Annotated in this window: 51 protein-coding genes (1 of these 51 only partly in view); 26 read left to right on the forward strand and 25 right to left on the reverse strand. The window is 72.6% G+C overall.

The annotated features are described in order from the left end of the window. Positions 1-61: 61 nt before the first annotated feature. The 7 genes from FM119_RS03275 to FM119_RS13820 all read right to left on the reverse strand — a co-directional run bounded on the left by FM119_RS03275 (position 62) and on the right by FM119_RS13820 (position 7,290). Positions 62-583 (reverse strand): MarR family winged helix-turn-helix transcriptional regulator, encoded by a 522-nt coding sequence (locus FM119_RS03275; RefSeq protein ID WP_087136266.1) that lies wholly within the window; start codon positions 581-583, stop codon positions 62-64. A gap of 501 nt (positions 584-1,084) precedes the next feature. Further along, the gene (locus FM119_RS13815) at positions 1,085-1,807 is read right to left on the reverse strand and encodes a hypothetical protein (protein WP_179205180.1); all 723 of its coding nucleotides are present in this window, start codon (positions 1,805-1,807) and stop codon (positions 1,085-1,087) included. 88 nt (positions 1,808-1,895) lie between these two features. Beyond that, positions 1,896-2,903, reverse strand: a complete 1,008-nt coding sequence (locus tag FM119_RS03285; RefSeq protein ID WP_087136465.1) for an acrylyl-CoA reductase family protein — start codon at positions 2,901-2,903, stop codon at positions 1,896-1,898. 45 nt (positions 2,904-2,948) lie between these two features. Next, positions 2,949-3,899: an L-lactate dehydrogenase gene (locus FM119_RS03290; RefSeq protein ID WP_420845566.1), complete on the reverse strand. Its 951-nt coding sequence runs from the start codon at positions 3,897-3,899 to the stop codon at positions 2,949-2,951. Beyond that, positions 3,896-5,410 (reverse strand): SulP family inorganic anion transporter, encoded by a 1,515-nt coding sequence (locus FM119_RS03295; RefSeq protein WP_087136268.1) that lies wholly within the window; start codon positions 5,408-5,410, stop codon positions 3,896-3,898. Before FM119_RS03295 ends, FM119_RS03290 begins: the two co-directional genes overlap by 4 nt. Continuing rightward, on the reverse strand, positions 5,407-6,312 hold the full coding sequence (trhO, locus tag FM119_RS03300; RefSeq protein WP_087136269.1) for an oxygen-dependent tRNA uridine(34) hydroxylase TrhO: 906 nt from the start codon (positions 6,310-6,312) through the stop codon (positions 5,407-5,409). Before trhO ends, FM119_RS03295 begins: the two co-directional genes overlap by 4 nt. A gap of 39 nt (positions 6,313-6,351) precedes the next feature. Further along, entirely contained in the window at positions 6,352-7,290 is a 939-nt protein-coding gene (locus tag FM119_RS13820) for a M23 family metallopeptidase (RefSeq protein ID WP_179205181.1), read from the reverse strand. A 484-nt stretch (positions 7,291-7,774) separates the two neighbouring features. Between FM119_RS13820 and FM119_RS03310 the strand changes: the two genes are divergently transcribed. From FM119_RS03310 to FM119_RS03340, 7 genes are all read left to right on the forward strand, one after another. Continuing rightward, positions 7,775-8,536 carry an SDR family NAD(P)-dependent oxidoreductase gene (locus FM119_RS03310; protein ID WP_087136271.1) on the forward strand — a complete coding sequence of 254 codons (762 nt, stop codon included), beginning with the start codon at positions 7,775-7,777 and terminating at the stop codon, positions 8,534-8,536. 32 nt (positions 8,537-8,568) lie between these two features. Further along, entirely contained in the window at positions 8,569-9,336 is a 768-nt protein-coding gene (locus FM119_RS03315; protein ID WP_087136272.1) for an enoyl-CoA hydratase/isomerase family protein, read from the forward strand. Then, entirely contained in the window at positions 9,333-10,181 is an 849-nt protein-coding gene (locus tag FM119_RS03320; RefSeq protein WP_276327856.1) for an SDR family oxidoreductase, read from the forward strand. Before FM119_RS03315 ends, FM119_RS03320 begins: the two co-directional genes overlap by 4 nt. A gap of 47 nt (positions 10,182-10,228) precedes the next feature. Continuing rightward, positions 10,229-10,633, forward strand: coding sequence for a VOC family protein (locus FM119_RS03325; protein WP_087136273.1), 405 nt, complete (start codon positions 10,229-10,231; stop codon positions 10,631-10,633). Positions 10,634-10,914: 281 nt separating this feature from the next. Then, positions 10,915-11,478 carry an acyl-CoA thioesterase gene (locus FM119_RS03330; protein WP_087136467.1) on the forward strand — a complete coding sequence of 188 codons (564 nt, stop codon included), beginning with the start codon at positions 10,915-10,917 and terminating at the stop codon, positions 11,476-11,478. A 63-nt stretch (positions 11,479-11,541) separates the two neighbouring features. Continuing rightward, positions 11,542-12,570 (forward strand): DNA-3-methyladenine glycosylase family protein, encoded by a 1,029-nt coding sequence (locus FM119_RS03335; protein WP_143822612.1) that lies wholly within the window; start codon positions 11,542-11,544, stop codon positions 12,568-12,570. 95 nt (positions 12,571-12,665) lie between these two features. Beyond that, a complete protein-coding gene (locus tag FM119_RS03340; protein ID WP_087136275.1) occupies positions 12,666-16,994 on the forward strand; it encodes a proline dehydrogenase family protein in 4,329 nt (1,442 codons plus the stop codon). A gap of 60 nt (positions 16,995-17,054) precedes the next feature. On the opposite strand, the gene FM119_RS03345 is transcribed toward FM119_RS03340, so the two are convergent. After that, entirely contained in the window at positions 17,055-17,444 is a 390-nt protein-coding gene (locus FM119_RS03345) for a GntR family transcriptional regulator (protein ID WP_087136276.1), read from the reverse strand. A gap of 445 nt (positions 17,445-17,889) precedes the next feature. Between FM119_RS03345 and FM119_RS03350 the strand changes: the two genes are divergently transcribed. Then, positions 17,890-18,258 carry a hypothetical protein gene (locus FM119_RS03350; protein ID WP_087136277.1) on the forward strand — a complete coding sequence of 123 codons (369 nt, stop codon included), beginning with the start codon at positions 17,890-17,892 and terminating at the stop codon, positions 18,256-18,258. Positions 18,259-18,515: 257 nt separating this feature from the next. On the opposite strand, the gene FM119_RS03355 is transcribed toward FM119_RS03350, so the two are convergent. The 4 genes from FM119_RS03355 to FM119_RS03370 all read right to left on the reverse strand — a co-directional run bounded on the left by FM119_RS03355 (position 18,516) and on the right by FM119_RS03370 (position 23,035). Beyond that, entirely contained in the window at positions 18,516-19,790 is a 1,275-nt protein-coding gene (locus FM119_RS03355) for an alpha-hydroxy acid oxidase (protein ID WP_087136278.1), read from the reverse strand. Positions 19,791-19,803: 13 nt separating this feature from the next. Continuing rightward, positions 19,804-20,772: a FadR/GntR family transcriptional regulator gene (locus FM119_RS03360; protein ID WP_087136279.1), complete on the reverse strand. Its 969-nt coding sequence runs from the start codon at positions 20,770-20,772 to the stop codon at positions 19,804-19,806. A gap of 123 nt (positions 20,773-20,895) precedes the next feature. Then, a complete protein-coding gene (locus tag FM119_RS03365; protein WP_087136280.1) occupies positions 20,896-21,933 on the reverse strand; it encodes an AI-2E family transporter in 1,038 nt (345 codons plus the stop codon). Positions 21,934-21,955: 22 nt separating this feature from the next. Next, positions 21,956-23,035: a zinc-binding alcohol dehydrogenase family protein gene (locus tag FM119_RS03370; protein WP_087136281.1), complete on the reverse strand. Its 1,080-nt coding sequence runs from the start codon at positions 23,033-23,035 to the stop codon at positions 21,956-21,958. A 255-nt stretch (positions 23,036-23,290) separates the two neighbouring features. On the opposite strand from FM119_RS03370, the gene FM119_RS03375 reads away from it, so the two are divergent. After that, a complete protein-coding gene (locus tag FM119_RS03375; protein ID WP_087136282.1) occupies positions 23,291-24,316 on the forward strand; it encodes an LLM class flavin-dependent oxidoreductase in 1,026 nt (341 codons plus the stop codon). A gap of 44 nt (positions 24,317-24,360) precedes the next feature. On the opposite strand, the gene FM119_RS14355 is transcribed toward FM119_RS03375, so the two are convergent. The 3 genes from FM119_RS14355 to FM119_RS03390 all read right to left on the reverse strand — a co-directional run bounded on the left by FM119_RS14355 (position 24,361) and on the right by FM119_RS03390 (position 27,547). Then, positions 24,361-25,644, reverse strand: a complete 1,284-nt coding sequence (locus FM119_RS14355; protein WP_087136283.1) for a gamma-glutamyl-gamma-aminobutyrate hydrolase family protein — start codon at positions 25,642-25,644, stop codon at positions 24,361-24,363. A 121-nt stretch (positions 25,645-25,765) separates the two neighbouring features. Next, on the reverse strand, positions 25,766-27,085 hold the full coding sequence (locus tag FM119_RS03385) for an NtaA/DmoA family FMN-dependent monooxygenase (protein WP_087136284.1): 1,320 nt from the start codon (positions 27,083-27,085) through the stop codon (positions 25,766-25,768). Positions 27,086-27,130: 45 nt separating this feature from the next. After that, positions 27,131-27,547, reverse strand: coding sequence for a pyridoxamine 5'-phosphate oxidase family protein (locus tag FM119_RS03390; RefSeq protein ID WP_087136285.1), 417 nt, complete (start codon positions 27,545-27,547; stop codon positions 27,131-27,133). A 114-nt stretch (positions 27,548-27,661) separates the two neighbouring features. Between FM119_RS03390 and FM119_RS03395 the strand changes: the two genes are divergently transcribed. The 3 genes from FM119_RS03395 to FM119_RS03405 all read left to right on the forward strand — a co-directional run bounded on the left by FM119_RS03395 (position 27,662) and on the right by FM119_RS03405 (position 30,505). Beyond that, positions 27,662-28,297, forward strand: a complete 636-nt coding sequence (locus FM119_RS03395) for a hypothetical protein (protein WP_087136286.1) — start codon at positions 27,662-27,664, stop codon at positions 28,295-28,297. A gap of 340 nt (positions 28,298-28,637) precedes the next feature. Next, positions 28,638-29,264 (forward strand): copper chaperone PCu(A)C, encoded by a 627-nt coding sequence (locus FM119_RS03400; protein WP_087136287.1) that lies wholly within the window; start codon positions 28,638-28,640, stop codon positions 29,262-29,264. Next, a complete protein-coding gene (locus FM119_RS03405) occupies positions 29,261-30,505 on the forward strand; it encodes a Dyp-type peroxidase (RefSeq protein ID WP_087136288.1) in 1,245 nt (414 codons plus the stop codon). Before FM119_RS03400 ends, FM119_RS03405 begins: the two co-directional genes overlap by 4 nt. Before the next feature lie 18 nt (positions 30,506-30,523). On the opposite strand, the gene FM119_RS03410 is transcribed toward FM119_RS03405, so the two are convergent. The 7 genes from FM119_RS03410 to FM119_RS03440 all read right to left on the reverse strand — a co-directional run bounded on the left by FM119_RS03410 (position 30,524) and on the right by FM119_RS03440 (position 38,943). Beyond that, a complete protein-coding gene (locus FM119_RS03410; protein WP_087136289.1) occupies positions 30,524-32,287 on the reverse strand; it encodes an amino acid ABC transporter ATP-binding/permease protein in 1,764 nt (587 codons plus the stop codon). Beyond that, positions 32,284-34,167 (reverse strand): ATP-binding cassette domain-containing protein, encoded by a 1,884-nt coding sequence (locus FM119_RS03415; RefSeq protein WP_087136290.1) that lies wholly within the window; start codon positions 34,165-34,167, stop codon positions 32,284-32,286. The genes FM119_RS03410 and FM119_RS03415 overlap by 4 nt, the downstream gene beginning before the upstream one ends. Further along, the gene (locus tag FM119_RS03420) at positions 34,164-35,087 is read right to left on the reverse strand and encodes a 2-hydroxyacid dehydrogenase (RefSeq protein ID WP_087136291.1); all 924 of its coding nucleotides are present in this window, start codon (positions 35,085-35,087) and stop codon (positions 34,164-34,166) included. Before FM119_RS03420 ends, FM119_RS03415 begins: the two co-directional genes overlap by 4 nt. A 70-nt stretch (positions 35,088-35,157) precedes the next feature. After that, positions 35,158-35,655 (reverse strand): septum formation family protein, encoded by a 498-nt coding sequence (locus FM119_RS03425; protein ID WP_087136292.1) that lies wholly within the window; start codon positions 35,653-35,655, stop codon positions 35,158-35,160. A gap of 94 nt (positions 35,656-35,749) precedes the next feature. Further along, entirely contained in the window at positions 35,750-37,057 is a 1,308-nt protein-coding gene (locus tag FM119_RS03430) for an AI-2E family transporter (RefSeq protein ID WP_245827242.1), read from the reverse strand. Between the two features lie 78 nt (positions 37,058-37,135). Beyond that, complete coding sequence (locus FM119_RS03435) at positions 37,136-38,512, reverse strand: MFS transporter (RefSeq protein WP_087136469.1); 1,377 nt, start codon at positions 38,510-38,512, stop codon at positions 37,136-37,138. A gap of 5 nt (positions 38,513-38,517) precedes the next feature. Then, the gene (locus tag FM119_RS03440; RefSeq protein ID WP_087136293.1) at positions 38,518-38,943 is read right to left on the reverse strand and encodes a MarR family winged helix-turn-helix transcriptional regulator; all 426 of its coding nucleotides are present in this window, start codon (positions 38,941-38,943) and stop codon (positions 38,518-38,520) included. 285 nt (positions 38,944-39,228) lie between these two features. Here FM119_RS03440 and FM119_RS03445 point away from each other — a divergent pair, with 285 nt between their 5' ends. Further along, positions 39,229-40,236 (forward strand): alpha/beta hydrolase, encoded by a 1,008-nt coding sequence (locus FM119_RS03445; RefSeq protein ID WP_087136294.1) that lies wholly within the window; start codon positions 39,229-39,231, stop codon positions 40,234-40,236. On the opposite strand, the gene FM119_RS03450 is transcribed toward FM119_RS03445, so the two are convergent. Continuing rightward, positions 40,200-40,877, reverse strand: a complete 678-nt coding sequence (locus FM119_RS03450) for a Pr6Pr family membrane protein (RefSeq protein ID WP_087136295.1) — start codon at positions 40,875-40,877, stop codon at positions 40,200-40,202. The genes FM119_RS03445 and FM119_RS03450 overlap by 37 nt on opposite strands. A gap of 35 nt (positions 40,878-40,912) precedes the next feature. On the opposite strand from FM119_RS03450, the gene FM119_RS03455 reads away from it, so the two are divergent. Together FM119_RS03455 and FM119_RS03460 are read left to right on the forward strand one after the other, a co-directional pair. Further along, entirely contained in the window at positions 40,913-41,785 is an 873-nt protein-coding gene (locus FM119_RS03455) for an alpha/beta fold hydrolase (RefSeq protein WP_087136296.1), read from the forward strand. Positions 41,786-41,807: 22 nt separating this feature from the next. Continuing rightward, positions 41,808-42,857 carry a lipoate-protein ligase LplAB gene (locus FM119_RS03460; protein WP_087136297.1) on the forward strand — a complete coding sequence of 350 codons (1,050 nt, stop codon included), beginning with the start codon at positions 41,808-41,810 and terminating at the stop codon, positions 42,855-42,857. Between the two features lie 37 nt (positions 42,858-42,894). Here the strand turns inward: FM119_RS03460 and FM119_RS03465 are convergent, their stop codons facing one another. Then, the gene (locus tag FM119_RS03465; RefSeq protein ID WP_218778716.1) at positions 42,895-44,262 is read right to left on the reverse strand and encodes an aminotransferase-like domain-containing protein; all 1,368 of its coding nucleotides are present in this window, start codon (positions 44,260-44,262) and stop codon (positions 42,895-42,897) included. Positions 44,263-44,273: 11 nt separating this feature from the next. After that, on the reverse strand, positions 44,274-44,726 hold the full coding sequence (locus FM119_RS03470; RefSeq protein ID WP_087136299.1) for an Lrp/AsnC family transcriptional regulator: 453 nt from the start codon (positions 44,724-44,726) through the stop codon (positions 44,274-44,276). Between the two features lie 102 nt (positions 44,727-44,828). Between FM119_RS03470 and FM119_RS03475 the strand changes: the two genes are divergently transcribed. From FM119_RS03475 to FM119_RS03520, 11 genes are all read left to right on the forward strand, one after another. Further along, complete coding sequence (locus FM119_RS03475; protein WP_087136300.1) at positions 44,829-46,583, forward strand: alpha-keto acid decarboxylase family protein; 1,755 nt, start codon at positions 44,829-44,831, stop codon at positions 46,581-46,583. Positions 46,584-46,612: 29 nt separating this feature from the next. Further along, positions 46,613-46,897: a Glu/Leu/Phe/Val dehydrogenase dimerization domain-containing protein gene (locus FM119_RS14135; RefSeq protein WP_245827243.1), complete on the forward strand. Its 285-nt coding sequence runs from the start codon at positions 46,613-46,615 to the stop codon at positions 46,895-46,897. Further along, complete coding sequence (locus FM119_RS03480; protein ID WP_245827244.1) at positions 46,875-47,702, forward strand: Glu/Leu/Phe/Val dehydrogenase family protein; 828 nt, start codon at positions 46,875-46,877, stop codon at positions 47,700-47,702. The genes FM119_RS14135 and FM119_RS03480 overlap by 23 nt, the downstream gene beginning before the upstream one ends. Before the next feature lie 90 nt (positions 47,703-47,792). Next, positions 47,793-48,371 carry a TetR/AcrR family transcriptional regulator gene (locus FM119_RS03485; RefSeq protein WP_087136301.1) on the forward strand — a complete coding sequence of 193 codons (579 nt, stop codon included), beginning with the start codon at positions 47,793-47,795 and terminating at the stop codon, positions 48,369-48,371. 34 nt (positions 48,372-48,405) lie between these two features. Further along, positions 48,406-49,827 (forward strand): MFS transporter, encoded by a 1,422-nt coding sequence (locus tag FM119_RS03490; protein ID WP_087136302.1) that lies wholly within the window; start codon positions 48,406-48,408, stop codon positions 49,825-49,827. Between the two features lie 35 nt (positions 49,828-49,862). After that, positions 49,863-51,095: a metal-dependent hydrolase family protein gene (locus FM119_RS03495; RefSeq protein ID WP_087136303.1), complete on the forward strand. Its 1,233-nt coding sequence runs from the start codon at positions 49,863-49,865 to the stop codon at positions 51,093-51,095. A 195-nt stretch (positions 51,096-51,290) separates the two neighbouring features. After that, positions 51,291-52,139: a nitrilase-related carbon-nitrogen hydrolase gene (locus FM119_RS03500; protein ID WP_087136304.1), complete on the forward strand. Its 849-nt coding sequence runs from the start codon at positions 51,291-51,293 to the stop codon at positions 52,137-52,139. Positions 52,140-52,241: 102 nt separating this feature from the next. Then, positions 52,242-53,660: a dihydropyrimidinase gene (gene hydA / locus FM119_RS03505; protein ID WP_087136305.1), complete on the forward strand. Its 1,419-nt coding sequence runs from the start codon at positions 52,242-52,244 to the stop codon at positions 53,658-53,660. Positions 53,661-53,704: 44 nt separating this feature from the next. After that, positions 53,705-54,721 (forward strand): TIGR03842 family LLM class F420-dependent oxidoreductase, encoded by a 1,017-nt coding sequence (locus tag FM119_RS03510; RefSeq protein WP_087136306.1) that lies wholly within the window; start codon positions 53,705-53,707, stop codon positions 54,719-54,721. Continuing rightward, on the forward strand, positions 54,718-55,626 hold the full coding sequence (locus tag FM119_RS03515) for an ABC transporter permease (protein WP_087136307.1): 909 nt from the start codon (positions 54,718-54,720) through the stop codon (positions 55,624-55,626). Before FM119_RS03510 ends, FM119_RS03515 begins: the two co-directional genes overlap by 4 nt. Beyond that, on the forward strand, positions 55,623-56,436 hold the 5' portion of the coding sequence (locus FM119_RS03520; RefSeq protein ID WP_087136308.1) for an ABC transporter ATP-binding protein. Its footprint extends 35 nt past the window's final position; the window shows 814 of its 849 coding nt (coding positions 1-814); its start codon is at positions 55,623-55,625; its stop codon lies beyond the right edge, outside the window. Before FM119_RS03515 ends, FM119_RS03520 begins: the two co-directional genes overlap by 4 nt.

Here is a 56,436-nt window from a genome sequence, read left to right on the forward strand (position 1 = left end):
GTGCTGGTCATGCGGGTGTGCGGTTCTCCGTTCGGGGTGGCATGTTCGGGGTGGTGGCCGGTCAGGGGGTCGACTGCTCGCCTCCGCGGGTGGGTTCGGCGCTCCGGGGCGGCTCGGGGGCCGGTTCGCCCAGTGCATCGGCGAGCCGGTCGAGGAGCGCCGTGGCCGCCAGGAGGGTGTCGCGCTCCGCGGCGTCCAGCCGGCCGAGCGCGGGGAGCAGGCGTCCGGCCGAGCGGCGACGGAAGAGCCCGAGCTCCGCCGCGCCGTGCGCGGTGACGTCGACCAGGCTCGCCCTGCCGTCGTCGGGGTCCGCCGATCGTGCGAGCAGTCCGTCGTCGGTCAGTCTCTTGACGACGCCGGTCATGGTGGGCTGGCTGATGCGCTCGCGGACGGCCAGGTCGCCGACGCGCTGCGGCCCGTCGCGGTGGAGGGTGGCCAGCACACGCCAGGCGATCACCGAGCGCTGGGGCTCGGCGATGCGTGTCGCCTGCCGTGCGAAGCGGGCGCTCGCGGTGATGAGGGCGGAGGCGGCGTCGAGCCCGGCCTCATTGGCCGGAGCGTCTGAATCGGAGGAGCGGGTCATCACCGGCCCCACGGTACACGAATTTAGATAGCATCGCTATTCAGTTTTGAGGAGGGGGCGCCGCGTGCCCCGTCAGGCCCCGGTCTCGCGCCGCCCGCTGTGGGGGGCGGATGCGTCGTGAGGACATTCCGCTTCCCGCATACGTCGGCGCCGCTCGCTGTTTCGCGCCCGCCCGAGCGCGGAGAGGAGGGATCGATGCAGCTTTGTGAAGAAACCGTCTGTACTCCCAGGCGGTGACCGGCAAGATGGAACCATGGCCTCACTCTTCCTGCACTCGGACCGACTCGAGATCTCGCTCAGCGCTGCAGAGAAGGCATTCGCCCTTCGACGCGACGACGTCGTGATCCCCCGCGACAGCATCAGGAACGCGACGATCACGGACGATCCGTGGATCTGGCTGCGCGGTGTGCGGGCGCCCGGCGTCCTCATCCCGCAGGTCCTCGCCGTCGGTCGATGGAAGTACCACCGCGGCGACGACTTCCTCGTCATCAAGGCACGCCGTCAGGCGGTAATCCTGGAGCTCGAGGGCGCCGAGTTCACGCGCGTGATCGTGTCGACGGCGCACGCCGCGGCCCTGGTCGCCGCGCTCCGGCTGAACGCCGACGTTCCGGACAAGCTCGCTCCGCGGGCGGCGAAGGGCAAGAAGCGGCCGGCAGCCCCGTCGTCCGGCTCCGCCTCGAAGCCTGCCGCGGCCAAGCCTGCCGCCTCGAAGCCTGCCGCCTCGAAGCCTGCTGCGTCGAAGCCCGCCGCCTCGAAGAGTGCCGCCTCGAAGCCTGCTGCGTCGAAGCCCGCCGCCTCGAAGCCTGCCGCCTCGAAGCCTGCTGCGTCGAAGCCTGCAACGTCGAAGCCCGTCGCGTCGAAGGCCGAGGCCGGGGTCGCGGCGTCGAAGCCTGCAACGTCGAAGCCCGCCGCGTCGAAGCCCGCGGCCTCGAAGGCGTCCGCGGCCAAGCCGACGGCCCCGAAGCCTGCCGCGTCGAAGCAGACCGCGGCCAAGCCCGCCGCCTCGAAGCCCGCTGCATCGGCGTCGGCAACGACCAAGCCGTCCGCGTCGAAGCCCGCGGCGCCCAAGACGTCAGCGTCGAAGCCCGCCGCGCGGGCGACGGCGGCGTCGAAGCCCTCGGACGACGCGCCCACGGCCTCACGTCCGGCCGGGTCGGGGAAGAACTCGCCGTCGACCGGCACATCCGGGGACGACTCCGGGTCCTGACCCTCGGCCCGGACCACCTCGCACCACCCGCACCTCGCACCACCCGCACCCCGGACCGCCCCGCACCCCGGAGCGTCCCGCTCGTCGCTCCCGCCGCCGTCCCGCTCAGCGATCCGCGCCGCCGACGGCGATGACCGTCCGCCCGCGGACCCCTCCGTCGAGCAGGAGCCTGGCGGCATCCTCGGCCCCGGACAGCGGGACGACACGGCGGACCGCGGACGCGGCCTCCGGCGCGACGTCGCGGGACAGCCGGTCCCAGACCCGGCGACGGACGTCGAGAGCAAGCGACACGGAGTCGATCCCTGCCAGGTGGACGCCGCGCAGGATGAACGGCAGGACCGTGCCCGGAAGCTCCGTCGACCCGGCCATCCCGCAACTGGTCACGATGCCTCCCGCGCGGGTCTGCGCGATCGCGTTGACGAGGGTGCGGCCGCCGACCCCGTCGACCACGGCCGCCCACCGCTCCCGCTGGAGCGGCTTCCCGTGCTCCGCCAGCGGCTCACGTCCGACGACCTCGGCGGCCCCCAGGCTGAGCAGGTAGTCGGCGTCCGTGGCCGCACGCCCGCTGGAGGCGACGACGGTCCACCCCCGCGCGGCGAGGGCGGCGACGGCGATCCCGCCGAGCCCCCCGCCCGCCCCGGTCACGAGGACGGGTCCGTCCGACGGCCGGGCCCCGTGTCGTTCGATCGCGAGGACGGCGGCCACCGCGGTGACACCGGCCGTACCGAAGCCGGCGGCGTCGAGCGATCCCATCCCGTCCGGAACCGCGACGAGGGGGGACGAGGGGACGCGTGCCCTCTCAGCGAGCCCACCCGAGCGGCTCTCGCCGAGGCCGGCGCCGGTGAGCACGACACGGCTCCCGACGGTCCAGGCCGGATCGGTGCTGCTGCGGACGCGCCCGACCAGGTCGATGCCGGGGACGATCGGCCAATGCCTGAGGATGCCGGGGGCTCCGGTCATCGCCAGCGCGTCCTTGTAGTTGATGCCCGAGTAGTCGACGTCGAGCAGCACCTCGCCCTCCGGCAGCTCCGCCTCGGTCATGTCGTCGCGCAGTCGGGTGGTGGTCGTGCGGTCCTGGCCCTGCTCGACCCACCAGGCGGAGAACGTCGTCATGGCCTCAGCCTGACGCACGGTCCGCGACCGCGCCACCCCTCCGGCTCAGTGCAGCGCGTCGACGGCGTCGGCGATGGCGCCGGCCGATCGGTGCAGCCGGTCCAGCTCGTCGTCGGTGAGGGCGACGTCCACCACGCGTGCGACGCCCGAGGCGCCGACGACGGACGGCAGGCTGAGCGCCACTCCCGTGATGCCGTGAACGCCGTCGAGCGGGCTCGACACCGGCAGCACCGCGCCCTCGTCGTGGAGGACGGCCTCGACGATGCGCGCGCCGGACAGCCCGATGGCGTAGTTGGTCGCCCCTTTGCCCTCGATCACCCGGTACGCAGCCGTGACGACCTCGTGGTCGATGGCATCCCTCAGCGCCGGGGTGACGGGGGCGGATCCGTCGGACAGCCGCCACTCCTCGACGGGGACCCCGGCGACCGTCGCCTGCGACCAGTGCGAGAACGCGCTGTCCCCGTGCTCGCCGAGGACGACCGCCTGCACCTCGGACGACGGGACCTCCGTGTGGCGGGCGATCGCGTTCCGCAGGCGCGAGGAGTCCAGCACCGTTCCGGAGGAGAACACGCGGCCGGCCGGCAGGTCCGCTCGCTCTGCGGCGAGGACGGTGAGCACGTCGCACGGGTTCGTCACGAGGACGATGACCGCGTCGGGGCTGAGCTCGACCAGGCGGGGGATCATCCCGTCGAGGATGCGCGCGTTCACGCCGGCGAGGTCGAGACGGGTCTGGCCAGGGCGCTGCTTGGCCCCCGCCGTCACGACGATGACGTCGCTGCCCTCCGTGACCTCGATGTCCGCGCCGCCTCCGATCGTCGACCGGCCGGCGAGGGGCGCACCGTGCGCGATGTCGAGCACCTCGGCGTCGACGAGCGCGGCGTTGATGTCCTGCAGGACGACCTCGTCGGCCGAGCCGCGGATGAGGCTGGCGTAGGCGAGCGACGATCCGACGCTTCCCGCGCCGATGACGGACAGTTTGCTTCGACGGTGCATCATGGCTCCATTCTCGCCCCCGCGGCGAGGGCATCGAGGGCTCGCTGCACGCTTGTGCTCGTGCTGCGGAGCCCGCTCAGCTCGACGTGCGCGCCGTGCCGGCGGTACGCCGTCAGCACCGCGCCGATCGCCGTCACCGAGGAGGCGTCCCAGATCTGCGCGCCGGAGAAGCTGATGCGGACCCGCTCCGGGTCCTCGGCGACGTCGAAGCGCGTGGTCAGGTCGTTGCTGGAGGCGAAGAACAGCTGGCCATCGACGCGGTAGTCGACGACGGCGCCCCGCGTGTCGACGCTGCGCAGTCGCGTGACGGTGAGGAAACGCGAGACCTGCCGGGTGAAGGCGATCATCGCGGCGAGAACACCGACCGCGACCCCGATCGCCAGGTTGTGGGTGATGAGCACAGCGGCCACCGTGAGGAGCATGACGACCGTCTCGGCGAGCGGCGTCCGGCGGAGCGTCGACGGGCGGACGCTGTCCCAGTCGAAGGTGGCGACCGACACCATGATCATGACGGCGACGAGCGCGACCATCGGCACGAGGGCGACCACGTCGCCGAGCGCGAGGACGAGGACGAGCAGGAACACCCCCGCCAGGAACGTCGACACCCGGGTGCGTGCCCCGGAGACCTTCACGTTCACCATGGTCTGGCCGATCATGGCGCAGCCGCCCATCCCGCCGAACAGACCCGAGAGCACGTTCGCGGCGCCCTGGCCGAAGGACTCCCTGGTCTTGGACGAGCCGGTCTCGGTGATCTCGTCGACGAGCGTGGCGGTGAGCAGGGACTCCATCAGGCCGACGGCGGCCATGCCCAGGGCGTACGGGCCGATGATGCCGAGCGTCTCCAGTGTCAGCGGGACGGAGGGCAGCGCGAGCACGGGCAGGGACTCCGGCAGCGCGCCCTCGTCACCGACCGTCGGGACGGCGAGCGGGACGAGGATCGCGGCGGCGGTGAGCACGACGATCGCCACGAGCGGGGCGGGCACGGCACCGGTGAGCCGCGGGAACAACCAGATGATGCCGATGCCGACGACGAGCATCGGGTAGACCAGCCACGGCACGCCGATCAGGTGGGGGATCTGGGTGGCGAACACGAGCACGGCCAGGGCGTTGACGAAGCCCGTCATCACGCTGCGCGGGATGAAGCGCATGAGCCTGCCCACGCCGAGCGCGGCGAGCACGATCTGGATGACACCGCCGAGGATCACCGTGGCGAGGAGGTAGTCGAGCCCGTGCTCGCGCATCACCGGCGCGATCACGAGGGCCACCGCTCCGGTCGCCGCAGAGATCATCGCCGGGCGGCCGCCGAGGACGGCGATGCTCGTCGCCATCACGAACGCGGAGAACAGCCCGACACGGGGGTCGACGCCCGCGATGAGGGAGAAGGCGATCGCCTCGGGGATGAGCGCGACCGCGACGACGAGGCCGGCGAGGGCCTCCCGCGTCAGCAGCCGGGGGTCGCGCAGGGCGGCCAGGGTGCTCGGCGCGGCGGGGCGGTGCGCGGCGGCCGCCGTCATCGGGCGACGGCCGGCCGGCGGTGGCGCGCGCAGTGGACGACCGGGTGCGCCGGGCAGACGGGCAGCTGGGTCCTGCACTCCGGGTCGGCGCAGTTCGCCAGGGTCCCGGTCGGCTCGCCGCAGTCCGTGCAGGACGCCAGCAGTGCGGGGGAGTCGCTGTAGCTGACCGAGCCGCGGCCGTCGAACACGTACAGCGACCCCTCCCACAGCTCACGGTCGCCGTAGCGTTCGGCGTAGCGGACGATGCCGCCGGAGAGCTGGTAGACCTCGCCGAAGCCGCGGCGCGCCATCAGGCCGCTGAGGACCTCGCAGCGGACCCCTCCGGTGCAGTAGGTCACGACGGGGCGCCCCTTCAGGTGGTCGTAGGCACCGCTGTCGAGCGCCTCGACGAAGTCGCGCGTCGTCTCGACCGGGGGGACGATCGCGCCACGGAACCGTCCGATCTCCGCCTCGACCGCGTTGCGCCCGTCGAAGAACACGACCTCGTCGCCGCGCTCGGCCACGAGCGAGGTCAGTTCCTCCGGGCTGAGGTGCGTCCCGCCCCCGACGACGCCGTTCCCGTCGACCTGGAGCTCGTCCGGTGCGCCGAAGGCGACGAGCTCGTCCCTGACCTTGACGCTGAGCCGGGGGAAGTCGAGGCTGGCGCCGTCGGCGTCCAGTCCGGAGCCGTCCGACCACTTGACGTCCATGTCGCGGAAGGCGCGGTGCTCCCTCGTGCCGCGAAGGTAACGCTTGACCGCGGAGATCTCGCCCCCGACGGTCCCGTTGATCCCGTGGGGCGACACGATGATGCGACCGCGCAGCCCGTGCCTGTCGGCCAGCTCGCGCTGCCAGAGCCGGACGGCGTCGGGGTCGGCGAGCGGGGCGAAGGCGTAGTAGAGCAGGATCTTGGACAGCGACACCGTCCCATTCTACGAAGCGCCCGCGGCGCGCTTCGCCGCTCAGCGGCCGTCCGCGACGACCCAGCGCTCGCCCGCGGTCGGCAGGCCGTCGGCGCCGTCGGCGGCGGCGCCCGCGATCGCCCACGGCAGTCCCGTCGCGGTGAGCGGGGTCGCCCGGTCCTGACGCTGCACGAGCAGCTGCGGCTCGGCGCACGCCCCGGACGCCCCGCAGCCGGCGACGACCGCCCCGGCGCCCAGGCGGGAGCCGGGCGTGACCTGGATGCTGCCGCGCCGGAGGTGCCCGTAGAGCAGGTGGCTGCCGTCGTCGAGCCGGACCACGACGTGGTTGCCGAGGGTCGACGAGACCGGTCCGAGCAGCCGCAGCAACGCCTCGCCGCTGTACTGCCAGATCCGCGCGGCCCAGCGTGAGCGGCTGCGGTGGTCGCGGCGGCCGTCGACGACGCGCACGACGACCCCGTCGGCCATCGACAGCACTGGCTCGCCGAAGCCGGGGAAACGCTCGGGGGCGAGCAGCCCGGACTCGGGGTTGCCGAAGAGCGGCCGCGGCCGGCGACGCGGCTCGGGGTCGCCGGCGAGGACAAGGGCGAAGGCGGCGCCGAGGTCAGCGGTGCGGCTCGTCGTCGACGAGGGGGAGGGGCTGGCCAGGACCGCCCAGCCGCCGCGGACGGGCGCCTGGAGCACGGGGGCCGCACCGGAAACGGTCGGAGAGGCGGAGGAGGCGACGACCGCGATGAGCAGCAGTGCCGCCCCGACCCCGGCGGGGACGGCGAGCACCGGGCCCCAGCCGGGGACGACCAGGAGCACCACCGAAACGAGCACGAGCCACGCCCCCGCTTTGAGGGCCGGCACCCGGAGCGCCGCCGTCACACGTCGACCCGGTGCGCTCGGCGGCGGGGTCTGCGCGTCCGCTTCCCGCGCGGCGTCCCGTCCGGTCCGGGCGGCGGCGTGCTGGTCGAGGGGCGATGAGGGTTCCGACATCCGACTCCTTGGTGGTGGTCCCCCCCATCGTGCCATTACGACAACGCTGTCGGTCCGGCGCGCGCGGCCGGTACGGTTGACCCGCGAGGAACGGAGTTGTTCATGGCGGGTGTGACCGGTGCGGTCGGAGGGCGGCGTGCAGCCCGTCCCCGCGTGGCATCGCCGGGGCGCCCGTCCCTCCCTCCCGGCCGTGGTCGCGCGGATCCGCCGGGACGTCCCTCCGTCGGGACCGGCCGCCCTCCGGCGGTCGACCGCGGTGCCGGTGCCGGGCGTTGTGACGGGAGGGTCACCAGTTTTCCGGCCACGACCCTCGCGTCCGGGGCGCGTCCGGCGCCGGTCCCCCGTAGCGTTAGTGGTGATCGCCCCGGCCTGTGCCGCCCCCGGGGCGGGTCGACGTCGTCGGCGGCCGCAGGGATGAGGATGCAGTGATGCGCAGACGAGCGCCGCGAACGACCGGCCGGCTCCGTCGGGGGAGCGTGGTCCTGTGACCGCCCCGCGACGATCAGCGGTCATCACGGGCGGGGCGTCCGGACTGGGCAGGGCGACGGCGACCCGACTGGCCGCCGAGGGGTGGGCCGTGGTCATCGCCGACCTCCCCGGCTCGGGCGGCGGCGAGGTCGCCGACGCCCTCGGGGACGCGGTGCGGTTCGTCGAGGTCGACGTGACCGACCCGGATCAGCCTGCCCTGGCCGTCGAGGCCGCCGGTTCCCTGGCGCCGCTCCGGCTCGCGGTGTGCTGCGCGGGCATCGCCCCCGCCGCGAAGCTGCTCGGTCGCGACGAGCCGCACGACGCAGGCCTGTTCGCGCGCACCCTCGCCGTCAACCTCACCGGGACGTTCCACACGGTGCGGGCCGCGGCCGAGGCGATCGCCGCCACGGAGCCGGAGGGCGGAGAGCGGGGCGTCATCGTGATGACCGCGTCGATCGCCGCCGTCGAGGGTCAGATCGGCCAGGTCGCCTACTCGGCCAGCAAGGGCGGCGTGCAGGCCATGACGCTGCCGCTGGCGCGCGAGCTGGCGCGCAGCGGTGTCCGCGTGATGACGATCTCTCCCGGGGTCTTCCAGACGCCGCTGAGCTCGGCGATGCCGGAGGCCGTGCGCGACTCGCTCGGCGGTCAGGTGCCGTTCCCCCCGCGGCTCGGCCGTGCGGACGAGTACGCGGACCTGGTCGCCACGATCGTCCGCACCCCCTACCTCAACGCCGAGGTCATCCGACTCGACGGCGGGATCCGCATGGCGCCGCGCTGAGCCGCGACCGCCCGAGTGCAAAGGAGCACACGATGACCGAGCCCATCCTGCTGTCCGTGTCGGACGGCGTGGCCAGGGTGACCCTGAACCGGCCCGACCGCCTCAACGCCATCGACGCCGCGGCCGCGGGCCGCTGGCGGGACGTCGCCGAGGAGGTCACCGGCAGAGCCGATGTGCGCGCGGTCGTCCTCGACGCCGCAGGGCCCGCGTTCTGCGCGGGCGGCGACGTGGGGGCGATGGCCGCCGGCGGCACCGACGGGGCCGCGATCCGGCAGCTCGCCGACACCATCCACCACGGAATGCGCGCGCTCAGGGGCGGGGCCGTCCCCATCGTCGCGGCCGTCCAGGGTGCCGTCGCCGGGGGAGGGCTCGGCGTCATGCTGACGGCGGACATCGTCGTGGCGAGCACGGGGGCGAGCTTCCAGAGCAGGTACGCCAACATCGGCCTCACGCCGGACTGCGGCGTCAGCACGCTCCTGCCCGAGGCGGTGGGCACGCGCAGGGCGCTGCAACTGCTGCTCGGCGACATCCGGCTCGACGCCCGCACGGCCCTCGAGTGGGGGCTCGTCGGCGAGGTGGTCGACCCCGAGGATCTGGCTGCCCGCGCGGACGCGATCGCGGCGAGTTGGGCCTCGGGGCCGTCGGCCGCCTACGGTCAGGCCAGACGACTGCTCCGCGCTGACCGGTCCCGCTCGTTCGCCGCGGCACTCGACGACGAGGCCGCCACCATCGGCGCGGCCTTCGACACGGAGGACGCGTCCACCCGGATCGCGGCGTTCGTCGAGGGGAGCAGGCGGTGAGCGCCGCGTCGCCGCGCACCGAGCGGGCGCTGGCCGGTCGGACGGTCCTCATGTCCGGCGGGTCGAGGGGCATCGGCCTGGCCATCGCGCTCGCCGCGGCCCGGCAGGGGGCGAACATCGTCCTGCTGGCGAAGACCGACGTCCCCCACCCGCGACTTCCGGGCACGATCCACACGGCCGTTGCCGAGATCGAGGCGGCGGGCGGCCGCGCCGTCGGGGTCGTCGGCGACGTCAGGGACGACGAGGCGGTGGAGCGTGCCGTGTCGGCGGCCGTGGACGGTTTCGGCGGGATCGACGTGGTCGTCAACAACGCGAGCGTCATCGACCTGCGCGGCAGCCTGGAGCTGCCGTCGAAGAGCTATGACCTCATGCAGGACGTCAACGTGCGGGGCAGCTACCAGCTGAGCAGGGCGGCCATGCCCGCTCTGCTGCGCTCGGCCTCGCCGGTCGTGCTCTCGCTGGCCCCGCCCGTCTCGCTCGACCCGCGCTGGCTGGGCGCCCACCCCGCCTACACGACGGCGAAGTTCGGCATGACCCTGGTCACGCTCGGGCTGGGCGCGGAGTTCGCCGACAGGGGTCTCACGGCCTGCACGCTCTGGCCCCGGACCACCATCCGGACGGCGGCGGTGGCGAACGTCCTCGGCGGCGAGGAGCTGATGCGCCGCAGCAGGACGCCGGAGATCTACGCCGACGCGGCCGCTCTCGTCCTCGCCGACGCCGGCGGGCGGTACAACGGCCGTTCCCTCATCGTCGAGGACGTCCTCGCCGAGCACGGTGTCACCGATCTGTCGGGGTACTCGCCGGGCGTCGACGAGTCGGAGCTGTTCCCGGACATCTTCCTCTGAGGCCCGGCGTCGTGGCGGGCCAGGCCGGGGGTCGCTAGGGTCGGGCCATGGGTACTCGTCTCGGTCGGATCGTTCTGCTCAGCGACGACATCGACCGCTCCCTCGACTTCTACCGGCGCCACTTCGACCTGCACTCCGTCGTCGACGACGACCTGGACGGATTCCGGCTCACCCACGTCGGGGCCGGTGGCGTGGAGGACCCAGGGTTGTGGCTGTTTCCCGCCGAGGCGGCCGGCGCCCGGCCGGGGGCGGCGACCGGGAGCGCTCCCGCGCTGGTGCTCTACGTCGACAGCCTCGACGGGGTCGTCGACTCGCTGGACAGGGGCGGGCACCCGCTGCGCGTCCCCGTGACGGGCGACCCCGGCGGTCAGCGGTACGCCCACGTCGACGACCCGGACGGGAACGAGATCGTCGTCGTCGAGTTCGCCGGCGAGGGCCGGGCCCGACCATAGCGTGCGGAGTGCGGAGTGCGGAGTGCGGAGTGCGGAGTGCGGAGTGCGGAGTGCGGCGTGCAGGGTGCGGCGTGCGGGCCGGAACATGGGTGACATCGGCTTCTCGACGGGCACCGGCGAGCGGCTGACCCCCCTCGACTGAGCGCGGCCGACAAGCCGCGCGCGCCGTCCGCCCCGCTCGCTTGGCGGGCAGGGACAAGCCGCGCCCTCCGCCCTCCGCCCGCCGGATACGCTCGCCTCCTGGCGCCGTGGTCGCGGCGCAGCACGCTGAGAGGGCGACGATGCACCTGTTCTTCCGTACGATCCTGGTCATCTGGCGTGCGCGCCGGCGTCGTCGTCGCGGCGACACGGTGGCCCCGACCGAGGTGAGCAGGCTCCGCCTGCGCACGCTCCCGACCGACATCGACCTCATCGGGCACATGAACAACGGCGTGTACCTGTCGATCTTCGACCTCGGCCGGTACGACCAGATGATCCGTGCCGGACTGTGGGAGCCGATCAGGGCGCGCGGGTGGTACCCGGTGGTCGTGTCCGAGACGGTGAGTTTCCGCCGGTCGCTCGAGCTGTGGTCGGTCTTCGACGTCGAGACGCGCATCGTCGGCTTCGACGAGAAGGCCGCGATCGTGGAACAGCGGGTCGTCGTCGACGGCGAGATCTACACGCGGGCGCTCATCCGCGCCCGGTTCCTGTCCGCGGGGAGCGGTCCCGTGCCGATCGCGGAGCTCAGGGAGGCGGTCGGCGTCGGCTTCGACGAGCTGCCGCCCCTGCCCGACTGGGTCGCCGAGTGGGCGGCTGCGGCGGCGCTGCCGGGGACGAAGGCTCCGGCCCCGAGCACCTGGCCGTGAGCGGACATCGCTCGGCGTGCCCGCGCCGCGGCGGTGACGGTGGTGCCGCCTAGGCTGGGGACGATGACAGGTGCGGGGGAGTGGCAGCAGGACTCGCGGCGACGCCGCAGTGCCGCTCAGCGACCACGCCTGACGGGAGGGGCGGAGGGGCGGACCGCCGCTGCGGATCCCGTGCCGCTCGGTGACCCGGCCGTCCGCATCGTTCCGCTCGATCGCCCCCTCGCCCTGCGCGCCGTGCTCATCCCCCGTCGCAGGGGAACGGGCGATCCGGCGTTCCGCATCGATCCCGCCGGGCGCGTGTGGATGGCCAGGAGGGAGGAGGCCGGGCCGTCGCTGCTCGCCCTCGCGCATGCGGGCGACCGCGTCGTCGCACGGGCGTGGGGCCCCGGTGCGGGGGAATCGCTCGACGCGGTCCCGCTTCTCATCGGCGAGGACGACGACTGGTCGGGCCTCGACCTCACCTCGGTGCCGGCGCTCGGCCGGATTCGCGCGGCGAATCCGGGGCTGAGACTGTCAGCGGGGGGCGATCTGCTCCAGATGCTCGTGCCCGCCATCCTCGAGCAGAAGGTCACGACGGCTCAGGCCTGGTTCGCCTGGCGCTGGCTGCTCCGCCGCTACGGCTCCCCGCTGCCCACCCCCGGCGGGCGCACGCTCATCGCGCCGCCCGACGCGGCGGGCTGGCTGTCGGTGACCCCGTGGGACTGGCACACCGCCGGGGTCGACGACCGTCGCGCACAGATCGTGCGTCGTGTGGCCGCGCGCGCGGGGGCGATCGCGCGGCTGGGTCGCGACAGCCCGGAGGACGCAGCCGAGCGGCTGCTGAGCATCCCGGGGATCGGGCCGTGGACCATCGCCGAGGCGCTCGCGCGCAGCCACGGAGCCCCCGACGTCGTCAGCGTCGGCGACTTCCACCTGTGTCGGAGCGTCGGGACGGCGTTCCTCGGCGAGCCGGTGGACGACCAACGCATGCTCGAGCTGCTGCGGCCGTGGGAGGGACAGCGTCAGCGGGTGCTCAGGCTCATCGGTGCGGCCGGCATCACGGCGGAGCGCCACGGGCCCCGCCTCGAGGTCCCCGACCACGTCCGACGATGAGGGCGCGGACCCTGCACAGCGAATTCACTGCTGGGATCCGTCCCCTCTCGGGGTTGCAGCGTTCCGGGGCCTCCCGCCGGGCATAGGCTCGGTACATGGTGCACCCGTCCGACTTCACTGCGCAGAACTACGCCCTCCTCACGGAGCAGAGTTTCGTCCGGGTCGCGCGGTGGACGGAGCAGGCGGCCGCGGCCGAGGGACAGCTCTCCTCCCAGAGCGCGTCCGAGCAGCTCGCGACCGTGCTCGGCCAGCTGGTCACCGACCCGGACGCGGGCGCGTTCGTCCGTATCCTCGCCGACGACGTGCTCAGCCCCGAGGTCAGGATGGTCGCCGGCTACGGGGTCAGCAGGGCTGCGCGTACGGCCCCGAGCACCCTGACGGGGGTCGCCCGCGCGGCGCTCGCCGTCGGCGGGCAGCTCGGGCCCGTCGTGCCCGCGCTGGCCGTCCCCGCGCTACGGCGCAGCATCCGGCACGCCGCCTCCTCCCTGGTGGACTCCGACGAGGCCGACGCGGTCACGGACCTGGTCCAGAGCATCCACGCGCACGACATGCGGGCCGGACTGCGACTGCTCTCGCCGCCCGTCGCCGGCGACATCGCGGCGGGTGTCGAGCTGGAGCGGCTGCGCGTCCTCGCCTCCCGCGACGACGTCGAGGTGCTCTCGATCGACCCGTCCGCGCTGCTGCCGCACATGACCCCCTGGTCCGCACAGGGCGCCTTCGACGAGCTGGTCGGCCGCCTGACGCCGGTCCTCGCGGCCGCGGCCGCCTCCGGTGTGCGGCTCATGTTCGATGCCGGGCTCTACCGGGACCACGACGCCACGGTCCGGTCCCTGCTGCGTGTCATCGACCAGGAGCGGTGGAACAGGGTCTCGATCGGCATCACGCTGTCCGCGGCGGTCCCGGAGTCCTTCACCGAGCTGCAGCTGCTCGTAGAGCACGCCCAGCGGCGGTACGAGAGCGGCGGGGCACCCATCACCGTGCGCATGGTCAAGGGGGGCAACCTGCCGGCCGAGCGCGTCGAGGCCGAGCTCGGTTCCTGGCCTCTCGCCGTCGCCGAGGACCGCAAGTCCACCGACACGAACCTCAAACGGATGCTGCACTGGGCACTCGGCAAGGGTCGCACCGAGTGGTCGCGCGTCGCGCTGGCCAGCCACAACCTGTACGACGTGGCCTACGCCAGGGGCATCGCCGAGGCCGCGGGGGTCGCGGGTGACCTCGAGTTCGAGTTCCGACGCGGTCTCGCCGGGCCGGCGCTCGCCGCGGTCAACAGCGAGCTCGGGCCGGTTCGGATCGACACACCTCTGCTGGCGGACGGCGACGCACGGTCGCTCGGCCGATTCCTGAGCCGTCTCGCCGGCGAGTACGGCTCGGGCGCGTTCCCCGCTCTGCGGCTCGGCCGACCGGATGCGGCGATCGAGCTGCAGCACGAGCGTGACGCCTTCCGGTCGAGCGTCGTTGCCCTCGAGGCGGAGCCGCACCGCATTCCGGAGCCGTTGCGCACGCAGAACAGAGAGACGGAGTGGACGCTCGGGGCGCCCGTGCCGATCTCGTGGGGGCCCGACGACGCGCTCACCCGGGAGCCGGAGCACGAGGACGCCCCGCTCAGCCTGACCCAGGCGGTGCTCGGGCTGGCCGGGGTGGCGAGGGAGCCGGAGTCCCCGTTCGACACCGTGCGCGTGTTCGACAGCACGACCCTGCCCCAGAAGCCGGTCAGTGATCTGGGCGCCCCCGGTTTCGTCAACGTGCCGGACACCGACCCCGCTCTCGCGGCGAACCGTGCCTGGATGGACCGGCTGCTCCGCAGGGCCGAGCTGTCCGAGACCGGCGCCGATGCCGTCAGGGCGGCGGTCGTCGATGACGACGAGGTCGAGGGGCTCATCGCCGTCGTCCGTTCCCTTGCGGAGGAGTGGGGGTCCCGGCCGGCCGAGCGGCGCGCGGATGTCGTCGTGCGTGCGGGGCTGTCGCTCGCGGCCAATCGCGATCGCCTGCTCGACGTTCTCGTCGCCGAGGTCGCGACGACGATCACCGCCGCCGACCACGAGGTGAGCGAGGCCATCGACCTCGCCGGCTACTACGCGGCGAAGGCGCGCGAGCTGGACGCGGTCCGCGGCGCGCGCTTCAGCCCGCCGCGGCTCCTGGTGTCGCGACCGGGCGCGGAGCGGCCCGTGGCCGACGCGGCCGGCGCGGCTCTCGCCGCCCTCGCGGTCGGCGCGGGCTCCATCCTCGTGCCGGCCGACGGAACGGAGCGCTGCGTCGCCGTGGTGGCGGAGGCGCTGTGGGAGGCGGGCATCCCGCGCGACCTTCTCGTCGTGGCCGTCCCGTCGACGGTCGCCGTCCCGGAGGGCACGTCCGGCTCCGCGCTTCTCGTCCCGGGAGAGTCCGTCGACGAGACGGCTGACGACGACACATCGTCGGCCGAGCCGGACGGGGAAGAATCGGTCGAGGTCGAGGTCGAGGTCGAGGTCGAGGTCGAGGTCGAGGAAGTCGAAGACGTCGCCGCCGGACCCGACGCCGCGGTCCCGGACTCCTCCGAGATCGGCGGCGACTCGGCGGCGGATGAGGACGAGCGCGCGGGTGAGGTCGACGTTCCGTCGGGCCGGGACGCGGCGCACGATGACGCGGCGATCGCTGAGGCTGCACGCTCCGACGAGGACCAGGAGCCGCACGTTTCTCCCCCCGTCCCCGCCGTCGCCGCGTCTTCCCCGCTCACTGCAGCGGGCCTCGCGGTCGATGCGGGCTGGATCACGGCGGCGGCCGACGACGCCGAACGGAACGCACCCCTCGACGACATCGCCGAGGCGCGGCACGACCGCAGCGCGATCGATGCGACCGCTCGCAGTGGCGACCCCGCCGAGGGCGACCGCGAAGCGGCACAGGCCGAGGCGGCGCCGTCGGCCTCCGGCGCCGACGAGGGGGCCGCTGCTCGCTCCGAGGAACGGGAACGCGCGGCGGATGATCTGCTTCACCGGCTCGTCGACCACGACGGGACGGACCGTGTCGTGGTCGCCGGCGACGCCGCGCTGGTGAGTCGTCTGCGGCGGGCGAGGGGAGCCCGCGCCTTCAGCGCCTCCGTGCGCCGGGCCAACGCGATGATCCTGACCCCGAGCGCCGACCTGGACGCCATGATCCCCGTCATCGTCGACAGTGCCTTCGCCGGGGCGGGCCAGCACCGTCAGGCGGCCGGAGTGCTCATCGTCGTCGGCCACCTCGCGCAGAGCGAACACCTGCGCCGGACGCTCGCAGACGCGGTCGCGTCGCTGCGCGTCGGCCCAGCGACCTCCGCCGCGACGGAGGTCGGACCGTTGCGTCGACCCGCCGCCGGAGCCGAGCTCGCCGCACTCACCGTCACCGAGGGCGAGGAGTCGTGGCTGATCCCGCCCCGCCGACTGGACGGGGAGGCCCGGCTGTGGACGCCGGGGGTGCGCAGCAACGTCGCGCACGGAAGCGTCAACCACCTCCGGCCGGCCGCGGTGCCGGTGCTGAACGTGCTCAGCGCTCGCACTCTCGATGAGGCCATCGCGCTCGCGAACGCCGTCGAGGGCGGCCAGGTCCAGGCCTTCTTCGGCCGGGACCCCCTCGAGCTCGCCCGGTGGACCCAGGCCGCTCAGGCGGGGACCCTTGTGGTGAACAGGGCGACCACCGCCTCCGTCGTTCAGCGTCAGCCTCTCGGGGGCTGGGGCCGCTCGCGGATCGGGGCGGTCGCGAGCACCGGAGGGCCGCACCACCTCGTCACGCTCGGCCGCTGGGTCGCCGATGCGGGAGCGCGCAGCACCACGCTGCATCTGCGTGGGCTCGACTCCCGAATCGTCGCGATCATCGAGGCCGCGCAGCCGTCGCTCGGCTACGAGCACTTCGACCAGCTGCGCCGCTCGGCGCTGTCCGACGCCGTCGTCTGGGGGACGGACTTCGGCGAGGCGAAGGACGTCACCCTGCTGCCGTCCGAGCGGAACATCCTGCGCTACCGGGCGGTCGACACCTCCATCAGGGCGACGGAGGGGACCGAGCTCTGGGAGGTCCTGCGCGTCGTCGTCGCCGCGGTGAGAGCCAGGGCCCGGATCACGCTGTCCGTCCCCGAGGGACTCCCCGCCGAGGTGAGGCACGTCCTCACCGGGCTCGAAGCGCTCGTCTCGGTCGAGACCGAGCAGGAGTGGATCGACAGGATCACCGCGACGACGCCGCGCGAGGACGGCTCGCTTCCAACCCCTCCGGACCGGATCAGGGTCGTCGGACCGGAGGAACGCCGATCGCAGGCCGCATCGCACGCGATCATCGCGCTCGGACCGGACAGCCCCGTCGTCGTCATCGCCGACGAGGTCACTCAGGCCGGACGCATCGAGCTGCTGTCCTTCGCCAGGGAGCAGACGATCAGCATCGCCGCCTCTCGCGACGGTGCGAGCGACCGGTGGAGCGAAGAGATCGTCTGACCGCGCGGAGGCGGGGCCGGCCCCTCCTCGTCCGCACGGTCGTCGTTGGCGGGGTCGACGTCAGCGGGGTCGTTCGGCCGCGCGGCTGACCAGCTCGACGGTCTCTGCCGGCGTCAGGCCGAGCCCGGCACAGTAGCGGACGAACTCGCCCGCAGCCCGTTCCGCCGCCGCCGCGACCGGATCGTCCGACGTCGCCGCGACGAAGGTGCCGAGGCGGCGGCGCGTCTCCACCACGCCCTCCTGCTCGAGCAACCGGAACGTCTTCGCGACGGTGTTGGGGGCGACGCCCAGCCGCTCGGCCAGGGCCCTGACCGTCGGCAGGCGGTCTCCGGCGCGAGCGCGTCCCGCCGCGATCGCCTCGAGCAGTTGCTCCCTCAGCTGAGTGAAGACCGGCGTCGACGAGTCGTGGTCAGGGGCGTGGAACAGCTCGGGGGCGGGGGAGGAGTCCATGCGAGCGAACCTAGCCCGTGACCGCCACGACGGGCAACACGCCGGTCGCTCCGTGTCCGTCGTCGCCCGGACTCCCCGCTCCGCGTCACGTTGCGCGAGGGCTGGGGCGGGTGCCGGGTGGCGGTGATGACAAAACGCGAGGAATGATCACGTTAGCTGCTACTGTCGGTACGTCGTGCGACCCCGAAGCGCAGCGACGGCACACACCAAACCCGATGGGAGTCCCGCTGTGGGCGTATTCCGACGACGTGGCACGCGCGAAGAACCGCTCGACCCCGAGGAGTTCGGCGACGCGTGGTTCAGCGAGATCTTCCGTCACGTGCCACCGCTGCCGGATGCTCCCGGAGACGTGACCCCCCTCGACGCAGTACCCGATACCGATCCCGAGCCCGAGGTCAGGGCGACGGAGCACACACTCACGTCACGTCCCCAAGGAGGACCACTCATGTCAACAATCGACTCCGTGCTCGCCGAGCTGCTCACGATCGACGGTGCCACCGGCGCGGCCATCGTCGACGCCGACAGCGGAATGGCGCTGGGAACGGCCGGAACCCCGCCGTTCAGCCTCGAGTACGCCGCCGCAGGCAACTCCGAGGTGGTCAAGGCCAAGCTCCGCACGATGAGCAGCCTCGGAATCAACGAGAGCATCGAGGACATCCTCATCACCCTGACCGGTCAGTACCACCTGATCCGAGTGCTCGGCGGCACCGGTGCGTCGACGCTGTTCGCCTACGTCGTGCTCGACCGTTCGCGCGCCAACCTCGCGCTCGCCCGGCACAAGACGGCTGCCGCCACCGCAGATCTGCAGATCTGAGCCCCGCCCCGCGACGCGGAACGGCCCCGCCTCTCCTGGAGGCGGGGCCGTTCTCTGCTGCTGCGCAGGGTCGCACGTGGTGCCGCGCCTGTCTCGGCGTCGGCCAGGCACCGCGTCGCTCCGGCCCGGCCCGGCCCAGCCCGGCCCAGCCCGGCTCGGCGTCGGTCCGACTTCGCGCGGAGTCGGACCGCGCTCGTCGTCGGACCGGATCGGACCGGATCGGGTCGGCCCGGGCCCGGGCCCGGGCCCGAGCCGTCTCAGCGGCGTCGCGGCTTCGCGTCGGCCAGGTGCTCGGGCACGGGGCCGAGCGTCGTGAAGCGGCTCAGCTGGGTGACGTGGCGCGGCTCGAGCTCGTCCAACGCGGCGACGCCGAGCAGCTTCATGGTGCGGACGATCTCACTGCGCAGGATGTCGATCGTCTTGTCGACGCCCGCTCGCCCGCCCGCCATGAGCCCGTAGAGGTAGGCGCGCCCGATGAGGGTGAAGTCGGCGCCGAGGGCGACCGCCGCGACGATGTCCGCGCCGTTCATGATGCCGGTGTCGAGCAGGATCTCGGTGTCGTCGCCGAGCTCGGCCGCGACGTGCGGCAGCAGGTGGAACGGGATGGGCGCGCGGTCCAGCTGGCGGCCGCCGTGGTTGGACAGCACGATGCCGTCGGCGCCCAGGTCGACGGCGAGCTTCGCGTCCTCCACCGACTGGATGCCCTTGACGACGAGCTTGCCCTTCCAGTTGTCGCGGATGAAGCGGACCTCGTCCGGTCCGACGGTCGGGTCGAACATCGTGTCGATCAGGGCCGCGACCGTGCCCGACCAGCGATCGAGGCTGGCGAAGGCGAGCGGCTCCGTGGTCAGGAAGTTGATCCACCACGCCGGCCGCGGGATGGCGTTGATCACGGTCTTCGGCGTGAGGCTCGGCGGGATGGTCATGCCGTTGCGCACATCGCGCAGGCGCGCCCCGCCGACCGGGGTGTCGACGGTGACGACGAGCACGTCGTTGCCGGCGGCGGCCGCACGGTCGACGAGCTTCATGGAGCGCTCACGGTCCGTCCACATGTACAGCTGGAACCAGTTGCGGCCGTGCGGTGCCGCCGCGGCGACGTCCTCGATCGAGGTGGTGCCCATCGTCGACAGCGTGAAGGGGATCCCTGCGGCCTCGGCGGCCGTCGAGCCGGCGCGCTCGCCCTCCGTCTGCATCATCCGGGTGAAGCCGGTGGGAGCGATGCCGAACGGCAGCGCCGACGGGCCGCCGAGGATCTCGCGCGTCGTGTCGACGTGCGAGACGTCCTTCAGCACGGAGGGGTGGAACTCGATGTCCTCGAACGCCTGCCGCGCCCTGGCGAGGGAGACCTCGCCCTCCGCGGCGCCGTCGGTGTAGTCGAACGGGGCCTTCGGGGTGACGCGCTTGGCGATCGCGCGGAGGTCGTAGACGTTGGTGGCGGAGTCGAGGCGGCGGGTGCGCGGGTTGAACTCCGGCTTCTTGAACTGCATGAGGGGCAGCAGGTCGTGCGGTCGGGGAAGGCGTCGTTGGACCATGGGTTCCTTCTTTCTACCTGTTGGTCTGGCTCGTCGCGGGCGCCGCGGCGGGGTCGGGGAGTGGCGGCTCCGATCGGTGCAGGCTGATGTCGGAGAAGTAGTCCTCGATGTGCCGGCGGATCAGCCGGGTGGCCAGGGGCTGGTCGCCCGCGCGGATCGAGGCGATCACGTCCCTGTGCTCGCGCTGCAGGCGGGCGGCGGTCGCCGGCCAGTCGGGGAAGGCGGGGATGCCCTCGGTCACGTATGACTCGACGGCGCCGCGCAGCCCGGACATGGTGGCGGAGATGACCTGGTTTCCGGCGGCTTCCGCCAGCCGCAGGTGGAAGCGGGTGTCGAGGGACAGGAAGGTCGCCGCGTCGGTGGCCGCGTCCATCCGGTCGAGGATGCGTTCGGCGTCGGCGAGCAGCGTCTCCGGTGTCGGTGTCGGTGTCGGTGCGGGGGTCGGGTCCGACTCCGGCGAGCGAGGGTTCGCGGTGCCCGAGCCCTCCGTGCCGTCCGCCTCGCCGGGGAGGCGGAGGAGGGCGGGCTCCTGGCGGGTCGCCTGGGCGATCACCTGGCCGAAGTAGTGGTCGTGGGCGGCGCGGGCGCCGATGATGGGCAGGCCGATGAGGCTGCCGGGCGGGGCGAACCGTGACGCCAGGCTGGCGACGACCGCCGTCTCGAGCAGCACGCGGGAGCTGACGATGTCGTCGACGGCGAAGCCCGTCGCCGCGACCTGCAGCCGCATGAGCATCGACATCCCGCCGTCGGGCCGGGCGACGATGATGGCTCCCGCCTGCGGGCCGGATCCGACGTTGGTCTGCACCAGCCCCATCGCGTCGAGCACGCGGATGGCCTCCCTGACGCTGGAGCGCCCGACGCCGAGCTCGGCGGCCAGCTGACGCTCACCCGGCAGGCGGTCGCCGGGGTGGAGGGAGCCGGAGACGAGGTCCGCCTCGATCTTGTCGAGGACGGTGCGCCAGGCGCGCGGGGTGTCGGGCACGGCGTTCCTCCTTCGACGTCACGGGGACCCTGTGGTCGGACCACATCAATATACTGCATGGCCGCCGCGGGAGACAGGGCGTGTGGGCGGGCTGCGGACCGGCCACGACCGGGCGCGACGAGGCTAGGCCAGCTCCTGCCTCGGCACGATGACCCGCTCGATGATGAGCAGCAGCGCCGCCGTCACGGGGACCGCCACGAGCGCGCCCAGCAGTCCGAGCAGCGTGCCGCCGACCATCGCGCCGATCAGCACGAGCGAGCCGGGGATCGTCACCGCGCGGCTCAGCACGCGCGGCGTCAGCACGTACGCCTCGACCTGCATGTAGGCGACGAGGGCGATCCCGACCCACAGCGCGCTCGGCGGCGACACCATGAGGCAGACGAGCGTGACGATCACGGTGCTGATCACCGAGCCGACGAGCGGGATGAAGGTGATCAGCAGCGCGAGGAAGGCGAGCACCGCCGCGAAGGGGTTCCCCGCGATCGTCAGAACGATGAACGAGAACACGGCGTTCATCGCGGCGAGCACCGCCATGCCCGACAGGTAGTTGCCCACCCCGGCGAGGATGTCCTCCGTCAGGTCGACCGTCTGCTCCCGCGTGCTGCGCGGGGTCAGGCGGTAGAACGCCGCGGTGATGCGGGGCAGCCCCGCGAGGAAGTAGAGCGTCAGGATCGCGATGAACACGGTGTTGCCGACGCCCCCGGCGATGCTGGCCGTCGCCTGCAGGACGCCGCCGCCGAGGGCGAGCCAGGTGTTCGGGTCGACGATCGTGGAGCTCAGCCAGTCGCGCAGCTGGCCGATGCCGCCGCCGGTGGACTCGTCGAGGTCGAGGTACCACTCCTGCCGGGGCAGGTCAGCGAGCAGGCTCGGCAGCTCGGTCGCGAGCAGGCGGACCTGGTCGACGATGATCGGGACGATGACCAGCAGCAGCGCCCCGAGCAGTGCGAGCACACCCAGCGTGACGATGAGGACCGACACCCCGCGGGAGAGCCCTCGCGCGACGAGCCTGGTCACGAGCGGGTTGAGGCCGACCGCGACGAACAGGGCCGTGCCGACGGTGATGAGCACCGTGCTGAGCGAGCTCAGCGCCACGGCCAGGCCGACCGCGAGCAGGACGCCGACGGCGATGAGGAAGCCGAGGCGGACCGGGTGTCTCTCCATGCGACCAGCTTAGGGGCGAGGGTCAGGCCGGGGCGTGCGGAGAGTCGTCGGCCTCGGCGACGACGACCTTTCCGACCATGTGCCCCGACTCGACGGCGCGGTGGGCCTCGCGGAGGCTGGCCGCATCGAGCGGTGTGAGCGTCCGCGTCCGCGTGGTGCGGAGGCGACCGGCGTCGACGAGCCTCGCGATGCGTGCGAGCAGCGTGTGCTGCGCGATCAGGTCGTAGCCGTGGCGGGCGCGGGCGAACATGAACTCCCAGTGCCACGACAGCGACCGATCCTTCAGCGCCATGATGTCGAGGTCCCGTTCGTCGTCGATGGCGACGATCTCACCGAAGGGGCGCACCACCGTCGCGAACAGCGGGATCCGGCCCCTGCTCTGCGGTGTGAAGACGTAGTCCACCCCTCCGGGGGCGACGTCGAGGATGCGCCGGTCGAGGTCGGGCGCCGAGTGGTCGACGACCACGTGGGCTCCCAGCCGCTCCGCCCAGGCACGCGACTCCGGCCGGGAGGCGGTGGCGATCACCGTGACCCCGGTGAGCGCTGTGGCGAGCTGGATGAGGATCGAGCCGACCCCTCCGGCTGCGCCGAGGACGAGCAGTGTGCCGGTGGAGTCGGCGGTCAGCCCGAGCTTGTCGAACAGGGCCTCCCACGCGGTGATGCCGGTGAGCGGGAGCGCGGCGGCATCGGCGAAGCCCAGGGTCGCCGGCTTGGGCCCGACGATGCGCTCGTCGACGAGCTGCTGGCTCGCGTAGCTGCCGGGGCGGTCGAGGGCGCCGGCGTAGAACACCTCGTCGCCGGGGCGGAACAGCGTCACGTCCTCTCCGACGGCCAGGACGGTGCCCGCGGCGTCCCAGCCGAGCACCCGGTCGCGGCCGTCCGGGTTCGCCGAGGCGCGGACCTTCACGTCGACCGGGTTGACCGACACGGCGGCGACCTCGACGAGCAGGTCGTGCCCGGTCGGGGCGGCCGGCGCGGGGATGCGCGCGTCGACGAGGCTGCCCTCGCCGTCGAGCGGACCCCCCGCGCGGGACACCACCGTGGCGATCGTGGCCTGCCCGGCGTGCCCGGCCTGCCCGGCCTGCTGTGCTGCTGCCGACATGGGGCCCTCCTCGAGGTCGTGCAGCGGTGTGTGCTGCCGGGTGCGTCGTGTCTCGTGTTGAGCAAGTCTGGCGTGATCGTCATGCGGTGTGCCACAGCGCGTCACACATTTCCGAGGATGACGTGCCTGTGCCACTGTTGAGCCGGGAGCCCGCGGCCGTCCGCGATACTGCTCGCCGGACCCCGTCCCCGGCCACCGTGGCGGGCCGCGCGGCCCGGGACGGCCCGTCACCGCAACGAGCACGAGGAGCACGGCATGAGGTTCGGCTACTGGACCCCCATCTTCGGCGGCTGGCTGCGCAACGTCGCCGACGAGCAGACCCCCGCCACGGTCGAGCACATCATCCGCATCGCCAGGGCGGCGGAGGCCGGCGGCTTCGACCTCACCCTCGTGCCCGAGCTCAACCTCAACGACATCAGGGGCGCCGACGGCCCCGCCCTGGACGCCTGGACCGTCGCGATCGCCACGGCCGCCGTCACGGAGCGCATCGAGATCATGGCGGCGCTGCGCCCCAGCTACCACCCCGTCGCGCTCGCGGCCAAGCAGATCGCCACCATCCAGGACGTCGCCGCCGGCCGGTTCACCCTCAACGTCGTCTCCGCGTGGTGGCAGGAGGAGGCCAGGCAGTACGGGGTCGACTTCGCCAGCCACGACGACCGCTACGCCTACACGAGCGAGTACGTCGAGGTGCTGAGGGGGCTCTGGAGCCAGACGCCGTACAGCCACGAGGGGCGGCACTTCCGCCTCGACGGCACCCACCTGGAGCCGAAGCCGGTCCGTCAGCCGCTCATCTACGCCGGGGGTGAGAGCCCCGCCGGGCGCGAGGCCATCACGGGCTTCGCCGACGCGTACCTCACCCACGGCGGCACCGTGGACGAGCTGGACGCGAAGATCACCGACATGCGCCGCCGCCGGGCCGAGGCGGGGCGGGAGCCGTTCGAGCGCTTCGGCATGGCCGCGTTCGCGATCGTGCGCGACACGGAGGAGGAGGCCCAGGCGGAGCTGGAACGCATCACCGACGTGCGCAGCGGCGACGCGTATCACTCCTACCAGGACTTCGTGTCCAAGTCGCAGCTGGACACCCCGGTGAGCCTGCGCGACTACTCGGTGTCCAACCGGGGCCTGCGTCCCGAGCTGATCGGCACGCCGGAGCAGGTCGCGGCGCGCATCAGGGAGTTCGAGGCGGTCGGCGTCGACACGCTGCTGCTGCAGTTCTCGCCGATGCTGTCCGAGGTGGAGCGCTTCGCCGAGCAGGTCATCCCGCTCGTCCGGCGCAGCTGAGCAGCAGTCGGACGCGCGGCCGCATGATCACGACCGGCTGATCGCTAGCTCTCCGTCGCCGCAGCCCTGGCCCTGGCCCTGGCGATGATCGCGGCGATGACGTCGCCCTTCGCGTCGGCGTAGTCGTTGCCGTCCGCCCAGTCGCGTTCCATCAGCACGCGCTTCGTCGCCGCGTAGAGGGCGCGGTCGTCCGCGTCCGTGCGGAGGTGGTCCCTCAGCGTCAGGTACGCGGCGATCGCCGGGTCGCCGTCGGCGTACAGGTGCACGTGGACGTCGCGCTCCGGCGTGCGGACGAGACGGTGGCCGTGCTCGCGCACGCGCAGCTCGTAGCCGGCGGCGATGAGGGCGGTCAGGTAGTCCTCCTCCGCGGTGACGTCCGCCACGGCGACGACGATGTCGATGATCGGCTTGGCCGCGAGCCCCGGCACCGAGGTGGAGCCGATGTGCTCGACGGTGAGGGCACTCGGCCCGAGCGCGGACACGATCCGGTCACGGTGTGCGCGGAACAGCGTCGCCCGGGTTCCGTCGTCCTCGTGCAGCCGGTGCGTGAGCGGCTCCGGTCCGCCGACGAGCTCGAGCGCGGTCACATCGGGGCGGCGGGGGAGGGACGCGCCCGCGATCTGCCGCGCGAGGCGACGCAGCAGGGCGACGAGCCCGTCGACGTCGTCCGGGTGCTCCGGGTGCCACTGCACGGCGGTGACCGGCGCGGAGACGTGGCTGATCGCCTCGATGACGCCGTCCGCAGCGACCGCGTCCACCCGCAGCCCCTTGCCGAGCACGTCGACCGCCTGATGGTGGGTGCACAAGACGGCGCGCGCCGGGTCGACGTCGCCGCGCAGGGCGCTGCCCCGGGTGAGCAGCACCCGCGAGGACACGTACGGGCTCGGCGCGCCGCGACCGCCGCGGTGGGCCTCGGTGGTGTCCAGGTGCTGGACCAGCGTGCCACCGAGGGCGACGTTGACGATCTGCTGCCCGCGGCAGATGCCGAGCAGCGGCACGCCCTCCGCGACGGAGCGCCGGACGAGGGCAATGTGGGCCGCGTCCGCCTCGGGGTCGTGGGTGCCCTGCCCCTCGTAGCCGTCCGTGCCTCCGTACCGGCCGGGCTCGACGTCCTCGCCGCCCATCAGCACGACGCCGTCCGCGCGCTCGACCGCCGCGAGTGTCGTTGTCAGCGGCTGCTCGCCCGCCGCGACCAGCTCCGCCGTCCAGCCCAGCCGCTCGACGGCGGCGAGGGCGCCCGCGTTGAGCTCGTCGAGCTCGCGCTGGAAGCCGGGGTCGTGCGGGCGGTGCGTCCTCAGGTGGACGATCGCGAGGTGGGGGTGGCTCATGGCTGCTGTGCTCCGGGGTCGAACGGTGATGGACCCAGTGTCCCAGCATCGCGAGCACAGGGACGACGGCCTGGCGCGGCGTCGCGGCCGGTCGTCACGCCGCGGCTCAGGCCCGCCGGGGTCAGAAGTCTCTGAGGTTGCCGCGCAGTCCGCCGTCGCCGTACTCGCGACGGAGCACGCCCCGTCGGCGCAGCACGGGCACGAGCTCGTCGAGGTAGCGGTGCACGGTGACGGGGTGGAAGTCGCCGGAGAGCAGGAAACCATCGTTGTCGGCCTCCTCGCCGAGCTCCTCGATGGCGTCGGCGATCTCCTCCGCCGTGCCCACCAGCCCCGACCGGTCGCTGATCAGCCCGAGACGGGCGTGCTGGGCGAGCACCTCGCGCAGGGTGGCGTCCGCGGGGTCGTCGACGCGGCCGAGCAGACCGGCGATGCTGCCGCGCGAGACGTGGTCGCCGAACACCCCCGGGTCGAGGGGGCGGTCCAGGTCGAGCACGGTGAGGTCGGTCTCCAGGTCGCTGGAGTGGGCGAGGGCGATCCGGCGCAGGGCCGCGTCGTCGGGTGTGGCCGAGGCGGCGACGATGCGCTCCGCCTCCTCCCGGCTGGACACCACGACCGGCTTGAGAACGAGCAGGACGGCGACCTCCTCCGGGTCTCGCCCGTGGGCCGCCGCCGCGGCGTGCACGCGGGAGCGGTACTCCCGGATCCGGGCGGGGTCGAGCCGGGCGAGGGCGAGCTGCACGTCCGAGTGGGTCCCGGCGAAGTCGAGGCCGCGCGGCGAGCCGCCGGGGGAGACGATCACCGGGTCGCCCTCCGGCCGGGGGATCGCGTTGAGCGGTCCCTCGAAGCGGTAGTGCTCGCCGTCGTGGCGCACGGCGTCGAGCCGGGACGCGTCGGCGAACCGCCCGGACGCCGCGTCCTGAACGAGGGCTCCGTCGCGCCAGCTGCCCCAGAGCTCCCTGACGCCGCTCAGCCACTCGCCCGCCCGGTCGTAGGCGGCGTCGTGCGGGAGCGGGTCGAGCCCGAAGTGCCGGCTGCTGCCGACGTCGGTGACGATGTTCGCGCCCAGGCGGCCGTCGCTGAGGTGGTTGAGGGTGGCCAGCTGCCGCGCCGCCGTGTACGGCGGAAGCGACATCGGGTTGATCGTCGGCGCGATGCCGATGTGCTCGGTCGCGTCGAGCAGGTAGGGCGCCAGCATGAGCGGGTCGTGCTTCGGGCCGCCGTACGCCCGGTCGACGCGCAACGCGAGGGCGTCCGGATTGCCGAGGGAGAGGGCGTCCTCGACGACGACGAGGTCGAAGCCCGCGCGCTCGAGGTCACGGACGGACTGCTGGTAGAGCCGGGGCCTGGTCCAGTCGTCGCCCCAGTCGGCGGAGGGCTGGCCCCAGCCCTGCGGGCCGAAGCCGCGGGACAGGAACCAGCCGAAGTGCTGCATTCTGCTCATCGTGGGACCCTCGTCGTCGGGTGGTGGAGCGGGTGGCGCCGTGGGCTAGAGCTCGTCCGACGGCTCGTCGCCGAACGCGAAGCGACGGCCGCTCAGCGACTCGATGCCGATCGCGACGACCTGGGTCTTGACCGTCGGCACCCACGCGGTGATCGACGGCGCGGCGGCGAGCTCGGCCTCGGTCTCGAGCACGCGGGCCGTGCCCTTGACGACGATGCTCCATCCCTCGGAGTCCGTGTAGTCGTCGACCTCGAACGCCACAGCGGGGTTCACCACGGCGCCGAACAGCTTGGTGCCCTCGGCCGTACGGAAGAACAGCTCGCCCTCGCGCGCGACGAAGTTGACGGGGAAGATCTCGGGCTGGTCGGCGATGCTCACGGCGAGGCGCCCGAAGCGCGCGGTCGCCAGCAGCGCCCAGATGTCGTCGGTGTCCAGGACGGTGATCGGGTCGGAGGTGCTCATACCTCCTGTCTACTCCCCCTGGGGCGCGGAGACCAGAGCATGACGGCGGAAACGACCGCGTGGTCGGTCGGCCACGCGGTCGTCCGCGGCGAGGGAGTTTGCGATGATGGTCGCATGCGTTCCTCCCGCCTCAGCCGCACCGTGCGCGGCTCGGTGGCCGCGGGGGTCGCGACCTTCGTCGCGCTGATGTCCCATGTGGGCGCGGGCGGCGCGGTCCCCGGTGCGGGGGGCATCGCGGTCCCTCTCGTGCTCTCCGTCGTCGTCTGCGTTCTGCTGAGCGGCCGACGGCTGTCGCTGCCGCGGCTCTCCGTGTCCGTCGGGGTCAGTCAGCTGCTGTTCCACACCCTCTTCGTCCTCGGCTCGACCGGCACCGTCGCCGGGGCGGGCCACTCCGGCCACGCCGCGCACGCCCTCGGCGGCGTGGTGCTGCATCCGGACGCACTGCCCGTGTCGGCCGACGCCCTTCCGGCCCTCGCGATGTGGCTCTCGCACGCGGCGGCGGCCGCGCTGACGGTGCTCGCTCTGCACCGCGGTGAGCGCGCCTGGCTGCGCCTCGTGGACGGGGTCAGGCTCGTCGCCGTGCGGGTCGTCCGGTCCCTGGACGTGCACGTCGCCGTCGCCGTCCGCCCTCGGGTGTCGGCGGTCGTCGGGGCACACCCGCGACCGCTCATCGAGCGGGTCCCCGTCTCGGCGATCAGCCATCGCGGTCCGCCTCGCCGCGCGGGGGCGGTGCCCACGCGCGGGCTCTGACGCCAGAGCTCTGACGCGAGGGCTCTGACGCGAGGGGCCGGGCGCGCGTGCGGCGATGTCCGCTCGTCCGCTCGCCGTTCGCGTCGGTCGCGAGGGCGGTCGCAGCGCGGCCGGGCCTCGCGGGCGCGCTCGCATCGTCGTCGCCGTGTGCCGCGCGAGCTGCGTGCTCCCTACGACGCGCCCGCATGACGCGCCGCGCACCACGGTGCCGTGCTGACCTCCCGGGTCGCGTGCGGTGTTCCCGCGTTCCGCGTCGCGCCTCCGGCCCCGTCACGACCAGCGACCGGTCCCGACCGCCCCCACTCGATTCCTCAACCAGAACTCTCAGAAAGGCGCCACCATGCGCACCATCACCATCACCACCACCACAACCACCACCCCCGCCGCTCCCACGAACGGCACGCCCCGTCGCCGGTCACGGACGGCGCTGCTCGCCCCCGCGGGTGCGGCCGTCGCCGCCGTGCTGCTGCTCAGCTCGTGCAGCGCGGGCAGCGGCTCGCCCTCCGCCGACCCGAGCACGCCCTCCTCCTCGCAGGCGGAGGCGCTCGACGTCTCCGACGCCTGGGTCAAGTCGGCCGAGTCCGGCATGTCCGCCGCCTTCGGCGAGCTGAGCAACACCGGGGACACGGACATCACCCTCGTGTCGGTGACCACGCCCGCGTCGTCCGACGTCGAACTGCACGAGACCGTCGCCGACGAGTCGGGGACCATGGTCATGCGGGAGAAGGACGGCGGCTTCACCATCCCCGCGGGCGGCAGCCGCGTGTTGGAGCCCGGCGGCGACCACATCATGCTCATGGACCTGGCCGAGCCGATCCTCGCCGGCGACGAGGTGAGCGTCGAGCTGTCCTTCTCCGACGGCTCGGTCGCCGACATCACCGCACCGGTGAAGGACTACTCGGGCGCCAACGAGAACTACGACGGCTCCGACGGCGAGCACTCCGGCCACGACGGGCACGAGGGATGACCGGCGCCCGCGACGACACCGCGCCCCCCGCCCGCGTGCTCAGCCGGCGCCGGCTGCTGCTCGGCGGAGCGGCCGCCGGCCTCGGCGCGGCCACGGCCCTCGGCGCGGAGCGCGCGGTCGCGGCGATCGTCGACGCCGGGGCGACGACCGGGCCGGCACCGGAACAGCTGCACGGCGCTGAGACGATCCCGTTCCACGGCGCGCACCAGGCGGGGGTCACCACGGCGCCGCAGGCGCACGCCCGCTTCATCGCGCTCACGCTCCGCGACGACGTCGACCGGTCGGCACTGGCCCGGCTCATGCGTCTGCTCAGCGACGACGCCTCCCGGCTGACGGCGGGGACGGCGGCGCTCGCCGACTCCGAGCCGGAGCTCGCTGCGTTGCCGTCGCGGCTGACGGTGACCTTCGGCTTCGGGCCGCGCCTCGTCCGGATCGCGGCGGGGGAGTCGGCGGTCCCCTCCTGGCTGGGCCCGCTCCCGGCGTTCGGCATCGACCGTCTGGAGGAACGCTGGAGCGACGGGGACCTCCTGCTCCAGATCGGCGCGGACGACGGGGTCACCGTCTCGCACGCCGCGCGCATGCTGCTGAAGGACGCGCGCTCCTTCGCCACGGTGCGCTGGGTGCAGGACGGGTTCCGCAGGTCCCGCGGCTCGGAGCGCTCGGGAACGACCATGCGCAACCTGTTCGGCCAGATCGACGGCACCGTCAACCTCAGGGAGGGGTCGGCGGACGTCGACCGGCTGGTGTGGTCGGGGGAGGGCTGGCTCGCCGGGGGCACGGGCATGGTCGTGCGGCGCATCGCCATGAACCTGGACACCTGGGACCGGCTGGACCGCGGCGGACGCGAGCAGTCGGTCGGGCGCACGCTCGACACCGGCGCGCCGCTCACGGGGACGAGGGAGCACGACGAGCCGGACTTCGCCGCGACCAGTGCCGCGGGCTTCCCCGTGATCCCCGAGTTCTCCCACATGCGCCGGGCCCGCTCCGACGACCCGGACGAGCGGATCCTCCGCCGCGGCTACAACTACGAGCAGGCGCCATCGGGGGACGAGGTGTCGGACGCCGGGCTGCTGTTCGTCTCGTACCAGGCCGACGTGTCCGCGCAGTTCGTGCCGATCCAGCGCCGGCTGGACGAGCTGGACCTGCTCAACGAGTGGACCACGCCGATCGGCTCGGCCGTCTTCGCCGTGCCGCCCGGCTGCGCGGAGGGAGGCTTCGTGGGGGAGGGGATCCTCTCCTGAGCGGTCCGCGCCCGGCGCTCAGCCCATCCGCCGGCTGAGCAGCCGGGCGAAGGGGCCGTCGCCGGCGGCCAGCACGGCGGGGTCCCCGTGCTCGACGACCCGTCCGGCGTCGAGCACGAGGACGCCGTCGGCGTCCAGCACCCGCTCGATGCGGTGCGTGACCTCGAGGACCGTGACCGATTCGGCCTCCGCCCACCGCTGCAGGCGACGGCGGAGCTCCGTCTCTGTCGCGTCGTCGAGCTGCCCGGTGGACTCGTCGAGCACGAGCAGCTCGGGTGCCTCGACGACGCTGCGGGCGAGGGCCAGCCGCTGTCGTTGCCCCCCGGAGAGCGTGCGGCCGCCCTGCCGGATGGGCGTGTCCAGGCCCTGCGGCTGGCTGGCGAGCCAGTCGTCGAGGACGGCGACGCGGAGCGCGGCGAGCAGCGCCTCGTCGTCCGCGTCGGGGCTGCGGAGCCGCAGGGCCTCGCGCAGGGTGCCGCTGAAGATGTCCGGCCGCTGGCCGGTGAGGGCGATGCGTCGCCTGAGCCCGGCCAGCGGGAGTTCCCTGAGATCCTCGCCGTCGAGCAGGATCCGGCCGGTCGCCGGGTCGTACACGCGCAGCAGCAGCGCCAGGAGCGACGACTTGCCGCTCCCCGAGGCGCCGACGACGGCGTGACGGCCGCCGCGCGGCAGCTCCCAGGCCACGGCGTCGAGGATCGGCCGGCCGTCGAGGACGAGGGAGGCCCCGTCGACGGTGACGAGCGGCGCCCGCTCGCGCGTCTGCGTGGGTGTCCGCGTCGGTATCGGCGTGTCTGCGTGCTCCCGCGCCGCCTCCGGGCGCGCATCTGTGACCGCAGGGGGACGCTCCATCGCGGTGCGCAGGCGTGCGGCGGCGGCCAGGGACGCGCTGAGATCGGCGGCGAACCCGTCGACAGCCCTGCTCGGCCTGGCCACCCCGAGGGAGACGGCCAGGGCCAGGAACACCGAGGCCCCATCGATGCCCGCGGCGATCCCCAGTGCGACGACGGCGAGATGACCGGAGAGCTGGACGGCCTCGACCCCCGCGCCGCGGATCGCGCGGCGCGCGGCGATCGCGCGGTCGCTGTCCGCCGCCGAGTCGGCGAGGGAGGCGAGACGCCCGGCCTCGGCATCCTCGGCGCCCGCGGCCTGGATCTCGCGCGCGCCCTGCAGCTGCTCGCCGAGCCGCTGGGCGAGCGCCCCGGTCCGTTCGGCCAGCGCCGCGGTGTCGGCGGCGGTCCTCCGCGCTCCGAGCCAGGGGATGACGGCGACGACCAGCAGCCAGGCGATCAGGAGCGGCAGTGCCAGGAGAGGGGAGAGCGCGAGCGCCGTCCCCGCGACGGCGCCGAGGGGTACGACGACGGCGATCACCGCAGGGGGCAGGGTGTGGGCGAAGAACACCTCGACCCTGTCGATGTCCCTCGTCGCGATCCCGCTGAGCTCGCCGCTGCGGGCCGACGCCGCGATGGCGGGGGACTGCGGCGTCAGCGCCCGGAAGAACAGCACCCGCAGCCGGGCGAGCGCGCTGAACGCGACCCGGTGTCCGAGGTACTGCTCCAGGTACCTGGCGCCGGCCTTGACCAGGCTCGCCGCGACGATGGCGATGAGCGCCGGGACGGGCGAGCCGCCGCCGAGGACGGCGAGCAGCGCGCCGGCCGCGGCGAGCAGGACGACGACGCCGGTCGCGGCGTTGAGCACGCCGAACGCGGTCGCGGCGGCGAGGGGGGCCAGCAGGCCGCGGCACTGCCGGACCAGCCAGGCCGCGGTGCCGTGACGCGCGCTCATGCCCCGCCCCCGTCCGCATCCGCATCCGCATCCGCGCCGAGGTGCACGGTGCGGGTCCCGGCGCCGAGCACGCCGGGTCGGTGGGTGACGATGAGGGTGCTCCTGCCGGAGGCGAGCTCGGCGAGCGAGCGGCCGATCGCGGCCTCGGAGCGGAGGTCGACCTGCGAGGTGGGCTCGTCGAGCAGCAGCAGCGGGGCGTCGCGCAGCAGCGCCCTGGCGATGCTGATCCGCTGCGCCTGGCCGCCGGACAGGGCGAGCCCCCGCTCGCCGACGGGCTGGTCGAGTCCGTGCTCGAAGCCGCGGACCTCGTCGGCCAGTCGTGCGGCGGCGAGCGCGTCCCAGAGCCGGGAGTCGTCGGCGTCGGGTGCGGCGAGCCGGAGGTTGTCCGCGATGCTGCCGCTGAACAGTGTCGTCGACTGCGACACGATCGCCATGCGGGACGCCACCTCCGGCCTGCTGAGCGTGGCCAGGTCGACGCCGTCGATCAGCACGCTGCCCGCGCGGGGCGTGATCAGCTTCTCGGCCAGCGCCAGCACGGTGGACTTGCCCGATCCGCTCGGCCCGCGCAGCGCGAGGCGCTCGCCCCGCCCGAGGCGGAGATCGAACCCGGCGAGCACGGGCGGACCGCCCGGGTAGCCTGCGGTGACGTCGCGGAACTCGAGCGCCGCGGCTTCCCGATGCGTCCCCGGACGGGCGTCGGTGCCGGGCTCGGGTTGATCGGCCCGCCCCCGCTGCTCGGTCCGCGGGCGCGTGGTCCCGGCCGGGGCGTTCCCCGTCGGTTCGGCCCACAGCTCGGCGAGCTGGCGCTCGGCCGCCCTCCCGGTGACGCCGATGTAGAAGAACTGCCCGACCACCGAGACGGGGCCGGTCATCAGCACGGAGAGCAGCACGACCGCGACGGCCTGGCTCGTGTCCAGCCATCCCGCGGCGAGCCCCGCCGCCGCGAGCCCCGCGGCCGCGCAGGTGACGACGAGGCCGAAGGCGAGCTCGACCGCGAGGATCACCATCTGGTTCCCGGCGAGCAGACGCATCACCTGCTGCCTGTTCCGCTCGCCGAGCCGCTCGAGCGTGCGCCCCCTGCGCTCCGCCGCCCCGGCGAGGCTGAGCTCGCCGAGGCCCTGGACCGACTCGTAGAACGCGCCGGAGAGCTGACCCGCGCTGCGCCGGTAGCCGGCGCTGGCGGAGCGGAACAGCCGCTGCGAGCCGACGATGATGAGCGGGACGAGCGGGATGAGGACCGCGAGGATCAGGGCCACCGGCCAGCTCACCGTCAGCGCCATGACCAGCAGCACGACGACGGGGGCGGCGACCGCGGCGATGATCGGGCCGAAGAAGCCGGCGCGATACGCCGCGGCGCGCTCGCTCGCATCAACGACGGTGCGCACGAGTTCGCCGACGCTGCGGCGGTCGAGCAGCAGGGGGTTCCACTCGCCCAGCCGGGCGGCCGACCGCGTGCGCAGCCTGCTGCGTGCGGCGCTGCGCCCTCCGGCGACCCAGAGATCGGCCGCGAGCGTGCACGCCACCGCGACGAGCAGGAGCAGGGCGGCCAGACCAGGCGAGAACACGGCGCCTGCCGGGCCGGACGGCGTGAGGGCGGTGCTGCCGTCCGATCGCGGGCCCGGCGGCAGCACCGAGGCGACACCCGCGGCGAGTTGGACGAGCAGTACGGCCGTGGCCGCTGTCCCGGCGAGGCCGAGAAGCAGCGGACCGAGCCAGTCCCGTCGCGGGGTCTGGGAGGCGACGAGCGCGGCGACGGCCGGGTCGATCGGTTCGGCGCGGGCCCCGTGCGGGTGGGCCCCGTGCGGGTGGGCACCCGGGGGCCGCGTGCCCTTCTGGTGTGCCCCGTCGGCTCGTGCGCCGTGCGGGTGGGCCCCGCTCATGCTCCGATGACGATGTTCTCCGGCTCGTCTCCGGCGAGCAGACGGTCGATCTGGCGGCGGACGAGGGCGGCCATCCGGGGCAGCATCGCCCGCGTCAGACCGCCGACATGCGGTGTGATGAGCGTGCCCGGCGCCGACCACAGCGGGTGGTCGGCAGGGAGGGGCTCGGGGTCGGTCACGTCGAGGCCCGCGAGCAGGCGGCCGGAGCGGAGCTCGGCGACGAGCGCGTCGGTGTCGACGACGGGGCCCCTGCCGACGTTGATGACCGCGGCACCGTCGGGGAGCGCCGCGAGGGCGCCGGCGTCGACGAGGCGGCGGGTTCCGTCGGCAAGGGGGAGGGCGACGACGAGCAGGCTCGCTCCGGGGAGCAGGGAGTCAAGCTCGGACAGGGCGTGCACGCGTCCGCGCTCGTCGTCCCTCGCGGTCCGTGCCACGCGCGTCACCTCGACCTCGAACGGCGTGAGCCGGTCGGCGATGGCGTTGCCGACGCCGCCGGCGCCGAGGATCACGGCGTGGCGGTCGGCCAGCCCCGGCGCCCAGTGCTGGTTCCACTCGCCGCGGTCCTGGTCTCTGACACTGCCGGGCAGGTCGCGCAGGACGCCGAGGGCCAGAGCGAGGGCGATCTCGGCGGTCGCCGTCTCATGGACGGTCGCGGCGTTGGCGAAGCGCACCCCCGCGGGCAGGACGTCGGCGATGCCGTCCACGCCGATCGACTGCCCCTGCACGAGCAGCGGGGTCACCGCGGCGACGCGCTCGAGCACGCTCGTGCCCCCGATATATGGCGCGACCACGAGGTCGACGTGGGGTGCCGGGGGCGCGCCCTCGAGGTCCCACTCATGGAGCTCGACGCCCTCGGGGAGGGGCTGGATCGCCCGGGCGAGGCGCTGGTCGGGGACGCTGACGACGAGGGGGGAGCTCATACCTCGACGCTAGCACCGCGTCCGCCCCCGCGGCAGCGCGGGCGGACGGGCCGGCGGGAGGACTCCGGGATCAGGAGCGGGCGCCCTCGACGCTGCCGGTGAGCTGATCCTGGCCGTAGACCAGGCAGAGGATCTCGTGGTCGCCGCCGTCCCAGCCCGCCTCCTGCGGGTACAGGTAGCTGTAGTCGAACTCGCTGTCGCCGTAGAGGGTGCCTACGAAGGTCTCGAACTCGTCGTGGCAGAAGTCGTCGGCCGTGGCGATGAGCTCGTCCTCGCCGGGGAAGTCGCCGTCGGGCAGCTCGGTGGCCGCGTAGGCCTCGTAGTCGTGGGGCTCGCTGCACGGCACGACCGGGACGGAGGTCACCTCGGAGGCGTCGATCTCGGTGAAGCAGTCGCCGACCGTCAGCGCGAAGACGTCGGCGTTGTCGGCGGCCTCGCTGATCTGGCCGCTGTCGTCGCGGACGGGCTCGGCGGAGGGGAGGAGGCCGGACAGCGCGCTGCACCCGGAGGTGAGGGCGATGATCGCGGCGGCGGTGACGGCGGTGAGCGTCAGGCGGGGGGTGTTCATCGGTGATCGCTTCTGTGAAAGAACGGGGACGCCTGAGATTATCGGCTCGCCGCGAGCCAGCCCAAGCCGCGCAGCCTCCCCCGTCCGGGTGGGGCTACCGTCCCTGCTCGTCCCCCTCGGCCGTTTGCCCCTCGCCGTCCGTCGCCTCGGGCGCGGGCGCGGCGACGTCCTTCTGCGGCGACCTCCCGGCGAGGGCGTCGACCTCCCTGGCCGCCTGCTCCCCGTCGCCGCTCATCCGGTCGAGGATCGTCGGGTTGGGGTCGACCGTCTTCGAGTCCTGCAGGGGGAACACGACCTTCTGGATGATGATGATGACGCTGGCCGCGACGGGGATGGCGACGAGTGCGCCGAGGATCCCGCCGATCGCGCCGCCGGCGACGGCAGCGATGACGACGATGGCTCCGGGCACCGCGACGGCCTTCGACATGATGCGGGGGCTGAGGACGTAGGCCTCGATCTGCATGTAGACGAGGTAGTAGATCGCCGCGATGAGCGCGGTCTGCGGCGAGCTGACCAGGCAGCTCAGCGCGATGATCACGGAGGCGCTCAGGGTGCCGACGAGGGGGATCATCGACCCGAAGAACGCCACGAAGGCCAGCAGGTAGGGGACGGGTCCGCCGATCACGGTCATGAGGATCAGAGTGAGGACGCCGTTGATGGCGGCGAGGGAGACCTGGCCGACGACGTAGCGCCCCACCGCCCCGGTGATCGACTCGGTGACGTGGGCGAAGCTCTCGCGCTCGTAGGCGGGGATGAGACGGAACAGCACGGCCTTCATCGAGCGCAGCGAGGCGAGGAAGTACAGCGTGAGGATCGTGACGATCAGGGCGCCGGTGAAGCCGGAGGCCACGCCCGCGCCGACCGCGGCGACGCCGCCGCCGACGGCGACGAGGTTGTTGGGGTCCTGCAGGAACTTGACGCCCTCGGCGATGGCCTGGTCGATGTCGACGGTGCCGCCGAGCTGCTCCTGCGCCCACGCCACGACGGGGCTGTGCACGATGTTGTCGGCGATCTCGGGGAAGCTGGAGATCAGGCGCGAGGTCTGCTCGACGAGCACGGGGATCACGGCGAGCAGGATGCCGGCGACGAGCAGGAGCACGCCGAAGGCGACGACGACGATCGCCAGGCCGCGCTTCATCCGCCGCTCCAGCCAGGTGACGAGCGGGTCGAGCCCGAGGGCGAGGAACAGGGCGAGGCCGATGTACACCAGCACGGTGCTCAGCTGGGTGATGAGGCCGCCGAGCGCGAGTGCGACGAGCACGCCGATCGCGCCGAGCAGACCCGTCCGGAAGGGGCGGAGGCTGACGTGCTGCGCGACGCGGTTCTCGAAGTACTCCTGACTCCGGCTCGTGTCGGGCTCGGCGGGCGCGGCCTTCGGCGCCAGCAGTCGTCTTCTCAGCACGGTGTGCCCGTCCTCCCCGCGGTCCCCGCGGTGGGGTCCGTCACTCGGAGCCTATAGACCGCCGGCGTTGTCATCGAGTCACTCGCCGTTCACCCGCGACCGTGTCGGCTCGTGCGAGCGCCGCCCGCCGACGGGCGGCAGGGGCAGCGTGATCGGCGAGGTGAGCGCGACCGGCTCCGAGAAGTCCTCCGGCCCGAGGCCTGCGCCGGGCTCGCGCTGCGTCACGACGAGCCGCCAGCGGGACTCCGGCTGACGCCCGACGCTCATCCGCGAGGAGCCGAGCACCCAGGCGACCGCGATGCCCGCGGCGAGGAGGCCGGCGACCCCTCCGACGACGAGGGACCAGCGGGGGCCGAAGGCGTTGGCCACGGCTCCGACGATGGGTGCCCCGATGGGGGTTCCCCCCATGAGGATGGCCATGTACAGCGCCATCACCCTCCCGCGCACGGCGGGGTCGGTCGTGGTCTGGACCAGTCCGTTGGCCGTCGTCATCAGCGTCACCGTGCTGAAGCCGATGAAGACGAGCGAGAAGGCGAAGGTCCAGAACGTGGGCATGAGCGAGGCCGCGATCGCCGAGACGCCGAACCCCGCCGCGGCGAGCACGATGACCCGCATGCGCGCCGCGGAGCGCCGGGCGGCCAGGAGCGCGCCGGTGAGCGAGCCGATGGCGAGGATGGACGAGAGCAGCCCGAACTCGCCCGCGCCCCGGCCGAACTCGACGGCCATGGTCGAGGCGAAGATCGGGAAGTTCATCCCGAAGGCGCCGATGAGGAACACGATGCTGAACACGACGATCAGGTCGGGGCGGCCGGCGACGTACCGGAACCCCTCGACGATGTCGCCCCGGCGCCGGGTCGCGGTGGGGAACACCCGTAGCTGGGAGGTCTTGAGCATCGACAGCGCCACGAGGACAGCGATGAAGGTGGCCGAATTGACGATGAACACCCATCCGGCGCCGATGCCGACGATGAGCACCCCGGCGACGGCCGGTCCGATCAGCCGGGCGCTGTTGAACGACGCCGCGTTGAGCGCGACCGCGTTGGTCATGTTGTGGTCGGAGACGAGCTCGGCCACGAAGGTCTGACGGGCGGGCGAGTCGACCGCGTTGATGATGCCGAGCAGGAGGGCGAAGAGGTAGAGATGCCAGAGCTCGGCGTGCCCGAACAGCAGGAGGCAGCCGAGCGCGATCGCGAGCAGCATGAGCGCGCTCTGCGTGCAGAACAGGATGGTGCGCTTGTTGAACCGGTCGGCGATGAGCCCGGTGATGGGCACGAGGACGAGCTGGGGTCCGAACTGCAGCGCCATGGTCGCGCCGACCGCGACGGCGTCGTTGTCGGTGAGGTCGGTCAGGACCACCCAGTTCTGGGTGGTGGCCTGCATCCACGCGCCGATGTTGGACACGAGCGCGCCGATGAACCAGACCCGGTAGTTGTACCCGCGCAGCGAGCGGAACATGGCGCTCACTGGCCGGCCATCCTCACCATGAGGGCGGCGGCGTCGCGCAGGGTGGCCTGCTCGTCGCCGCTCAGGCCGGTGACGCTGCGGCGCAGCCAGGCGTCGCGGCGCTGGACGGTGTCGGTCACGACCGTCGTCCCCGCCTCGGTCAGCGTGATGCTGACGCGGCGGCGGTCGGCGTCGTCGCCCGTGCGGGTCAGGTAGCCGGCGTCGCTCAGGCAGTTGACCGTGCGGTTCATCGAGGGCGCGGAGACGTGCTCGCGCTCGGCGAGCTGGCCGAGGGACAGTGGGCCGTCGGTGGTCAGGTGGACGAGGACGGAGAACTGCGCGTCGCTCAGCTCGTCATCCGCCTTCTCGGCCCTGAGCCGGCGTGCGAGGCGGAAGGTGGCGACGCGGACGGACGAGGCGAGGTCGTTCTGAGGAGGGGGCATTAGTTAGTTAGCCTAGCAAAGCATCTTCCGGAGCGACAGCGCGGCGAGCCGCGCGGATAGTGTTGTACCGGCATCGCACGGCGGTGCCGCGGACGCCGTTCCCGCGATCAGGGACACGGGGCCGGCCGGACCGGAACGGACACGGGGGATCGCGTGGGGTCGTCGTCGTGGTCGTCGTGGTCGTCGTGGTCGTCGTGGTCATCGCGGTCGTCGCGAACCGGCGCGGGCCGCCTCCCCGCCGGGGGACGGGGCGCACGGTCGTCGGCGAGGCGAGGAGCGGTCGCCGTGACCGCCGCCGTGATCGTCGCCGGCTGCGTCGGCGTCGGCCTCGCGCTGTCGCGGACGACCGTCGCGTCCTCCGCCCTCGCGGCGCGCCGCCACCTGGACAGGGGCGCGCGCCGGGCGCTCGGGGTGATGGCGCGGTACGCGCCCCCTTCCGCGGCGACCGAGCACATCGGCGTGCCGATCGGCGAGGCCGCGATGGACGTCTACCTGCCCGAGCAGGCGTCAGCGGGCACGCCCGTGCCCGTCGTCGTCTGGGTGCACGGCGGCGCGTGGATCTCCGGCAGATCCGCCGACGTCGCCCCCTACCTCCGACTGCTCGCGCGCGAGGGCTACGCGGCCGTCGCCGTCGACTACACGGTCGCGCCGGAGGCCGCCTACCCGACGCCGCTGCACGAGGTCGATGCGGCGCTGGCCGCCCTCGTGGCGCACGCCGACGAGTGGGGTGTCGACCCCTCGCGCATCGTGCTGGCGGGGGACTCCGCCGGCGCGCAGATCGTGACGCAGGCGCTGACCCTCATCCTGGAGCCCGCACGCGCGGAGGCCCTCGGGATCGCACCCGTTGTCGCGCCGTCCGACATCCGCGGCCTCATCGTCCACAGCGGCGTGTTCGACATCGCCGGCCTCGCTGTGGAGAGGGGTCTGCTCGCCCGCGGCCTCAACGCCGCCGTATGGGCCTACACCGGCGCCGCGGACTGGGCCACGCTGCCCCGGCTGTCCGGACTGAGCGTCACGGCGGCCGTCAGCGGAGCGTTCCCTCCCGTCCTCGTCTCCGGCGGCGACGCCGACCCGTTGACGGCACGGCAGTCGCACCCGTTCCGCGACGCGCTGGAGGCGGCGGGCGTCCCCGTCACGGCCCTGTTCTGGGAGCGGACGCGCCCGCGGCTCGGCCACGAGTACCAGTTCGACCTGGACCGCCCCGAGGCCAGGCGCACGCTCGCGGCCACGATCTCCTTCCTCGGCGAGGTGACCGCTCAGGGGGACGGCGCCGGGGCGGCGTCGGCCGGGTGAGCCCGCTCGGCCGACAGGCCCGGCAGCCGGCTCGCGCCCCACACCGCTGACCCCGCGACCAGGAGCGCCGCGAGCAGCCCCGACACGTGCAGCGCCAGTGACGTCGCCCCGCGCTCGGGCAGCAGGAAACCGTACGGAACCCAGCCGTCGGTCGCGCCGCGCACGAGCGTGACCGCCAGCCAGAGCAGCGGGTACGGGAGCACGACCCACAGCCGCGACCACGGCAGGCGGGGTCGGTCGCCGACGAACAGCCAGTCCAGGAGCGCGATCGCGGGGAACGCTCCGTGCAGCACGACGCTCACCCACGGCGGTGCCGAGCCGGTCCCGGGCACGAGGACGTTGTACACGACGGCGACGATGATCAGGCAGCTCGTCGCGACCGCGCGGCAGAGCGTGAGCCACGGCGGCGCCGGTCGACGGGCCAGCCCCGCCGTCCCCGTCAGGATGAGGATGATGGCGGCGAGCAGGCTCGTCAGGTTGGTGAAGTAGCCGAAGAAGTCGATCGGGCTCGCCTCGCCGCCCGCGCGGGCCAGGCCGTAGGTGAGCAGGAGGATGGCGATGACCGCCGCCCCGACGAGGACACGCGTGAGGGCGACGGCGGGCGGGGCGCTCGCCGGAGCGGCACCGACGGGGGAACGCATACGGTCAGCGTAGCTGCGCGCGCTAGCCTGGGCGTATGAGCCAGGCAGCGCCGTCAGCCTCAGGGCACCGGGTGGTCACCGATCGCGACGGTGTGCCGATCGTCCTCCACGAGTGGCCCGTCGACCGGCCGACAGCCCTCGTCCACATCGTCCACGGCGTCGGCGAGCACGCGGCCAGGTACGCCCCGCTCGCGGCCGCGCTCAACGCGGCCGGGTACGCCGTCGTCGCCGACGACCACAGGGGTCACGGCGAGACGGGCCTCCGCAGCGGAGGGCTCGGCGTCCTCGGGCCCGGCTCGGTCGCCGGAGCGATGGACTCCGTGCAGCACGTCGGCGAGCGGCTCGTCGCCGAGTCGGGCGACACCCCCGTGGTGCTGCTCGGCCACAGCTGGGGCTCGCTCATGGCGCAGAAGATCGTCGCGCGCACGCCGCTCTACGACGGCGTCGCGCTCAGCGGGACGTCGCTCGCGATCCCAGGGCTGATGACGGTCGGCGACCTCAACCGTCCGTGGCGCTCCGCCGATGCCAGCGGTCTGGAGTGGCTGTCGCGCTCGGAGGAGGCCAGGCGCGCCTTCGCGGCCGACCCGCTCTGCTTCGACATCGCCGAGACGCCCGTCTGGACGCCGCTGCAGGCGCTCGCGCTGCTGGGGCGCCCGCCCCGGCAGCTGCCCAGGCGGATCCCGATCCTCATCCAGGGCGGTCAGCACGACAGTCTGGGCGGAGAGCGCGGGCTGCGCGCGCTGTACACGGCCTATCGGGAGCGCAGCGGCGCCACCGACATCGCGATCCGGGTCTATCCGGAGGCACGGCACGAGATCTACAACGAGCTCAACCGCGACGAGGTCGTCGGCGACCTCGTCGCCTGGCTGGACGGCCGCTTCGCCCGTCGCACGGCGCCTCGGGCCTAGGCGCGGCGCGTAGGCTGGGGGCATGCACGGCGAGTACAAGGTCCCTGGCGGCAAGCTGGTCGTTGTCGACCTCGACACCAGGGACGGGGTGATCGTCGACGTCCGGGTGGCCGGTGACTTCTTCCTGGAGCCGGACGACGCGCTCGCCGACATCAACGCGGCCGTCGAGGGACTGCCGGCGACGGCCGACGCGGCGACGATCGCCGCCGCCGTCCGTGCCGGTCTGCGGCCGGAGGCCACCCTGCTCGGCTTCAGCCCCGAGGCGGTCGCGACCGCCGTCCGCCGCGCGGTCACCGACGCGGCCGACTGGAGGGACTTCGACTGGGAGATCATCCACGAGCCCTCCGTGGAGCCGCGGCTGCACCTGGCGCTGGACGAGGTGCTCACCGAGTCGGTCGGCGCGGGGAGGCGAGGCCCGACGCTGCGCATCTGGGAGTGGGACGAGTCCGCCGTCGTGATCGGCAGCTTCCAGTCCGTGCGCAACGAGGTCGACCTCGAGCAGGCGCGGGCCCACGGCTTCGACGTCGTCCGGCGCATCTCGGGCGGAGGGGCCATGCTCATGGAGCGCGGCTCCGTCATCACCTACTCCCTGTATGTCCCCGCCGAGCTCGTGCAGGGTATGACCTTCGCCGACAGCTACGCCTACCTGGACGACTGGGTGCTCCAGGCGCTGACCTCCCTCGGCATCGCCGCCGAGTACAAGCCGCTCAACGACATCACGAGCCCCGGCGGCAAGATCGGCGGGGCCGCGCAGAAGCGCCTCGGCAACGGCGGCGTGCTCCACCACGTGACCATGAGCTACGACATGGACGGCGAGCTGATGGCGAGCGTGCTGCGGATCGGTCGCGAGAAGCTCAGCGACAAGGGGACGACGTCGGCCGCGAAGCGCGTCGACCCGCTGCGGAAGCAGACGGGGCTGAGCCGTGCCGAGATCATCGAGCGGATGCTCGACACCTTCCGCGGACTGACCGGCGCGCGCGAGGGGGCCGTGACCGCCGAGGAGCGGGCCGCGGCCGAGGGGCTCGTCGACAGCAAGTTCTCGACCGAGGCCTGGTTGAACCGGGTGCCGTAGGCGAAGCGCCCGCGGCCGCCGTCACTCGCGGCCGCCGTCACCCGCGGACGGCGTCGTCCCACGGGGTCGGCACCAGGCCGAGGCCGGCCAGCGCCGTGGCGACGTGCTCGGCGTCCTCCGCCGATCGCAGCTGCCCCGCCGTGACACGGACGAACGGTGCGCGCGGGGTGGCGGTGGCGGCGAAGGCCGATCCCGTGGCGACGCGCACCCCGCTCGCCGCCAGCTGCACGGCGGCGTCGCGCTCGTCGGGCACGGCGAAGACCGTGTTCACCCCGTCGCGGACGGGGACCGCGAGGCCCTGCCCGGCGAGGGCGTCGGCGAGCAGCCGCTGCCGGGTGCGGTAGCTGTCCGCCGCGAGCCTGACCTCGGCGACCGCGACGGGGTCGTGCAGCAGCTCGTTGAGGATGCTCTGCACCATGTGGCTCGTCCACGCGGGGCCGAGCGTGCGCCTGGCGGCGATGCGGTCCACGATGGCGGAGGGTCCGCCGAGCGCCGCGATGCGCAGGTCCGGTCCGTGGCTCTTGGAGAACGACCGGATCGTCACCGTCTGCTCGGGCAGCAGCCGGGCGAAGGTGAACGCCGGTGCCGCGCTGAGCGCGCCGTGGTGGTCGTCCTCGATGACGACGACGTCGGATCCGGCCCGGCGGATCGTGTGCGCCACGGCCTCGGCGCGCGCGGCCGTCATACTCACCCCGCTCGGGTTGTGCGCCCTCGGCTGCAGCAGCACGGCGCTCGGCTCGGCGCTGAGGGCGTGGGCGAGGCCGGTCACGGAGATGCCCTCGCCGTCGAGCGGAACCGCGACGATCTGCGCGCCGGCGAGCTCGAGCAGGTCGATGAACGGGGGGAACGTCGGATCCTCGACGACGACCCTGTCGCCGAAGCGCACGACGACGTCGAGGGTGCGGGAGAGGGCGTCGAGGGCGCCGTCGACGACGGTGAGCGAGCCGCGTCCGGAGGGCCACTCCGACTCGAGGGTCTCCCTGAGCGCCGGCATGACCGCGGTGTCGTGGTAGCTGGCGGTGCCCGCCCGCTCGGCGACGCGGCTGAGGGCCCGGCCGATGCTCGGCAGCAGCGCGGGGTCGGGGGTTCCGCGCGACAGGTCGATCCGGGTGGTCTGGGTGTGGCCGGACAGCTCGGCGTAGCGTCGCGGCTGCCAGCTCGGCGCCCTGTCGTGGACGAAGCTGCCGCTCCTGCCCCTGGAGGTGATCAGCCCCACCCCTGACAGTGCCTGCCAGGCGTGGCTGACCGTCGCCGGACTCACGCCGATGCGCGAAGCCAGCTCCCTGACGGTCGGCAACCGTTCTCCCGGTGCGATCTCGCCACCGGTGATGAGCCGCGAGATCGCGGCGGCGATGCCGGTCGGGCTGGTGTCGTCGATGGCGCGGGCGATGCGGTCGAGGGGCATGGGGTCTCCGATCATAGGAGCTGATGCTGTCGCCGAGTGATGAGCTTTCGGAGGACGATGGCGGTCTCTGTCCTCCTGATGCCGCGACAGAGCATGACCCGCTGGGTGATCAGGTAGACGTCGTCGGCGTCCTTGGCGACGATATCCAGGTGGAGGTCGCTGGAGCCGGCGACCGCGAGGCACTCGACGATCTCGGGGATCTCCGTGAGGTCAGCGACGGTACTCTCGAACTCTTCCTGATCGACTTCGGCGCGGACGATCGCGCGAAAGGGCAGGCCGAGCTTCTCAGGGGTGACGCGGGTCGAATGCGCGAGGAACACCGTGCCCGAGGCGAACCGCTCCAGGCGGGAGTGAACCGTTCCCCGTGCGATCCCCAGTGACTGCGCGATGAGCTGAACCGTCGCGCGCGGATCATCGTCCAGGAATCGGAGGATGCGGCGGTCGGTGTCGTCCAGTGTGCTCATACTGCACAAATTTACGTCATTGATTCGTAATAGTTGATCGTTGTGACCGCCTTGAAGCGGCTCTATTGACCACGAATTTGTCTTCGTGGTGATCTGGCGAGCATGACAGACCTCAGACACGCGACCGCCGAGTGCACGGTCGGTGAGTACCTCGCGGCCCGACTCGAACAACTCGGAACCCGTCACATCTTTGGACTGCCGGGCGATTTCAACCTCGCGCTCATCGATGAGATGCTGCGCGCGGGGGCGGTCGAGTGGGTGGGCTCGACGAACGAACTCAATGCGGCGTACGCCGCCGACGGCTATGCCCGCATCCGTCGGGGGCTCGGCGTGGTGCTGACGACCTTCGGCGTGGGGGAGCTGTCCGCTGTGAACGGTGTCGCCGGCAGCTACGCCGAGTCCGTTCCCGTTCTCCATGTCGTCGGTATGCCGTCGCGGTCGGTGGACGGGCAGCTCCTGCACCACACCCTGGCCGACGGTGACTTCACCCGGTTCGCGACGGTGGCCGAGCAGGTGACCGCGCGGGTCGTCGTCCTGGGCGGGGAACGCGCCGCGGAGGATATCGACTCCGCGCTCGAGCAGGCTGTCTCGGAGTCGCGACCGGTCTACCTGGGCGTGCCCAGCGACGTCGCCGTGTCGCGGGTCCCCTCTCGGCGCCTGGCGCGCCGGCTGCGTACCGGGGTGAGCGACGCTGATCAGCTCGCGAGCTTCCGCAGCCGGTTCCGCAGCCTGCTCGACGATGCGGGCGCAGAGGTGGCTGTCCTGGCGGGGGCGGGCGTGCACCGGGGCGGTGCGGAGGCCGCGATGCGGAGGATCGCGGCGCGCAGCGGGGTGTCGGTCGCGTTGCAGAGCACGGCGAAGACCCTGATCCGGCCGGGGACGAGGGGCCTTCTCGGCGTCTACGCCGGCGCGCACACGGATCGACCCGAGACCAGGACGCGGATCGATGAGGCGCCGTTGCTGGTGCTCGCCGGCGTGGCGATGACCGACTTCCTGACCGGCTTCTTCACTCACGGGTTTTCGGAGAACGACGCGATCGAGCTGGGCATGCAGGGCGTGCGCGTCGGGTCGGTCGTGTTCGATGGCGTCACGATGTCGGACGCCCTCGACGTGATCGACGCCGAGCTGACCGCGCGCGAGACTGTCGAGGGGGAGGGCGACGTCGAGAGCGGCGCCTCCGGCGGGTCGGGGGAGTCGTTCTCCTGCAGTTCCCCGGCGGGCCGCGACCGGGAGAGGCATGCGACTGCCTCCTCCGAGAGCGCGGTGCCACGGACGGATGCCGAGGGCGACGCGCCCCTTGATCACGCCGCGCTGTGGCCACGCCTCGAGGGCTGGATCCGGCCGAGAACCACGGTGATCGCCGAGGCGGGGACGGCGTTCTACGGTGCGGTCGGGATGGACCTCCCCGACGGCTGCGAATTCCTCGGTCAGCCGATCTGGTCGTCGATCGGCTACACGATCCCGGCGCTGCTCGGCTCCCTCGAGGCGGCTCCCGGCCGAGAGCACGTCCTGATCATCGGTGACGGCTCCGCGCAGCTGACCGTGCAGGAGCTGGGAACGATCCTCCACCGCGGACACGCCCCGACGATCTTCCTCCTCGACAACGACGGCTACACCGTCGAGCGGCTGATCAGAAGTCCCCGTGCCGTCTATCAGGACGTGCACCACTGGGACTGGGCCGCTCTGCCCTCCGCCCTCGGAGCGCCGGGTACGCGGACCGCGTCGGTCAGGACGATCGCCGAGCTCGAGCGGGCTCTCGCCGATGCGGATGGGACGGCTGCCACCTTCATTCACGTCGTCCTGCCCCGGATGGACGCGCCAGAGCTATTGACCAGGATCGCAGCAGGAGTCCGCTGATGCTCAGCGGAGAAACGAAAGGACACACCATGAACCGAACCGCCACTGTCGAACACGGGATGAGGGGGCAGGGCATCGAGCACGAGGACGTCCGCTTCGGACGGGGGCGGCGGAGCGGCCTGCTCATCGCGGTCGCCGTGCACGACACCACCATCGGTCCTGCCCTCGGCGGGTGCCGGCTCTGGGGCTACGCGAGCGCCGGCGACGCCATCGACGATGCACTGCGGCTCTCCCGCGGGATGACCTTCAAGAACGCGCTCGCGGGGCTCCCCTCGGGGGGGCGGCAAGGCGGTGATCGCTCTCGCCGCGGGTGAGCGCCTGGACGCGGAGCGCCGGCGCGCGGCCTTCCTCGATCTGGGCGATCTCGTCGATGCGTTCGGCGGGAGCTATCGCACGGCGGAGGACGTCGGTACCGCCTCGGCCGACATGGCGGTCGTGGCCGAGCGGACGGAGCACGTCGTCGGCTTGCCCGCCGAGAGCGGCGGGCAAGGCGACCCGGCCGAGTTCACCGCTCGTGGCGTGCTGGCCGCACTCGGTGAGACGCTGCGTCGCACCACGGGTAGTCCCGATCCTCGGGGGCGGACGATCACCGTGGCCGGTCTGGGACAGGTGGGGTTCCGTCTCGCGCGCACGCTCGCCGAGGCGGGGGCGCGGCTGACCGTGACGGACGTGAACCCGTCCAGGCGGGCCGACGCTGAGGCGATCGGCGCGCGCTGGGTCGATCCGGCCGGAGTGCACCGTGTGCCGTGCGACGTCTTCATGCCGGCGGGGGTCGGCGGGATGCTGAGCGATACGGTGATCGCCGAACTCGCGTCGGCTGCCGTGGTCGGCCCCGCGAACAACCAGCTCGCGACCCCTGACGGCGGTGCCCTTCTGGCCGCACGCGGGATCCTGTACGCACCGGACTATTTGGTGAACGCCGGCGGCGTGATCCACCTGGGGGCTGAGGGCACTCCGGAGGAGATCGCTGCGCGCATCGACGGCATCTCGCACACACTCGAGCTCGTGTTCGATCGGGCGGATCGCGAGGGCATCACCACCGATGCTGCGGCGGATCGGATCGTGGTGGCGCGCCTGACGGCGGAGCGCTCGCGGCGGCGCGCGGCGGACCCGCGGTGATGTTTCGTCGCGATTTCCGATGCCGAACGTCACGATTACGATACGCGACACCGCGTATCGTAACCGTGGCGTGAGGGCTACGGTGAGAACATGACCACCGACACAGCGGCCTCCCCCGGGGGCCGACCTCGAGACGACGAGCTGACGGAGAAGATCCTTCAGCGCACCTGGGACGCGCTGTGTGCAACCGGGTACGAGGCGCTGGACATCCAGGCCGTCGCCACGACGCTGGGCTGTGCCAAGAGCACCATCTATCGCCGGTGGCCGACGAAGGCGGCGCTCGCCGCCGCCGCGCTCGAACGCATGCTGGTCGTCGGCGACGACCCCGACACCGGGGACGTCGCCGAGGACCTGCTGCGGTTCTCGCTCATCAATGTCCGCAACCAGCTCGGTCAGACCGCCGTCACCGTCTACCAGCTGCCTGACGACGTCGCGGAGAACCTCTGGTCCGGCGTCTACGGCAAACGGCAAGAGCAAATCATCACGATCATCGAACGCGCGGTCGACCGCGGCCAGCTGCCGGTCGACACGGACGTCGTCGCCCTGATCGACATCCTCTCCGGCTTCACCCTCTTCCGGCTCCTGGTGCGGAAGAGCCCTCCGCAACCCGACGAACTCGCTGAGATCATCCGCGCTCTCGTCGCTTCCCCTCCCCGCTCCGCGTCATAGCACCAGGCCTCCAGGCCCCTTCCCTAGGAGAACTATGTCCACACGCACCACGCCGCTCGACCGCACGGCGACGCTCCCCGTCGCCTCCGTCATCGGCTTCCTCGTCTTCACCGAACTCGCGAGCGGCTTCGTGCAGGGGTACTACCTCCCGCTCATCGCCCTGTTCGGAACCGAGTTCGGCGTCAACGCGGCCCAGCTCAACTGGTTCACGACCGTGTTCACCCTCGCCTCCGCCGTGCTCGTGCCCGTGCTGTCGAAGATCGGGGACCGCTACGGGCACCGCCGGGTGCTCCGCATCGCCGTTGTCCTCGTCTTCGCCGCCTCGCTCATGGTCGCCTTCGCGCCGACGTTCGAGGTGCTGCTGATCGGGCGGGTGCTCATGGCGCCGCTCACCGTGTGGCTCCCCCTCGAGATCGCGCTGATCCACAACCGCATCACCGGCGACACGGCGCGCAAGGCGATCGCCTACCTCGTCGCCGTCCTCGCCATCGGCGCGGTCCTCGGGTCCCTCGCGTCCGGGGGAGTGACGGCGCTGACCGACGACATCCACCTCGTGCTCCTCGTGCCCTGCGTGATGGTTGCCGTCGCGCTCTACGCGGTCTTCGTCAAGATCCCGGAGTCCACGGTTCGTTCCACGGCCAAGATCGACTACGCGGGCTTCGCCGGCCTCGCAGTCATCGTCGCCGCACTGCTGTGGGGAATGGGGCAGGTGTCCTCGCAGGGGTTCACCTCGCCGGCTGCCTACGTCCCCATCGCCGCCGCCCTGATCGCCGCCGTGCTCTGGAGCGTGTGGCAGCTCAGGGTCGCCACCCCGGCGATCGACCTGCGCCTGGTGGCCTCGCGGGCGCTCGGGCCGCTCTATCTCGCCTCGTTCCTCTTCGGCCTCGTGCTGTTCGGCAACCAGGTCCCCTTCGCCACCTTCCTCACCGCCGACCCGGCGGTGACCGGGTACGGCTTCGGCCTGACCGCCGTGCAGCTGTCGGGCCTGACAGCGGCGACAACGGGGATGGCGGCGGTGGGGTCCACCGTGTCGCCGTTCCTGGCGAAGCGGCTGGGGCTGCTCGGCGTGCTCATGCTCGGCAGCGGAATCGGAGCGATCGCCTTCGTCCTGCAGGTGCTCATGCATTCGGCGCTCGTCTGGTCGGCGACGTTCTTCCTCGTGAGCTGGTTCGCGATGGGGCTGCTGATCGGTGCGATGCCGACTCTCATCGCCGAACGGTCCCCGAGCGACGCGACGGGGATCGCCGCAGGGATCTACAACACGCTCCGCACCCTCGGCGGGGCGATCGCGGGGGCGCTGGTCGCTTTCGTCCTCACCGTGACCGTGCCCGACGGGGGCAGCGTGCCAGGGATATCCGGGTACGTCCTGGTCTGGGTCGCATCCGCCGTGGCCTTCGGCATCGCCATCGTCCTGCTGAGCGCCTCCCGCCAGCGCGTGGCGGCTGAACGCAAATGAACAGGACCCGCACCGTGCAGAGTCAAGGAGAAGAAATGCCAGCAGCACCGACCACCGTTTTCCGCTCGGCGCGGGTGTTCGACGGACACGCGTTCCTCGACGCTCCCCGCGATGTCGTAGTCCGGCAGGGCCGGGTCGCCGCTGTCGAGCCAGGCTCGTCGGAGATCGGAGGGGGCGTCGACGTCGTCGAGTGTGAGGGGCGCACGCTCGTCCCCGGTCTCGTCGACGCGCACGTTCACCTGATGGTGGCGAACGCCAACCCGATGCGTTCCGCGCAGGAGCCGTTCTCGCTTCCGTTCTACCGATCGGTCAACAGCGCCAGAACGATGCTGCGCTCGGGGGTGACCTCCGCCCGCGACCTCACGGGCGCCGACGCGGGGCTCCGCGAGGCGATCGACGAGGGCGTCATCGCCGGTCCGAAGCTGTCCATCGCGGTCAACGCGTTGAGCATCACCGGCGGTCACGGTGACAACTGGCTGCGCTCGGGGGTGACCCTGCATCACACGAACCCCTCTCTCGGGGTGCCAAGCGGCATCGCGGACGGGGTCGAGGAGGTGCGCAAGGTCACCCGCACCATGCTCAGGGCCGGAGCCGACGTGATCAAGGTGTGCGCCACGGGAGGCGTGATGTCGACCAACGACCACCCGGATCACACCCAGTTCGGGCTCGATGAGCTGCGTGTCATCGTCGAGGAGGCGGAGGCGCACGGCAGCTATGTCGCGGCGCACGCGATCGGCACCCAGGGAATCAAGAACGCGATCCTGGCGGGTGCGCGGACCATCGAGCACGCGATCTACCTGGATGACGAGGCCATCGAGCTGATGCTGGACCGGGACGTCGTGCTCGTTCCGACGCTCACGGCACCGCGCCAGGTACTCGAGTACGGTGGTGGCCCGTCCGGCCTGCCCGACAACATCCTGGCGAAGGCGAGGGGTGTCGTCGGGCGGCACCTCGACAGCTTCCGCCGCGCCGTGGACGCCGGGGTCGTCGTCGCCATGGGTTCGGACTCGGGGATCGGCCCGCACGGTCTCGGTCTGACGGAGCTGCCGGCCATGGCCGAGGCGGGAATGCCGGTCGACGCCATCCTCCGTTCCGCGACCTCGATCGGCGCGAGGCTGCTGCCGAACGTCTCCGGCGTCGGTGAGATCCGGCGGGGTTCCGCCGCGGACCTGGTCCTTCTCGACCTGGAGCTGACGGCGTCGGAGCAGCTCGCCGAGCTGCCCGACCGCATCGTGGGCGTGTGGAAGGACGGTGCGCTCGTCGAGTGACGGGCGGGAGCGTCGGCGACGACGATCAAGCGCAAACGGCGCCGGGACGGTTTACCGCCCGGCGCCGTTTCGCGTCGAATCCTCCGATCGGTCCGACGAATTTACGTCTGCGTCACGCGGGGAAACGACAGAGAAATGTTTACGCCAAAAGATAACAAAAAGTACCTCGCCAGACACCCGCCAACAGGAGGACGAATGACCGTCATCAGAGCCGCGATCACCCAGACGACCTGGACGGGGGACAAGGAGTCCATGCTCGACAAGCACGAGCAGTTCATGCGGACCGCCGCGGAGAACGGCGCCCAGGTGATCTGCTTCCAGGAGCTGTTCTACGGCCCCTACTTCGGCATCACCCAGGACAAGAAGTACTACGCCTACGCCGAGCCCGTCGACGGCCCCATCGTCACCCGCTTCGCCGCGCTGGCCAAGGAGCTCGGCCTCGTCACCGTGCTGCCGATCTACGAGGAGGACCAGCCAGGGGTGTACTACAACACCGCCGTCGTCGTCGACAGCGACGGCACCGTTCTCGGCAGCTACCGCAAGAACCACATCCCCCACGTCGAGCGCTTCTGGGAGAAGTTCTACTTCCGGCCAGGCAACCTCGGCTACCCCGTCTTCCAGACGGCCGTCGGACCCATCGGCGTGTACATCTGCTACGACCGGCACTTCCCCGAGGGGTGGCGCGAGCTCGCCCTCAACGGGGCCCAGATCGTGTTCAACCCCAACGCCACCAAGCCCGGCCTGTCCAACCGGCTGTGGGAGCTCGAGCAGCCGGCCGCCGCCGCCGCGAACGGCTACTTCGTCGCCGCACCCAACCGCGTCGGCCGCGAGGACAACGAGTACGGCGACGAGGCGGTCACCTTCTACGGCAACAGCCAGTTCGCCGACCCGAGGGGCACCATCGTCGGCGGCTACGCCAGCGGCGAGGACGAGGAGGTCGTCATCCGCGACCTCGACCTCGACCTGGTGCGCGAGGCCCGCGACGACTGGCAGTTCTTCCGGGACCGCCGCCCCGACACCTACACGGCGATCCCGCGCCCCTGACGGCAGCGGCCGGGGAGCCCCGCGCTCCCCGGCCACCGCCAGGCCCGACGCCCGCGCCCGACGACGCCAGGCGGAACGACGAGGAACGACAGGAGACCACCCATGAAGACGCTCATCACCAACGGAACGGTCGTCAGCGCGACGGGCCGCGTCGTCGCCGACGTGCTCATCGACGGCGAGCGCATCCAGGCGCTGCTCGCGCCGGGGTCGCAGCTGCTCGGCAGCGAGCTGAGCGCGAGCGTCGACCGGGTGATCGACGCCGCGGGCAAGTACGTCATCCCCGGCGGAATCGACGCGCACACCCACATGCAGATGCCCTTCGGCGGCACCGAGGCCAGCGACACCTTCGAGACCGGCACCCGGGCGGCCGCCTGGGGCGGCACGACGACGATCATCGACTTCGCCGTGCAGAAGCACGGGGAGCGGGTCATGGACGCGCTCGCCGCCTGGCACGACAAGGCCGCGGGGGTGTGCGCCGTCGACTACGCGTTCCACCAGATCATCGGCCACGTCACCGAGGACTCGTTGCAGGCGCTCGGCAGCCTCGCCGACGAGGGCATCACCAGCTACAAGATGTTCATGGCCTACCCCGGCGTCTTCTACAGCGACGACGCGCAGATCCTCCGGGCCATGCAGCGGGCGGCCGACCTGGGCCTGATGACGATGATGCACGCCGAGAACGGCCCCGTCATCGACGTGCTCGCCGAGCAGCTCGTCGAGGCGGGCAAGACGGGCCCCTACTACCACGGCATCGCCCGCGCCTGGCAGGCGGAGGAGGAGGCCACGCACAGGGCGATCATGCTCGCCAACCTGACCGGTGCTCCGCTGTACGTCGTCCACGTCAGCGCGAAGCAGGCCGTCGCCCAGCTCGCGACGGCACGCGACGCCGGGCAGAACGTGTTCGGCGAGACCTGTCCGCAGTACCTGTACCTCTCGCTCGAGGACCAGCTCGGAGCCCCCGGCTTCGAGGGGGCCAAGTGGGTGTGCTCGACGCCGCTGCGCTCCAAGCACGAGCACCACCAGGAGCACATGTGGCGGGCGCTGCGCACCAACGACGTGCAGATGGTGGCCACCGACCACTGCCCGTTCTGCATGAGCGGCCAGAAGGAGCTGGGGGTCGGCGACTTCCGCAAGATCCCCAACGGCATCGGCTCCGTCGAGCACCGCATGGACCTCATGTACCAGGGCGTCGTCACGGGTGAGATCACGCTCGAGCGCTGGGTGGAGCTGACCAGCACCACCCCGGCGCGCATGTTCGGCATCTACGGCCAGAAGGGCGTCATCCAGCCGGGCGCCGACGCCGACGTCGTCGTCTACGACCCGAACGGCCACACCTCGATCGGCCTGGGCAAGACCCACCACATGAACATGGACCACTCCGCGTGGGAGGGCTTCGAGATCGACGGCCACGTCGACACGGTGATCTCGCGCGGCCGGGTCATCGTCGACGGCGACCGCTACCTCGGCTCGGCCGGCGACGGCCGCTTCGTCCGCAGGGGACTCAGCCAGTACCTCGTCTGACCCGCACACCGCCAGCCCACGCGACCCACGCACAAGGAGACACCATGGATTTCGGAGCAGTACTGCAGATCGACCCGCCCGCGCAGCGCACGGTCGCGCTGGCGAAGAAGGCCGAGGAGCACGGCTTCGACTACGTCTGGACGTTCGACTCGCACCTGCTGTGGCTCGAGCCCTACGTCGTCCACAGCCAGATCCTCGCCGAGACCCGCAAGGTCAAGGTCGGCCCCTTCGTCACCAACCCGGCGACGCGCGACTGGACCGTCACGGCGTCGATCTTCGCCACCCTCAACGAGATGTACGGCAACCGCACCGTCTGCGGGATCGGCAGGGGCGACTCGGCCGTGCGTACGCTCAACGGCAAGCCGACGACCCTGGCGACGCTGCGCGAGTCGGTGCACGTGATCCGCGAGCTGGGCAACTCCAGGGCCGTCGAGCACAACGGCTCGACGATCCGGTTCCCGTGGTCGCACGGCAGCGAGCTGGAGGTGTGGGTCGCCGCGTACGGCCCGCGCGCGCTGGCACTGACCGGCGAGGTCGCCGACGGCTTCATCCTGCAGCTGGCCGACCCGGACATCGCGGCGTGGATGATCGGGGCCGTCAAGGAGGCCGCCGAGCGTGCCGGACGGGACCCCGAGTCGCTGCAGTTCTGCGTCGCCGCCCCGATGTACGTGGGCGAGGACTGGGAGCACATGCGCGAGCAGTGCCGCTGGTTCGGCGGCATGGTCGGCAACCACATCGCCGACATCGTGGAGCGCTACGGCACGGACGGGGCGGTCCCGCAGGCGCTCACCGACTACATCGCCGGCCGCACCGGCTACGACTACAACGAGCACGGCCGGGCGGGGAACAGCCACACCTCCTTCGTCCCCGACGAGATCGTGGACCGCTTCTGCCTGCTGGGGACCGCCGAGCAGCACATCGAGAAGCTGGAGCGGCTGAAGGAGCTCGGCGTCACCCAGTTCGCCGGGTACCTGCAGCACGACAACAAGGAGGAGACCCTCCGCGTCTACGGCGAGCGCGTCATCCCCGCGCTCAGGGACACCGTTCTGGCGACGTCATGAGCACGCGCAGCCGCTCCCTGCTGTTCTCCTCCGCCACCGGCATCGCCGGGGTCGCGCTCCTCGCGGTGCTCTGGGAGGGGTACAAGGCGCTCGGCCCCGCGGAGGGGCTGCGGATCGGGGCGGTCGAGGGGGAGCGGGGCAGCGGGGTCATGGTGCTGCCGCGCACGGACGACGTGGCGATGCCCCACCTGATCGACATGCTCGTCCGGCTGCTCGAGCCGGTGTCCTCCTCCGCCGCGGACACGCCGCTGTGGCTCGCCGTCGTGCAGGCCGCGAGCCTGAGCCTCGGCATCGCCCTGTGCGGGCTCGCGATCGGGCTCGTCGTCGGCACCGTGCTCGCCGTGGCCATGCAGCGGGTGCGGATCGTGGAGTCGGCTGTGCTGCCCCTGGTCATCCTGTCCCAGACGGTTCCGCTGATCGCGCTGGCGCCGCTCGTGCGCAGCTGGGGGGCGCGCATCGAGATCGGCGAGTTCGAGTGGCAGAACTGGATGTCGGTCGCCGTCATCGCCGCGTACCTGGCGTTCTTCCCCATCGCGGTCGGGATGCTGCGCGGCCTGCAGTCGCCGAGCGCGGTCGACGTGGAGCTGATGGACTCGCTGGCCTCCGGCTGGTGGTCGACGCTCGTGCGGCTGCGGCTCCCGGCCGCCGTGCCGTACCTCGTCCCCGCGCTCAAGCTGGCGGGCGCGAGCGCCGTCGTCGGCACCGTCGTGGCCGAGGTATCGGTGGGCCTTCCGGGGGGCATCGGCCGGATGATCATGGAGTTCGCCGGCTTCGTCTCCTCCGACCCGGCCAAGGTCTGGGCACCCATCACCGGAGCGCTGCTGCTCGGCCTCGTCGTCGCGGGCCTCGTCGCCCTCGCCGGCCTTCCCCTGAACCGATTCCGTCGAACGGAGCTCGCATCATGACCATCATCATCGACACCCCCGAACGGCTCGACACCACGACGGACGCCGTCTCCGTCGACGGGGTCACCCGCATCTTCTCCGCTCGCAAGCGGGGCGCGGCCGACGTCGTCGCGCTCAGCGACGTCAGCCTCACGGTGCACGCGGGCGAGTTCGTCTCGCTCATCGGCCCGTCCGGCTGCGGCAAGAGCACCCTGCTGCGCCAGATCGCCGACCTGGACCAGCCGGACGCCGGCAGCGTGAGCGTGTTCGGCAAGACGGCGAGGAGGGCCAGGCTCGACCAGGACTACGGCATCGCGTTCCAGCAGGCCGGTCTGCTGCCCTGGAGGACGGTGAGCCAGAACATCGCGCTGCCGCTGCAGATGCACCGCGAGCGCGGGCTGGACGTCGCCGCGCGGGTCCGCGAGCTCATCGAGCTCGTCGGCCTGGGCGACTTCGCCGACCGCTACCCCGACCAGCTCTCCGGCGGCATGCAGCAGCGCGTCGCCATCGCCCGCTCGCTGGCGCGCAACCCGAAGCTGCTGCTCATGGACGAGCCGTTCGGCGCCCTCGACGAGATGACGAGGGAGCGGATGCAGTCCGAGCTGCTGCGGATCTGCGGCGAGACGGGGGCCGCCGTCGTCTTCGTCACCCACTCGATCCCCGAGGCGGTGTTCCTCTCGCACCGGGTCGTGGTGATGTCGCCGCGGCCGGGGCGGGTGAAGGAGGTCGTCGTCATGGAGCGCGCAGGCGCCCCGGTCGGCTCCGACGCCGTCAGGGACGACGCCGCGTTCTTCCGCGGGGTCACCGCCGTGCGGGAGGCGCTGCACGACG

Source organism: Mycetocola reblochoni REB411 (assembly GCF_900163835.1).
Lineage (GTDB): Bacteria > Actinomycetota > Actinomycetes > Actinomycetales > Microbacteriaceae > Mycetocola_B > Mycetocola_B reblochoni.

Excerpts from the sequence above, each read along its gene's own strand:
- FM119_RS03275 (WP_087136266.1), bottom strand. The coding sequence starts at position 583 with ATGACCCGCTCCTCCGATTCAGACGCTCCGGCCAATGAGGCCGGGCTC.
- FM119_RS03285 (WP_087136465.1), bottom strand. The coding sequence starts at position 2,903 with ATGACGACGTTCTCCGCCTGGTGGGTCGAGCAGGGCCAGGACCGCACG.
- FM119_RS03290 (WP_420845566.1), bottom strand. The coding sequence starts at position 3,899 with ATGATGCACCGTCGAAGCAAACTGTCCGTCATCGGCGCGGGAAGCGTC.
- FM119_RS03295 (WP_087136268.1), bottom strand. The coding sequence starts at position 5,410 with ATGACGGCGGCCGCCGCGCACCGCCCCGCCGCGCCGAGCACCCTGGCC.
- FM119_RS13820 (WP_179205181.1), bottom strand. The coding sequence starts at position 7,290 with ATGTCGGAACCCTCATCGCCCCTCGACCAGCACGCCGCCGCCCGGACC.
- FM119_RS03315 (WP_087136272.1), top strand. The coding sequence starts at position 8,569 with ATGACCGAGCCCATCCTGCTGTCCGTGTCGGACGGCGTGGCCAGGGTG.
- FM119_RS03325 (WP_087136273.1), top strand. The coding sequence starts at position 10,229 with ATGGGTACTCGTCTCGGTCGGATCGTTCTGCTCAGCGACGACATCGAC.
- FM119_RS03330 (WP_087136467.1), top strand. The coding sequence starts at position 10,915 with ATGCACCTGTTCTTCCGTACGATCCTGGTCATCTGGCGTGCGCGCCGG.
- FM119_RS03335 (WP_143822612.1), top strand. The coding sequence starts at position 11,542 with ATGACAGGTGCGGGGGAGTGGCAGCAGGACTCGCGGCGACGCCGCAGT.
- FM119_RS03340 (WP_087136275.1), top strand. The coding sequence starts at position 12,666 with ATGGTGCACCCGTCCGACTTCACTGCGCAGAACTACGCCCTCCTCACG.
- FM119_RS03345 (WP_087136276.1), bottom strand. The coding sequence starts at position 17,444 with ATGGACTCCTCCCCCGCCCCCGAGCTGTTCCACGCCCCTGACCACGAC.
- FM119_RS03350 (WP_087136277.1), top strand. The coding sequence starts at position 17,890 with ATGTCAACAATCGACTCCGTGCTCGCCGAGCTGCTCACGATCGACGGT.
- FM119_RS03355 (WP_087136278.1), bottom strand. The coding sequence starts at position 19,790 with ATGGTCCAACGACGCCTTCCCCGACCGCACGACCTGCTGCCCCTCATG.
- FM119_RS03365 (WP_087136280.1), bottom strand. The coding sequence starts at position 21,933 with ATGGAGAGACACCCGGTCCGCCTCGGCTTCCTCATCGCCGTCGGCGTC.
- FM119_RS03370 (WP_087136281.1), bottom strand. The coding sequence starts at position 23,035 with ATGTCGGCAGCAGCACAGCAGGCCGGGCAGGCCGGGCACGCCGGGCAG.
- FM119_RS03375 (WP_087136282.1), top strand. The coding sequence starts at position 23,291 with ATGAGGTTCGGCTACTGGACCCCCATCTTCGGCGGCTGGCTGCGCAAC.
- FM119_RS14355 (WP_087136283.1), bottom strand. The coding sequence starts at position 25,644 with ATGAGCCACCCCCACCTCGCGATCGTCCACCTGAGGACGCACCGCCCG.
- FM119_RS03385 (WP_087136284.1), bottom strand. The coding sequence starts at position 27,085 with ATGAGCAGAATGCAGCACTTCGGCTGGTTCCTGTCCCGCGGCTTCGGC.
- FM119_RS03390 (WP_087136285.1), bottom strand. The coding sequence starts at position 27,547 with ATGAGCACCTCCGACCCGATCACCGTCCTGGACACCGACGACATCTGG.
- FM119_RS03395 (WP_087136286.1), top strand. The coding sequence starts at position 27,662 with ATGCGTTCCTCCCGCCTCAGCCGCACCGTGCGCGGCTCGGTGGCCGCG.
- FM119_RS03400 (WP_087136287.1), top strand. The coding sequence starts at position 28,638 with ATGCGCACCATCACCATCACCACCACCACAACCACCACCCCCGCCGCT.
- FM119_RS03405 (WP_087136288.1), top strand. The coding sequence starts at position 29,261 with ATGACCGGCGCCCGCGACGACACCGCGCCCCCCGCCCGCGTGCTCAGC.
- FM119_RS03410 (WP_087136289.1), bottom strand. The coding sequence starts at position 32,287 with ATGAGCGCGCGTCACGGCACCGCGGCCTGGCTGGTCCGGCAGTGCCGC.
- FM119_RS03415 (WP_087136290.1), bottom strand. The coding sequence starts at position 34,167 with ATGAGCGGGGCCCACCCGCACGGCGCACGAGCCGACGGGGCACACCAG.
- FM119_RS03420 (WP_087136291.1), bottom strand. The coding sequence starts at position 35,087 with ATGAGCTCCCCCCTCGTCGTCAGCGTCCCCGACCAGCGCCTCGCCCGG.
- FM119_RS03425 (WP_087136292.1), bottom strand. The coding sequence starts at position 35,655 with ATGAACACCCCCCGCCTGACGCTCACCGCCGTCACCGCCGCCGCGATC.
- FM119_RS03435 (WP_087136469.1), bottom strand. The coding sequence starts at position 38,512 with ATGTTCCGCTCGCTGCGCGGGTACAACTACCGGGTCTGGTTCATCGGC.
- FM119_RS03440 (WP_087136293.1), bottom strand. The coding sequence starts at position 38,943 with ATGCCCCCTCCTCAGAACGACCTCGCCTCGTCCGTCCGCGTCGCCACC.
- FM119_RS03450 (WP_087136295.1), bottom strand. The coding sequence starts at position 40,877 with ATGCGTTCCCCCGTCGGTGCCGCTCCGGCGAGCGCCCCGCCCGCCGTC.
- FM119_RS03455 (WP_087136296.1), top strand. The coding sequence starts at position 40,913 with ATGAGCCAGGCAGCGCCGTCAGCCTCAGGGCACCGGGTGGTCACCGAT.
- FM119_RS03460 (WP_087136297.1), top strand. The coding sequence starts at position 41,808 with ATGCACGGCGAGTACAAGGTCCCTGGCGGCAAGCTGGTCGTTGTCGAC.
- FM119_RS03465 (WP_218778716.1), bottom strand. The coding sequence starts at position 44,262 with ATGCCCCTCGACCGCATCGCCCGCGCCATCGACGACACCAGCCCGACC.
- FM119_RS03470 (WP_087136299.1), bottom strand. The coding sequence starts at position 44,726 with ATGAGCACACTGGACGACACCGACCGCCGCATCCTCCGATTCCTGGAC.
- FM119_RS03475 (WP_087136300.1), top strand. The coding sequence starts at position 44,829 with ATGACAGACCTCAGACACGCGACCGCCGAGTGCACGGTCGGTGAGTAC.
- FM119_RS14135 (WP_245827243.1), top strand. The coding sequence starts at position 46,613 with ATGAACCGAACCGCCACTGTCGAACACGGGATGAGGGGGCAGGGCATC.
- FM119_RS03485 (WP_087136301.1), top strand. The coding sequence starts at position 47,793 with ATGACCACCGACACAGCGGCCTCCCCCGGGGGCCGACCTCGAGACGAC.
- FM119_RS03490 (WP_087136302.1), top strand. The coding sequence starts at position 48,406 with ATGTCCACACGCACCACGCCGCTCGACCGCACGGCGACGCTCCCCGTC.
- FM119_RS03495 (WP_087136303.1), top strand. The coding sequence starts at position 49,863 with ATGCCAGCAGCACCGACCACCGTTTTCCGCTCGGCGCGGGTGTTCGAC.
- FM119_RS03500 (WP_087136304.1), top strand. The coding sequence starts at position 51,291 with ATGACCGTCATCAGAGCCGCGATCACCCAGACGACCTGGACGGGGGAC.
- hydA (WP_087136305.1), top strand. The coding sequence starts at position 52,242 with ATGAAGACGCTCATCACCAACGGAACGGTCGTCAGCGCGACGGGCCGC.
- FM119_RS03510 (WP_087136306.1), top strand. The coding sequence starts at position 53,705 with ATGGATTTCGGAGCAGTACTGCAGATCGACCCGCCCGCGCAGCGCACG.
- FM119_RS03515 (WP_087136307.1), top strand. The coding sequence starts at position 54,718 with ATGAGCACGCGCAGCCGCTCCCTGCTGTTCTCCTCCGCCACCGGCATC.